At 70.0% G+C, this 53,930-nt stretch carries 64 protein-coding genes and 1 tRNA gene; 34 read left to right on the forward strand and 31 right to left on the reverse strand.

Annotation, left to right across the window (positions count from 1 at the left end; genetic code table 11):
• Window positions 1–232: hypothetical protein (locus tag KIK05_RS27600; RefSeq protein WP_214413780.1), on the reverse strand; the 232-nt coding region annotated here is incomplete at its 3' end.
• A 157-nt stretch (window positions 233–389) separates the two neighbouring features.
• Between KIK05_RS27600 and KIK05_RS27605 the strand changes: the two genes are divergently transcribed.
• From KIK05_RS27605 to KIK05_RS27630, 6 genes are all read left to right on the forward strand, one after another.
• Window positions 390–632, forward strand: coding sequence for a hypothetical protein (locus tag KIK05_RS27605; protein ID WP_214413781.1), 243 nt, complete (start codon window positions 390–392; stop codon window positions 630–632).
• The gene (locus tag KIK05_RS27610; RefSeq protein ID WP_214413782.1) at window positions 607–1,119 is read left to right on the forward strand and encodes a DUF6879 family protein; all 513 of its coding nucleotides are present in this window, start codon (window positions 607–609) and stop codon (window positions 1,117–1,119) included. The genes KIK05_RS27605 and KIK05_RS27610 overlap by 26 nt, the downstream gene beginning before the upstream one ends.
• A 13-nt stretch (window positions 1,120–1,132) precedes the next feature.
• Complete coding sequence (locus KIK05_RS27615) at window positions 1,133–1,981, forward strand: helix-turn-helix domain-containing protein (RefSeq protein WP_214413783.1); 849 nt, start codon at window positions 1,133–1,135, stop codon at window positions 1,979–1,981.
• Window positions 1,982–2,060: 79 nt separating this feature from the next.
• Window positions 2,061–2,750 (forward strand): ATP-binding protein, encoded by a 690-nt coding sequence (locus KIK05_RS27620; RefSeq protein WP_214413784.1) that lies wholly within the window; start codon window positions 2,061–2,063, stop codon window positions 2,748–2,750.
• Entirely contained in the window at window positions 2,743–3,063 is a 321-nt protein-coding gene (locus KIK05_RS27625) for a hypothetical protein (RefSeq protein WP_214413785.1), read from the forward strand. The genes KIK05_RS27620 and KIK05_RS27625 overlap by 8 nt, the downstream gene beginning before the upstream one ends.
• Before the next feature lie 457 nt (window positions 3,064–3,520).
• Window positions 3,521–4,624, forward strand: a complete 1,104-nt coding sequence (locus KIK05_RS27630; RefSeq protein WP_214413786.1) for a helix-turn-helix domain-containing protein — start codon at window positions 3,521–3,523, stop codon at window positions 4,622–4,624.
• A 305-nt stretch (window positions 4,625–4,929) separates the two neighbouring features.
• On the opposite strand, the gene KIK05_RS27635 is transcribed toward KIK05_RS27630, so the two are convergent.
• Window positions 4,930–5,319, reverse strand: coding sequence for a GntR family transcriptional regulator (locus tag KIK05_RS27635; protein ID WP_214413787.1), 390 nt, complete (start codon window positions 5,317–5,319; stop codon window positions 4,930–4,932).
• 155 nt (window positions 5,320–5,474) lie between these two features.
• On the opposite strand from KIK05_RS27635, the gene KIK05_RS27640 reads away from it, so the two are divergent.
• From KIK05_RS27640 to KIK05_RS27675, 8 genes are all read left to right on the forward strand, one after another.
• Entirely contained in the window at window positions 5,475–5,816 is a 342-nt protein-coding gene (locus tag KIK05_RS27640; protein WP_214413788.1) for an SCO3933 family regulatory protein, read from the forward strand.
• Window positions 5,813–7,222, forward strand: coding sequence for an FtsK/SpoIIIE domain-containing protein (locus KIK05_RS27645; protein WP_372455615.1), 1,410 nt, complete (start codon window positions 5,813–5,815; stop codon window positions 7,220–7,222). Before KIK05_RS27640 ends, KIK05_RS27645 begins: the two co-directional genes overlap by 4 nt.
• 21 nt (window positions 7,223–7,243) lie before the next feature.
• Window positions 7,244–7,942 carry a DUF2637 domain-containing protein gene (locus KIK05_RS27650; protein ID WP_214413789.1) on the forward strand — a complete coding sequence of 233 codons (699 nt, stop codon included), beginning with the start codon at window positions 7,244–7,246 and terminating at the stop codon, window positions 7,940–7,942.
• A 17-nt stretch (window positions 7,943–7,959) separates the two neighbouring features.
• Entirely contained in the window at window positions 7,960–8,349 is a 390-nt protein-coding gene (locus KIK05_RS27655) for a hypothetical protein (RefSeq protein WP_214413790.1), read from the forward strand.
• Between the two features lie 102 nt (window positions 8,350–8,451).
• Window positions 8,452–9,849 carry a replication initiator gene (locus KIK05_RS27660; protein WP_250563570.1) on the forward strand — a complete coding sequence of 466 codons (1,398 nt, stop codon included), beginning with the start codon at window positions 8,452–8,454 and terminating at the stop codon, window positions 9,847–9,849.
• Window positions 9,831–10,016, forward strand: a complete 186-nt coding sequence (locus KIK05_RS27665; protein WP_214413791.1) for a helix-turn-helix domain-containing protein — start codon at window positions 9,831–9,833, stop codon at window positions 10,014–10,016. Before KIK05_RS27660 ends, KIK05_RS27665 begins: the two co-directional genes overlap by 19 nt.
• Window positions 10,013–10,594: an N-terminal phage integrase SAM-like domain-containing protein gene (locus KIK05_RS27670; protein WP_250563571.1), complete on the forward strand. Its 582-nt coding sequence runs from the start codon at window positions 10,013–10,015 to the stop codon at window positions 10,592–10,594. The genes KIK05_RS27665 and KIK05_RS27670 overlap by 4 nt, the downstream gene beginning before the upstream one ends.
• Window positions 10,521–10,916 carry a tyrosine-type recombinase/integrase gene (locus KIK05_RS27675; protein WP_214413792.1) on the forward strand — a complete coding sequence of 132 codons (396 nt, stop codon included), beginning with the start codon at window positions 10,521–10,523 and terminating at the stop codon, window positions 10,914–10,916. Before KIK05_RS27670 ends, KIK05_RS27675 begins: the two co-directional genes overlap by 74 nt.
• Before the next feature lie 65 nt (window positions 10,917–10,981).
• Here the strand turns inward: KIK05_RS27675 and KIK05_RS27680 are convergent.
• The 3 genes from KIK05_RS27680 to cysS form a co-directional block, all read right to left on the reverse strand.
• A tRNA-Thr gene (locus tag KIK05_RS27680) sits at window positions 10,982–11,054 on the reverse strand.
• A 150-nt stretch (window positions 11,055–11,204) separates the two neighbouring features.
• Window positions 11,205–12,161: a 23S rRNA (guanosine(2251)-2'-O)-methyltransferase RlmB gene (rlmB, locus tag KIK05_RS27685; protein WP_214413793.1), complete on the reverse strand. Its 957-nt coding sequence runs from the start codon at window positions 12,159–12,161 to the stop codon at window positions 11,205–11,207.
• A gap of 21 nt (window positions 12,162–12,182) precedes the next feature.
• Window positions 12,183–13,580, reverse strand: a complete 1,398-nt coding sequence (gene cysS / locus KIK05_RS27690) for a cysteine--tRNA ligase (RefSeq protein WP_214413794.1) — start codon at window positions 13,578–13,580, stop codon at window positions 12,183–12,185.
• A gap of 500 nt (window positions 13,581–14,080) precedes the next feature.
• On the opposite strand from cysS, the gene KIK05_RS27695 reads away from it, so the two are divergent.
• Entirely contained in the window at window positions 14,081–15,472 is a 1,392-nt protein-coding gene (locus tag KIK05_RS27695; RefSeq protein WP_214413795.1) for a DUF2637 domain-containing protein, read from the forward strand.
• Between the two features lie 117 nt (window positions 15,473–15,589).
• Here the strand turns inward: KIK05_RS27695 and KIK05_RS27700 are convergent, their stop codons facing one another.
• The 3 genes from KIK05_RS27700 to KIK05_RS27710 all read right to left on the reverse strand — a co-directional run bounded on the left by KIK05_RS27700 (window position 15,590) and on the right by KIK05_RS27710 (window position 17,115).
• Entirely contained in the window at window positions 15,590–15,859 is a 270-nt protein-coding gene (locus KIK05_RS27700; protein WP_214413796.1) for a GlsB/YeaQ/YmgE family stress response membrane protein, read from the reverse strand.
• Window positions 15,860–16,105: 246 nt separating this feature from the next.
• Window positions 16,106–16,615, reverse strand: a complete 510-nt coding sequence (gene ispF / locus KIK05_RS27705; RefSeq protein WP_214413797.1) for a 2-C-methyl-D-erythritol 2,4-cyclodiphosphate synthase — start codon at window positions 16,613–16,615, stop codon at window positions 16,106–16,108.
• A gap of 17 nt (window positions 16,616–16,632) precedes the next feature.
• Window positions 16,633–17,115: a CarD family transcriptional regulator gene (locus tag KIK05_RS27710; RefSeq protein WP_114028347.1), complete on the reverse strand. Its 483-nt coding sequence runs from the start codon at window positions 17,113–17,115 to the stop codon at window positions 16,633–16,635.
• Window positions 17,116–17,378: 263 nt separating this feature from the next.
• Between KIK05_RS27710 and KIK05_RS27715 the strand changes: the two genes are divergently transcribed.
• Window positions 17,379–18,005 carry a copper chaperone PCu(A)C gene (locus tag KIK05_RS27715; protein WP_214413798.1) on the forward strand — a complete coding sequence of 209 codons (627 nt, stop codon included), beginning with the start codon at window positions 17,379–17,381 and terminating at the stop codon, window positions 18,003–18,005.
• A gap of 96 nt (window positions 18,006–18,101) precedes the next feature.
• Here KIK05_RS27715 and KIK05_RS27720 read toward each other — a convergent pair whose 3' ends face one another.
• Window positions 18,102–18,791, reverse strand: a complete 690-nt coding sequence (locus KIK05_RS27720) for a response regulator (RefSeq protein WP_214413799.1) — start codon at window positions 18,789–18,791, stop codon at window positions 18,102–18,104.
• Entirely contained in the window at window positions 18,788–20,002 is a 1,215-nt protein-coding gene (locus KIK05_RS27725) for a sensor histidine kinase (protein ID WP_214413800.1), read from the reverse strand. The genes KIK05_RS27720 and KIK05_RS27725 overlap by 4 nt, the downstream gene beginning before the upstream one ends.
• A 73-nt stretch (window positions 20,003–20,075) precedes the next feature.
• On the opposite strand from KIK05_RS27725, the gene phoU reads away from it, so the two are divergent.
• Complete coding sequence (gene phoU / locus KIK05_RS27730) at window positions 20,076–20,735, forward strand: phosphate signaling complex protein PhoU (RefSeq protein WP_214413801.1); 660 nt, start codon at window positions 20,076–20,078, stop codon at window positions 20,733–20,735.
• A 147-nt stretch (window positions 20,736–20,882) separates the two neighbouring features.
• On the opposite strand, the gene KIK05_RS27735 is transcribed toward phoU, so the two are convergent.
• From KIK05_RS27735 to mshA, 3 genes are all read right to left on the reverse strand, one after another.
• Complete coding sequence (locus KIK05_RS27735; protein ID WP_214413802.1) at window positions 20,883–21,626, reverse strand: phosphoglyceromutase; 744 nt, start codon at window positions 21,624–21,626, stop codon at window positions 20,883–20,885.
• 60 nt (window positions 21,627–21,686) lie between these two features.
• Window positions 21,687–22,181, reverse strand: a complete 495-nt coding sequence (locus KIK05_RS27740; protein WP_214413803.1) for a type III secretion system chaperone family protein — start codon at window positions 22,179–22,181, stop codon at window positions 21,687–21,689.
• A 63-nt stretch (window positions 22,182–22,244) separates the two neighbouring features.
• Window positions 22,245–23,519, reverse strand: a complete 1,275-nt coding sequence (gene mshA / locus KIK05_RS27745; RefSeq protein ID WP_214413968.1) for a D-inositol-3-phosphate glycosyltransferase — start codon at window positions 23,517–23,519, stop codon at window positions 22,245–22,247.
• Between the two features lie 158 nt (window positions 23,520–23,677).
• On the opposite strand from mshA, the gene KIK05_RS27750 reads away from it, so the two are divergent.
• The gene (locus KIK05_RS27750; RefSeq protein WP_214413804.1) at window positions 23,678–24,418 is read left to right on the forward strand and encodes an SDR family oxidoreductase; all 741 of its coding nucleotides are present in this window, start codon (window positions 23,678–23,680) and stop codon (window positions 24,416–24,418) included.
• A gap of 38 nt (window positions 24,419–24,456) precedes the next feature.
• Complete coding sequence (locus KIK05_RS27755; protein WP_308250151.1) at window positions 24,457–25,242, forward strand: class I SAM-dependent methyltransferase; 786 nt, start codon at window positions 24,457–24,459, stop codon at window positions 25,240–25,242.
• On the opposite strand, the gene KIK05_RS27760 is transcribed toward KIK05_RS27755, so the two are convergent.
• Window positions 25,239–25,757, reverse strand: a complete 519-nt coding sequence (locus tag KIK05_RS27760) for an O-acetyl-ADP-ribose deacetylase (protein WP_214413806.1) — start codon at window positions 25,755–25,757, stop codon at window positions 25,239–25,241. The two genes, KIK05_RS27755 and KIK05_RS27760, sit on opposite strands and share 4 nt — an antisense overlap.
• A gap of 125 nt (window positions 25,758–25,882) precedes the next feature.
• Between KIK05_RS27760 and KIK05_RS27765 the strand changes: the two genes are divergently transcribed.
• The 6 genes from KIK05_RS27765 (at window position 25,883) to KIK05_RS27790 (ending at window position 30,370) form a co-directional block, all read left to right on the forward strand.
• A complete protein-coding gene (locus tag KIK05_RS27765; RefSeq protein WP_214413807.1) occupies window positions 25,883–26,239 on the forward strand; it encodes a BlaI/MecI/CopY family transcriptional regulator in 357 nt (118 codons plus the stop codon).
• Window positions 26,236–27,165 (forward strand): M56 family metallopeptidase, encoded by a 930-nt coding sequence (locus KIK05_RS27770; RefSeq protein WP_214413808.1) that lies wholly within the window; start codon window positions 26,236–26,238, stop codon window positions 27,163–27,165. The genes KIK05_RS27765 and KIK05_RS27770 overlap by 4 nt, the downstream gene beginning before the upstream one ends.
• Window positions 27,166–27,236: 71 nt before the next feature.
• Window positions 27,237–27,722, forward strand: coding sequence for a helix-turn-helix domain-containing protein (locus tag KIK05_RS27775; RefSeq protein WP_214413809.1), 486 nt, complete (start codon window positions 27,237–27,239; stop codon window positions 27,720–27,722).
• A gap of 3 nt (window positions 27,723–27,725) precedes the next feature.
• Window positions 27,726–28,163 carry a hypothetical protein gene (locus KIK05_RS27780; RefSeq protein ID WP_214413810.1) on the forward strand — a complete coding sequence of 146 codons (438 nt, stop codon included), beginning with the start codon at window positions 27,726–27,728 and terminating at the stop codon, window positions 28,161–28,163.
• 170 nt (window positions 28,164–28,333) lie between these two features.
• Window positions 28,334–28,663, forward strand: a complete 330-nt coding sequence (locus tag KIK05_RS27785) for a DUF2516 family protein (protein ID WP_214413811.1) — start codon at window positions 28,334–28,336, stop codon at window positions 28,661–28,663.
• A 120-nt stretch (window positions 28,664–28,783) separates the two neighbouring features.
• Window positions 28,784–30,370, forward strand: coding sequence for a DUF2207 domain-containing protein (locus tag KIK05_RS27790; RefSeq protein WP_214413812.1), 1,587 nt, complete (start codon window positions 28,784–28,786; stop codon window positions 30,368–30,370).
• On the opposite strand, the gene KIK05_RS27795 is transcribed toward KIK05_RS27790, so the two are convergent.
• A complete protein-coding gene (locus KIK05_RS27795; protein WP_250563573.1) occupies window positions 30,371–30,931 on the reverse strand; it encodes a TetR/AcrR family transcriptional regulator in 561 nt (186 codons plus the stop codon).
• A gap of 83 nt (window positions 30,932–31,014) precedes the next feature.
• Here KIK05_RS27795 and KIK05_RS27800 point away from each other — a divergent pair, with 83 nt between their 5' ends.
• Window positions 31,015–31,908 (forward strand): NAD(P)H-binding protein, encoded by an 894-nt coding sequence (locus KIK05_RS27800; RefSeq protein WP_214413813.1) that lies wholly within the window; start codon window positions 31,015–31,017, stop codon window positions 31,906–31,908.
• A gap of 41 nt (window positions 31,909–31,949) precedes the next feature.
• On the opposite strand, the gene KIK05_RS27805 is transcribed toward KIK05_RS27800, so the two are convergent.
• Complete coding sequence (locus KIK05_RS27805) at window positions 31,950–32,900, reverse strand: asparaginase (RefSeq protein WP_308250152.1); 951 nt, start codon at window positions 32,898–32,900, stop codon at window positions 31,950–31,952.
• Window positions 32,901–33,016: 116 nt separating this feature from the next.
• On the opposite strand from KIK05_RS27805, the gene dtd reads away from it, so the two are divergent.
• A complete protein-coding gene (dtd, locus tag KIK05_RS27810; RefSeq protein ID WP_214413815.1) occupies window positions 33,017–33,442 on the forward strand; it encodes a D-aminoacyl-tRNA deacylase in 426 nt (141 codons plus the stop codon).
• 17 nt (window positions 33,443–33,459) lie between these two features.
• Here dtd and KIK05_RS27815 read toward each other — a convergent pair whose 3' ends face one another.
• Entirely contained in the window at window positions 33,460–34,611 is a 1,152-nt protein-coding gene (locus tag KIK05_RS27815; RefSeq protein WP_214413816.1) for an epoxide hydrolase family protein, read from the reverse strand.
• A gap of 200 nt (window positions 34,612–34,811) precedes the next feature.
• On the opposite strand from KIK05_RS27815, the gene KIK05_RS49055 reads away from it, so the two are divergent.
• Window positions 34,812–37,070, forward strand: coding sequence for a sensor histidine kinase (locus tag KIK05_RS49055; protein WP_214413817.1), 2,259 nt, complete (start codon window positions 34,812–34,814; stop codon window positions 37,068–37,070).
• A 10-nt stretch (window positions 37,071–37,080) separates the two neighbouring features.
• Here the strand turns inward: KIK05_RS49055 and KIK05_RS27825 are convergent, their stop codons facing one another.
• The 3 genes from KIK05_RS27825 to KIK05_RS27835 all read right to left on the reverse strand — a co-directional run bounded on the left by KIK05_RS27825 (window position 37,081) and on the right by KIK05_RS27835 (window position 39,307).
• Entirely contained in the window at window positions 37,081–37,686 is a 606-nt protein-coding gene (locus KIK05_RS27825; RefSeq protein WP_214413970.1) for a response regulator transcription factor, read from the reverse strand.
• Window positions 37,687–37,742: 56 nt separating this feature from the next.
• Window positions 37,743–38,801, reverse strand: a complete 1,059-nt coding sequence (gene ygfZ, locus KIK05_RS27830; protein WP_214413818.1) for a CAF17-like 4Fe-4S cluster assembly/insertion protein YgfZ — start codon at window positions 38,799–38,801, stop codon at window positions 37,743–37,745.
• A gap of 98 nt (window positions 38,802–38,899) precedes the next feature.
• Window positions 38,900–39,307, reverse strand: coding sequence for a hypothetical protein (locus tag KIK05_RS27835; protein WP_214413819.1), 408 nt, complete (start codon window positions 39,305–39,307; stop codon window positions 38,900–38,902).
• Window positions 39,308–39,456: 149 nt separating this feature from the next.
• Here KIK05_RS27835 and KIK05_RS27840 point away from each other — a divergent pair, with 149 nt between their 5' ends.
• Both KIK05_RS27840 and KIK05_RS27845 read left to right on the forward strand, forming a co-directional pair.
• Complete coding sequence (locus tag KIK05_RS27840) at window positions 39,457–39,699, forward strand: hypothetical protein (RefSeq protein WP_214413820.1); 243 nt, start codon at window positions 39,457–39,459, stop codon at window positions 39,697–39,699.
• Window positions 39,700–39,782: 83 nt separating this feature from the next.
• Complete coding sequence (locus KIK05_RS27845) at window positions 39,783–40,916, forward strand: NsdA family TPR-like regulatory protein (RefSeq protein WP_214413821.1); 1,134 nt, start codon at window positions 39,783–39,785, stop codon at window positions 40,914–40,916.
• A 566-nt stretch (window positions 40,917–41,482) separates the two neighbouring features.
• On the opposite strand, the gene KIK05_RS27850 is transcribed toward KIK05_RS27845, so the two are convergent.
• Entirely contained in the window at window positions 41,483–41,896 is a 414-nt protein-coding gene (locus KIK05_RS27850; RefSeq protein ID WP_214413822.1) for a Fur family transcriptional regulator, read from the reverse strand.
• Between the two features lie 150 nt (window positions 41,897–42,046).
• Here KIK05_RS27850 and KIK05_RS27855 point away from each other — a divergent pair, with 150 nt between their 5' ends.
• The 4 genes from KIK05_RS27855 to KIK05_RS27870 all read left to right on the forward strand — a co-directional run bounded on the left by KIK05_RS27855 (window position 42,047) and on the right by KIK05_RS27870 (window position 47,189).
• Window positions 42,047–43,864, forward strand: coding sequence for an asparagine synthase-related protein (locus KIK05_RS27855; protein WP_308250153.1), 1,818 nt, complete (start codon window positions 42,047–42,049; stop codon window positions 43,862–43,864).
• Window positions 43,865–44,038: 174 nt separating this feature from the next.
• Window positions 44,039–45,160: an acyl-CoA dehydrogenase family protein gene (locus KIK05_RS27860; RefSeq protein ID WP_250563574.1), complete on the forward strand. Its 1,122-nt coding sequence runs from the start codon at window positions 44,039–44,041 to the stop codon at window positions 45,158–45,160.
• Complete coding sequence (locus KIK05_RS27865) at window positions 45,157–45,996, forward strand: phosphate/phosphite/phosphonate ABC transporter substrate-binding protein (RefSeq protein ID WP_214413824.1); 840 nt, start codon at window positions 45,157–45,159, stop codon at window positions 45,994–45,996. Before KIK05_RS27860 ends, KIK05_RS27865 begins: the two co-directional genes overlap by 4 nt.
• On the forward strand, window positions 45,993–47,189 hold the full coding sequence (locus KIK05_RS27870; protein WP_214413825.1) for a ferritin-like domain-containing protein: 1,197 nt from the start codon (window positions 45,993–45,995) through the stop codon (window positions 47,187–47,189). The genes KIK05_RS27865 and KIK05_RS27870 overlap by 4 nt, the downstream gene beginning before the upstream one ends.
• A 2-nt stretch (window positions 47,190–47,191) precedes the next feature.
• On the opposite strand, the gene KIK05_RS27875 is transcribed toward KIK05_RS27870, so the two are convergent.
• From KIK05_RS27875 to KIK05_RS27920, 10 genes are all read right to left on the reverse strand, one after another.
• Window positions 47,192–48,133, reverse strand: a complete 942-nt coding sequence (locus KIK05_RS27875; protein ID WP_214413826.1) for an ABC transporter ATP-binding protein — start codon at window positions 48,131–48,133, stop codon at window positions 47,192–47,194.
• On the reverse strand, window positions 48,130–48,594 hold the full coding sequence (locus tag KIK05_RS27880) for a GntR family transcriptional regulator (protein WP_214413827.1): 465 nt from the start codon (window positions 48,592–48,594) through the stop codon (window positions 48,130–48,132). Before KIK05_RS27880 ends, KIK05_RS27875 begins: the two co-directional genes overlap by 4 nt.
• Window positions 48,595–48,676: 82 nt before the next feature.
• Window positions 48,677–49,738, reverse strand: coding sequence for a TolB-like translocation protein (locus tag KIK05_RS27885; protein ID WP_214413828.1), 1,062 nt, complete (start codon window positions 49,736–49,738; stop codon window positions 48,677–48,679).
• Entirely contained in the window at window positions 49,735–50,238 is a 504-nt protein-coding gene (locus tag KIK05_RS27890) for a SigE family RNA polymerase sigma factor (protein WP_214413829.1), read from the reverse strand. Before KIK05_RS27890 ends, KIK05_RS27885 begins: the two co-directional genes overlap by 4 nt.
• An 87-nt stretch (window positions 50,239–50,325) precedes the next feature.
• Entirely contained in the window at window positions 50,326–50,706 is a 381-nt protein-coding gene (locus tag KIK05_RS27895; protein WP_214413830.1) for a MauE/DoxX family redox-associated membrane protein, read from the reverse strand.
• The gene (locus tag KIK05_RS27900; RefSeq protein WP_214413831.1) at window positions 50,703–51,245 is read right to left on the reverse strand and encodes a hypothetical protein; all 543 of its coding nucleotides are present in this window, start codon (window positions 51,243–51,245) and stop codon (window positions 50,703–50,705) included. The genes KIK05_RS27895 and KIK05_RS27900 overlap by 4 nt, the downstream gene beginning before the upstream one ends.
• 18 nt (window positions 51,246–51,263) lie before the next feature.
• Window positions 51,264–51,431 carry a hypothetical protein gene (locus tag KIK05_RS27905; protein WP_214413832.1) on the reverse strand — a complete coding sequence of 56 codons (168 nt, stop codon included), beginning with the start codon at window positions 51,429–51,431 and terminating at the stop codon, window positions 51,264–51,266.
• Window positions 51,432–51,950: a hypothetical protein gene (locus tag KIK05_RS27910; RefSeq protein ID WP_214413833.1), complete on the reverse strand. Its 519-nt coding sequence runs from the start codon at window positions 51,948–51,950 to the stop codon at window positions 51,432–51,434. It lies immediately after the preceding gene.
• Window positions 51,947–52,456, reverse strand: coding sequence for a hypothetical protein (locus KIK05_RS27915; RefSeq protein ID WP_214413834.1), 510 nt, complete (start codon window positions 52,454–52,456; stop codon window positions 51,947–51,949). The genes KIK05_RS27910 and KIK05_RS27915 overlap by 4 nt, the downstream gene beginning before the upstream one ends.
• Window positions 52,457–53,062 (reverse strand): hypothetical protein, encoded by a 606-nt coding sequence (locus KIK05_RS27920; RefSeq protein WP_214413835.1) that lies wholly within the window; start codon window positions 53,060–53,062, stop codon window positions 52,457–52,459.
• Window positions 53,063–53,930 lie beyond the last annotated feature (868 nt).

A 53,930-nucleotide genomic window follows, 5' to 3' on the forward strand; every position in this document is an offset into this window, starting at 1 on the left:
GGTTCGTCCTCGGGATGTAGGCAGTGCCGACTCCGATGCCGAGGAGGGCGATGATGCCGAGAGCGACAAGCAGTTTCCGAGTTCTTCTCTGCCGTTCTTCTGTCGCCGTTTCGAGCTGGTAGAGCGGTTCCTGATCCTCCGGGGTCGCCGGAGTAGAGCGGATGAACCCTGATGGTGGTACGGCGGCCGTTGTTGTAGGCCGTGATACGGGTTTTTCGGCCTGGTCGAACACACCGATCATGCTAACCAAAACGCCCTGAATGCGGCTCCATACCTGTTTGGTGTGCGCGCAAGGCAGACAGCCTGTGAAGTGCTATTGACTCTTGCGTACAGCTCTGGTCAGGCTCGTATGGCGCAAGTCCGCGCATATCCGAAGACAGGAGCCAGTCATGGCGTTACGGTTCGTCGGCATCGACACGGGAAGCGAGCACGGGGGTTGTCCCTCGGTCTGGGTGGACGAGACCGACGGCAGTCTCGTCATTCAGGGCATCGTGGTCGACGACCCTGCGGAAGTCGCTGAGGTCGTAGCCCGAAGCCCGCTCGCGCCCAACGAGATGATCGTTAGGCTTCCCGCGCGGATGCGTGGCTACTTAATGGAGGCGTGCGATGCAGGCAACCCCGACGTTGGATGAGCTGTTCAACCAGTGCCAGCGCTCAGCGCTGCATCTGGAGATGCGCGACGCCTACGGCACTTCGAGCCCTGGCTACCGTGCCTGGCGTGACGGCGTCCCCTTCGACCGGACCGACTTCGACGCACCGTGGGTCAACCTCGTCAGGAGTGCCGTCGTCCGCGGCGTGACCGTGCGCCGCGCAAGGGTCGTCTCGGAGCCGGTGAGCGACTACATCCGGTACGAGCACTCGGCCACGCCTTACGCCAACCTCGCCGGAGGTGAGCAGGTTCGCTGGTTGCCTCGGCGCCACGCATCCGATCTCGCGCTCCCCGGCAACGACTTCTGGCTCTTTGACGAGCACCTGGTGCGCTTCCTGTTCCAGTCCGGGGACGGCGAGTCCGCCGGCTACGAGATGTGCGACGATCCGGCCGTGGTCAAGCTGTGCCTGACGGCGTTCGAAAGCGTCTGGGAACGCGGCGTCGACCACGCCGAGTACAACCCCGTCTGACCTGCCGCCGCACGTGTCCAACTCCCCCTCTTCCAGCGCCGAGCAGGCACGCCTGGCCATCGGCAGGCGACTGCGGGAGATCCTGCGCGACTCCGGCCTGACTGCTCGGGCGCTGTCACGGATGGCCGGATGGGACGAGTCGAAGTGCTCCCGTCTCACCCATGGCCGTACGCTGCCGTCCGACGAGGACATCCGCACCTGGTGCCGCCTGTGCGGCGCCGAGGGCGAGATTCCCGACCTGATCGCCGCGACTCGTGACGCGGACAGCATGTATGTGGAATGGCGGCGGTTGCAGCGCAACGGCATGAAGCGGCTACAAGAGACGCGGGTGTCCCTGTACGAGCAGACCCGGCTGTTCCGCTTCTACTGCTCCCAGTTCATCCCCTGGCCGCTCCAGACGCCCGGCTACATGCGCGCGGTGCTGTCGGCCTTCGCCGAGTTCCACGAAGCTCCTCGCGACATTGACGAGGCGGTAGAGGCACGGGCGGCACGATCACGGCTGCTCTACGAGGGCGATCACCGGTTCGCCATGGTCGTAGAGGAGTCGGTCTTACACGACCGCATCGCCGACGATGACGTGATGGCCGGCCAGCTCGGCCAGCTCCTTGAAGGCATGTCCCTGCCGTCGGTCTCCCTCGGCATCATCCCGTCCACCGTGCGCCGCAAGTTGTGGACGATGGAGACGTTTTCGATCTACGACGACAAGCGGGTGTTCATCGAGCTGCTGTCGGCGGGCGTGACGGTCACTCAGCCACGAGAGATCGCCCTGTACGTGAAGGGGTTCACGGAGCTGGCCTCCCATGCCGTCTACGGCAGCAAGGCCCGCGCCCTCATCACGGCCGCCATCGACGCGCTCGGGTAGGCCGCGCAAGTTGGTACAAGTTCGTTGAGCGTAGAAACCAGCCGCCTCTACTGTCCCAGCGTGACCACCGCGTGATTCCTTGAGCTTCACGACGCGCGGATTTTCCGGCGAACGTAAAGGCAAGCGCATGGCGACTGGACGTCTGTTAGGCGTTATCGATCTGGTCGGTTCTCCCGAATCGGTCGCACTTGCACGCGAGTTTGTCAGGCGCAAGCTCGGCGACGCCCACCCTGCTCTCGACAACGTGACCCTCCTGACCTCCGAGGTGTTCACGAACTCCGTGGTGCATTCCGACTCGAAGAACGGCGGAAAGATCACCGTCGCAATCGCCGACTGCTACGACCGCATCCATGTCGACGTCGTGGACGCCGGCGGAGCGACGGCGCCCCAGGTCCGCGGTGACCTGTTCGCCGAGGGCGGGCGCGGGCTGATGCTCGTCGACCTGATCTCGCACAAGTGGAACGTCTACGAGGACGACGCGGGCCGTACGGTCTGGTTCCAGGTGAAGTACGAGCGTGAGCCCGCTGGCGTCGTTCCTTCCTGCCCTCGGCAGAGAGAACCGGTCGACCCCATCAGCAGGGGAGAAAGCGCGACGCAGCGAACGGCGAGACGCGCGGCCCGGACTGTCGCGGAGAGCGTCGCGCTGGAACGTCAGGTGCGACACCTGGTGGAGCGGTGGGAACTGGACCGCGAAGGGCTGGACCAGGCGGCCGATGCGCTCGGCATCGGGCGGCTGACAGACCAGGAAAGCCAGGCCTTCCGTGGCTGACCAGTGGCCGATCGGCCTTCGACACGTCGCGTTCCGCGTGGAGATGCGCCAGAGCGCCGATGATGAGTGGCGCGAAGAGGCGTGGGACGCGATGCACGGACGTTCTGCTAAGGACGTTGCGGCGTCGATATGCCGCGATTACGCCTCCGCTCATCGGGACCAATGGGTGCAGGTCTCCGTATGGGACCTGTGCAATCTCCTCCTGGGTCACGAGCTGCCCGAGGTTCCCTCTCTGCGGCTTGCGTGGCTCAAGAGCCTGGAGGATGAGCGCATCTGGCCTCATCACCAGGTGATGCGTCCACCAAGCTCCTGAAGCGGGGGCGGCAGCCGGTGAACTCCCTTCCCTCAAACTCCCTGAGCTGTCGCCCCACATCCATCGGCGCCGCGCCGGAAGACGGGAGCGGCGGCGGGGTAAGCGTCCCTACACCGGGTTAGGGACATGTCTTCCTCCTCCCTCGCCGCCGCTCCGCTTACCCCGACTACGCAGGAAGGAGCGCCTATCGACAGGTATTGATCAAGGAGAGGGATATGCGTGTGCCCCCGGTCGGCAGCCGGGGGCTTCTCTCTGCACAGTGCCATCACCTTGGCCGGCACATGCCCCACGTACGTTGTCAGCGGTTCTGCAAGTCGAGATGCCGCCTTTCTGGGGCTGTTCGCCCAGTTCAGAGCGGCCGATGTCTCCTAGCTTGCTGCCCACTGGCAGTTTTTCTGCCAGTCGATGATCTTCCGTCCTCGTATGGTCATGGTGAGCATCGAGAGAGGGGCAGAAAATGGCCACCGAACAGATGACAACGGGACAGCGCATCGCGCGGGCACGCAGGCGTAAGGGCTGGGACCAGGTCACCCTTGCCGAGAAAATCGGCCGGTCGGTGTCTTGGCTCTCGAAAGTGGAGAACGGGCGTTTACCGCTTGACCGGATGAGCGTGTTAGGCCACGTCGCCGAGGTGCTCGGTGTGGAGATCGCGGAGTTGACCGGGCAGCCGTACCGGCATGAGACCGACGATCTCGACTCCGGGCATGCCGCCATTCCCGGTCTTCGCCTGGCGCTCCAGCACGCGACGATGCCGGGCGGGGCGATGCTGCTCGGCAACCGGGAGCCGCGGGGCTTGGATGAGTTGGAAGCGAACGTCAGGCTTGCCGAACAGCTCCGCCAGGACGCGAAGTTCACCGCCCTGGGCGAAGTGTTGCCGCAGATCATTACCGACCTTCTTCTGATCACGTCCAGCGCTTCCGCCGCTCGCGACCGTGCTGAGGCGCTGATGCTGCGTGCCTGCCACATGGCGCGGGTCACGGCGAACCTGCTCGGTCACCACGACCTCGGGTGGACGGCGGTTCAACGGGAGCTGGTCGCGGCACAACAGGTCGGGGCGCCGGAACTGGTGGGTGCTGCCTCGTGGGACCTGTGCGGGGTCTGGCTGCATGAGGCATCGTTGGACGCCGCGAAGAATGCCGCGCTGGCTGCGCTCGATCAGATCGACCCGTACGTGGGCTCAGGTGACGGTACGGTCCGGGCGCTGTGGGGTGCGCTGCACCTCCGGGCCGCTGTCGCGTACTCCCGTCTCTGGTCGCAGAACGACGCGGAGAGCCATCTCGCCGAAGCCCGGCGGATCGCCGAGGGCCTTCCGGCCGATGGCAACGTGTTCCAAACCCTGTTCAACCGCGTGAACGTCAACATCCATGCGGTAGAGGTCAGCATGGAGCTTGGCCGGCCCCGCGATGTCGTCAGCCGGGCCGAACAGGTCGAGATCGCCCGCATCGGCTCCCACGAGAGGCAGGCCCATTACTGGACCTGCACGGCGGCGGGCTACCACATGAACGGCAAGGAGAACGAGGCGGTAGAGGCGCTGATCAGAGCCGACCGCACCGCCCCTTAGCACGTGCGCAACCGCCCCATCGTCCGCAACATGGTGCGTGATCTTCGTAGCAGCGGCAAGCACCGGCGACAGCGTGAGGTGTTCCACCTGGCACACGTAATGCGGCTTGGCTGACCTCAACGCTATCCACCCTCCTCCGGGAGGGTTCTTCGTCGTGCAGGCCAACCGGAGCCGTCGGCGTCCTGTCTTCGCTTCTAGGAGGTAGTGCTCTGTGGCGTTAAGCGCGATCGAACGTCAGACGCTCTTACGTGAGCTGACGGAGATCACGGCGGAACTGGTCGAACTACAGCGCAGGACAGCAGGGCTCAGCGCTGTGGTTCACCAAAATGAACCTGGGACTCTAGCTGATCGATCCTAGAGGCCAGTCGGCGAAGGTGATCGCGGATCTCTTTGAGCTGCTCTGAGAGGATCAGGAACTCTTCGCTGTGCTCTTCGGCTGGGGCGGTGCGCTCGGGGGCGCTGTCCGGCTGAGCTGTCACGAAGCTTCCAGTGCCGTGACGGGTCTCGATCAAACCTTCTTCGCGCAGCACGGCGAGCGCGTTGCCGACCGTCATCATCGCCACGCCGTACCGATCGGCGAGCACGCGCGCGGCCGGCAACTGCTCGCCGTGGGCGTAGCGGCCGGAGGCGATGTCCTGGCGGAGGTCGTCCGCGATGCGCACATATGGCCGGCGCCGATCGGTCGGCTTGCTCATGCGCCTAGGGTAAGGCGTCCTAGCTACCTAGGTCTCTAAGCAACTTGTAACGAATCTCAAGCTCATGCCGATCCAGAGTTCGAGATATCTAGATATCTGTTTATGCTCGTACCTAGAACACCGAGTCAACGAGAACAACGGTGAAGAGCCTCCCAATGCCCATCGACGTCACCAAGCTCCAGTTCGTCTGCGTGGCGCAGCCGCGTCCCCGGCTGAAGAACCGGGAGACCGGTGAGCTGAAGCTGGACGCTGATGGCAACCCGATGTACGAAGTGGCGCTCTCGGTTGCCGATGCGGCGGGCCGTCTGGAGCTGATCAAGGTCAGCGTGTCCGGCGAACCTCCCGTCACGCTCGGCATGCCGGTCGTGCCGGTGGATCTCCAGGCGGGCGTGTGGGAACAGGTCCTCGGCGGTCAGAAGCGCTGGGACGTCTGGTACCGCGCCGCCTCCATCGTCCCCGTTGGCGTGATGGCGCCGGTCGAAGCGGGGGCGCTGTGAACGAGTTCCTCGCCAACATCCCGCGTCCGCTGATGATCGTGGTCGGTGTCGCCCTGGTGCTGTGGGTCTGGCGCTCGTTCGCCCCCGCGTCGTGGTGGTACCTGATGGTCTTCCCGCGCCGGGTTCTGTGGCTGCGCTGGACCTGGCGGCACGTCGCCTCCGGGTGCGCGCTGACCAAAAAGCGTCATGTCTGGTGGTTCACCGTCGTACCCAACATGGTCGCCTCCACGGGCGTGGTCCGGGTCCGGCGGCGCCTTCAACGGGTGGCGGTCGACAAGAAGCCGTGGATGGGTCTACCTCGACCGACGCCGTACGGCTGGCGCGTCACCTTCCATCTGCTGGACGGGCAGAGTCCCGCTGACTACGCGGCCGTGTGCGAACGGTTGGCGCACGCCTGGCGGGTGTACGCGGTCCGGGTCATCGATCAGTCGCCGGGACGGGTGACGCTGGCGGCCAGCATGCACGACCCGTTAGCCCACCTGGTCGCGCCTCCCCCTGCCTCCTTCGGGGGCGGGGGGCAGGACGGCCCCGGTGACCCCGGCGAATTGCTCAAGGTCGTGGTCGGGCGGTTAGAGACCGGCGCCCCCTGGGTGATCGACTTTCGCACGGTGCCCCACTGGATGAACGTCGGGGCGACCCAGTCGGGCAAGTCCAACCTGATCAACGCGCTGATCTGCGGGCTCGCCGCTCAGATGGTCGCGCTGGTCGGCTTCGACCTCAAGGGCGGGGTCGAGCTGGCCCCGTACCGCCGGCGCCTGTCCGGGCTGGCCACCACGCGAAGCGAATGCACCGCGCTGCTGTCGGACCTGGTCCGGGTGATGGCCCTGCGCATGCAGGCATGCCGCGAACACGGCGCACGGAACATCTGGCAGCTTCCCGGCCACCTGCGGCCGATCCCGGTCGTGGTCCTGGTGGACGAGCTTGCCGAGCTGTTCCTGATGGCGGACAAGTCCGAGAAAGACGACATCGCCCGCACGTCCACCGCGCTGCTGCGGCTCGCACAGCTCGGGCGAGCATTCGGGATCTACCTGTGGCTCTCTGGCCAGCGGATCGGCTCTGACCTCGGCCCCGGCGTGACAGCGCTGCGAGCGCAGATGTCCGGCCGTGTCTGCCATCGGGTCAACGACCCTGAGACCGCGACCATGACTCTCGGCGACCTCGACCCGGCCGCCCTCGACGCCGCCCGGCTGATCCGGGCCGACACTCCGGGCGTCGCGATCACGACCGGCGCCGATGGCCGCTGGTACCGGGCGCGCTCGTACTACGTCTCCGAGCAGGCCGCCGAGGACGCCGCCAGCGTCCACGCGGACCTCACGCCGTCCTGGCAACAGGTCCTCGCCTCCGGGCTGGGTCACGACCTTCCGGACCTGCCCGGCGTCGACCGTCCCGAGCTGACGACCGCCTGACCTTCCACGGGAGAGCTACCGATGAACCCTCTTCGTCGCCTGGGTACCTGGCTGCTGGACTCCGGTCCGGTGGTCCTGGTAGCCCTGATCGCGGGGGCCGGCTCTTTCACTCACATCCGCGACACCGCCACCGAACACGGCCAGTCGGGGCCGATGGCGTGGGCTATCGCCGTCTGCGTCGATCTGACCTGTGTCATGGCCGCTCGCGAGCGTCAGCGCGACAAACGCAGAGACCGCCAAGCACGGGGGCTGATCTCCTGGCCCACGCTCGTTATGACCGGCGGCATCCTGCTGTCTCTGGCGGCCAACCTGGCGCAGGCCGACCCGTCCCCCTGGGGGTGGATCACCGCCGCGACTCCAGCGGTGGCGTTCCTCGTCGCGGTCTCCCTGCTCGAACGACGCGCCGCCCTACGCGTCCCCGTCCCTACTGCGGACGTCTCCCCGCCTCCGTCCCCTTCGGTGGTGGCTGTTCAGGCCACAGAAGTGGGCCAAGAGCACGAGACGCCCCTTACTCCCACCGTCGCCCTATCGACTGCCTCGACTACTCCGGCTCCGCAGAAGCCGGGTACCTCGGGCGCGCTGCTGACGCACGCGCGGAAGATCGCCGACGACTACCAGAACCGGTACGGCAAGCCCATCACCCGTGACCTGCTGCGCGCTCAACTCGGCGTCTCGAACCAACTCGCCTCGGACCTGCTTCGTGACCTGACCCCCGCCTGAGCAAGGGAGAAGCCGCCATGACCGCCAACGCTGACCGGAACGCCCTGATCAACGGCCTTCGGGGCCTGGCCGCCTTTCTCGACTCCAACCCCGACATACCGGCCCCTCGGTACGCCAGCGTGAGCCACCACCTGCTCGACAGCCCCGACGAGGAGATGAGGGCCGAGATCGACACGATCGCTCGCTACCTCGGCGCTGAGATCGACTCCTGGTCCACTTCGGACACGCACTACTCGACCACGATCCGATTCGGCCCCGTCGAGTACCGCGCCTCCGCCATCCTCTCCAAGCGCCGCGCCGAGATCACCGCCGAACTCCGGCACTCCCGCTGCCACGACTGCGGGGCGACCGGCGTCGACAGCCTCGGCCAGACCTGCGAATCCTGCCAGGGACAAGGCTTCTGCTGACATTCCCACCGCCCCCGGCGTGGCCATACAACCGCCAAGTTCCGCGCCACGTCGGGGGCCATCCCCACCGAACCCAGAGCTTCGAAAGGGACGCCTCCCATCTTGCCCCCGCACATCCGCAACCCGCATGCCGTCGCGGGAATCGTCGAACGCCTCAACAGCCCCGGCTTCGACCGGTGGGCCGCCCAAATCCGCGGAACCGGTGGATGCCGTCAGCCGATCCACCTTCGCGGACGAGTCCGCCACATCGACGCCACCACCGGTGAAGTCCTCCACACCTATACCACCAGCCGCGAGCCCGGCGGGGTGCTGCGCGTGCAGTGCAAGACCCGCCGCGCCTCCCGCTGCCCGGCCTGCGCCGAGATCTACCGCGCCGACACCTACCAACTGATCCGCGCGGGCCTGGCCGGCGGCAAAGGCGTCCCCGCCTCGGTCACCGCTCACCCGGCCCTGTTCGTCACTCTCACCGCCCCGTCGTTCGGCGCCGTCCACACTCGCCGCGAACAGGGCGGCAAAGTCCTGCCCTGCCACCCCCGCCGTGACGCCGAGACCTGCCCTCACGGGCGCGTCATCTCCTGCACCGCCCGGCACGGCGATGAGGAACGCCGCCTCGGCGAACCCCTGTGCCCCGACTGCTACGACTACGCCTCAAGCGTGCTGTTCAACGCCCTGGCCCCCGAACTGTGGCGCCGCTTCACCATGGCGCTCCGCCGGCACCTGGCCAAACTCCACGGACTGACACAAAAGGAGCTGGGCGAACGGCTCGTCATCTCCTTCGCCAAAGTCGCCGAATACCAGCGCCGCGGCGTCGTCCACTTCCACGCCGTGATCCGCCTCGACGGCCCCGCCGGCCCCGACACCGACCCGCCCGACTGGGCGAACGCCGATCGCCTAGAGCAAGCCGTCCGGCACGCCACAGCCGCCGTCAGCGTCCCAGTGCCCGCGCTGCCCGGCGAACCTGCCCGCGTCATGCGCTGGGGCGCACAGCTCGACATCCGGCCGATCGCGATCAATGGAGATCTGACGGATCAGGCAGTCGCCGGATACATCGCCAAGTACGCCACCAAAGCCGCCGAATGCGTCGGCACCGTAGACCGGCGCATCAACGCCCTGGATGACCTGAGCGGCCTGGATCTCCGCGAGCATGCCCGGCGGCTGATCGCCGAGTGCTTCCGCCTGGCCGCCCTCGACAAGCTGAACGAGCTGCGGCTTGCCCAGTGGGCTCACATGCTCGGCTTCCGGGGTCACTTCTCCACCAAATCCCGCCGCTACTCCACCACCTTGGGCGCTCTACGCGCCGCCCGCGTCGACCACATGCGCGACGAGGAGACCTCTACCGGCCGTCTGCCCCTCTTCGACGAGGACACCGTTCTCGTGGTCGCGCACTGGGAGTACGCCGGACGCGGCCTATCCGCCGGTGAACAGGTCATCGCCTCGGCCATCACCGGCAGACCGTTCATCCCAGAGCAGGAGGTGAGCACATGGCCAAGCTCCTCCTGACCGTTCCGGAGGCGGCCGAAGCGCTGTCGATATCGCGCGCCAAGCTGTACCGCCTCATGGACTCCGGCGCCATCCGCTTCCTCCACATCGACCGATCCCGCCGCATCCCCGTCGCGGCCCTTGAGACCTACATCGCCGAACTGCTGGCAAAGGAGACCGCCGCATGACCAAGAACATCGTTGCGACTCCGGACCCGGCCGACTCCAACCGCAGCAGGGCAAGCAAGAAGGGCACTCCGAAGCTCCGTGACGGCGTCATGAAGCGCGGCAAGACCTGGTCGTACGTAATCAGGGTGACCGACCCGGAAACCGGCATCAGTAAGCCCAAGTGGGTGAGTGGCTTCGCCACCGAGGACGACGCCAAAGCGGCCCGCGACGAGGCGCGGGTGGCCGCTCGCCGTGGTGAGTACGTCAATCGGAACACGATCACGGTCGGCGCCTACCTGGAAGAGTGGATCGAGGCGCACTCTGTGGAGATCAAGCCCAAGACGCTCCACGGCTACCGGATGTTGATCCGGCTCTACATCGCCCCCCGCATCGGAAACCTCCGTCTGCAAGCGGTCCGGCCGGCGACCGTCACGAAGCTGTACCGGGAGCTGCTGACCGGCGGCGGGAAGAACGGCAAGCCTCGGCCGGTCCCGCGTGGTGAGCCTCGATACCGAGACTGCCTTGGTGCTCCGCGAGCACCGGGCACGGCAGGCCGCCGAGAAGCTAGCTGTCGGCGAGGAATGGAGGGGCACCGATGACTACGTGTTCACGACGGGATGGGGAGAGCCGATCTACCCCGACACGGTGACCACGCTCGTAGGCAAGCTGATCAACGCCTACAACACCCCCAGGAACGGCCCTAAGCCGAGCAAGCCGCTCCCCCATGCTCGGCTCCACGATCTCCGGCACATCCACGCCACGACGCTCCTGCTGGCCGGTGTGCCGGTTCACGTGGTCGCTGCACGGCTCGGCCATGCCGACCCGGCGATCACGCTCCGGGTGTACGCCCACGTGATCAACGAGCAGATGGCGACAGCGGCCGACATCTTCGCGACGGCGATCAAGGAAGCCGCCGCATAGCCGCTGTTAGCAAACCTGTTAGCAAAAGGCCCCTTGCGAAGATCGCAAGGAGCCTTTGAGCTGGGAGCCGACGAGGGGAATCGAACCCCTGACCTACGGTTTACAAGACCGTTGCTCTGCCGATTGAGCTACGTCGGCGCGTTGTGCGCTACGAGTTTAGTCGCATGGCGCGGGCAGCGTCACCGATCACCTCGGCCGGGGCGAGGAAAAGCCGTCGAGCTCGGCGGGCGGCGGCATGGCCCCGTACAGGGTGAGCCCCCGCCATGAGACTCGTCGCGGAGGCCGGGGTCAGCGGCGGCGGTGGCGGGCCACCTCGTACAGGGCGATGCCGGCGGCGACGCCCGCGTTCAGGGACTCGGTCGTGGCGTTCATCGGGATGCGGGCCACCACGTCGCACGACTCGCGGACCAGGCGGGACAGGCCCTTGCCCTCGGAGCCGACCACGACGACGAGCGGCTCGGTGGCCAGCTCGACATCGCCGATGTCGGTGGAGGCCTCGCCGTCGAGGCCGATGACGAACAGACCGCGCTCGCGGTACTCGCGGAGCGTGCTGGTCAGGTTGGCGGCCCGGGCCACAGGGAGATGGGCCAGGGTGCCCGCGGAGGTCTTCCAGGCGCCCGCGGTGACGCCTGCGGAACGGCGGGAGGGCACCAGGATGCCGTGGGCGCCGAACGCCGTCGCCGAACGCGCGATCGCACCGAGGTTGCGCGGGTCGGTGACGCCGTCGAGCGCGATGATCAGCGGCACCTCGGCGGCGTCCTGCGCCCGCTCGACGAGGTCGTCGGGGTGGGCGTAGTCGTAGGGCGGGAGCTGGAGGGCGACGCCCTGGTGGACGGTGCCCTCGGTGAGCCTGTCGAGCCTCTCGCGGCTGACCTCGAGCATGGCGATACCGCGGTTGGCGGCTATCTTGATCGCCTCTCGCACGCGGTCGTCGTTGTCGATGCGCTGCGTCACGTACAGGGCGTTCGCCGGGATCTCGGCACGCAGGGCCTCGACGACCGGGTTACGGCCACCGATGATCTCGGGGGCGTCGTCGCGGCGCGCCGAACGGACCGGGCGCGCGGGCTGCTCCGCGCGCCGCGAGGACGTGCCCGGGGCGCGCTGCTTGTCCTTGAACCAATGCCGCTCGGACGCGGGCGGCGTGGGCCCCTTGCCCTGAAGAGCCTTACGGCCCTGCCCCCCGGTACCCCGTGTGGGGCCCTGCCTCTTACCGGACTTACCGGACCCCTTGCCACCACCAGCCATGCTGTCAGCCTACCGGCGCGATCAGCGAGCCAGTTCCCATCGAGGACCCTGGGGGGTGTCCTCGACGACGACGCCGGCCGCGGCGAGCTGGTCGCGGATGGCGTCGGCGGCGGCGTAGTCCTTGCGCGCACGCGCGGCCTGCCGCTGCTCCAGGGCCACCTTGACCAGGGCGTCGACGGTCTCGGTGAGGCCGCTCTCGCCCCCGGACGCCCGCCACTGCGGCGAGCGGGGGTCGAGGCCGAGGACGTCGAGCATGTTCTGCGTCTCGGCGAGAAGCCGCGCCACCTGCTCCTTGTTGCCCTGGGCGAGGGCGACGTTGCCCTCGCGCACGACCTCGTGGACGACGGCGAGCGCCTGCGGCACCCCGAGGTCGTCGTTCAGGGCGTCCACGAACGCCTGCGGGAGCGGCGCCGCGGCGTCGACGTCGTGGATGACCTCGGCGGCACGGGTGACGAAGCCCTCGATGCGCTGGTATCCGGCGGCGGCCTCGGCGAGCGCCTCGTCGGAGTAGTCGATCGAGGAGCGGTAGTGGGCCGCCACGAGGTAGTAGCGCAGCTCGACGGCGCGCACCTTCTTCAGCATCTGCGGCACGAGCAGGGAGTTGCCGAGCGACTTGCTCATCTTCTCGGCACCGATCTTGAGCATGCCGTTGTGCAGCCAGTAGCGGGCGAAGCCGTCGCCGGCCGCCTGCGACTGGGCGACTTCGTTCTCGTGGTGCGGGAAGATCAGGTCGACGCCGCCACCGTGGATGTCGAAGGTCTCGCCCAGGTATTTGGTGGCCATGGCCGAGCACTCCAGGTGCCAGCCGGGACGGCCGGGGCCCCACGGAGTGGGCCAGGTGGGCTCGCCGGGCTTGGCGCCCTTCCACAGCGCGAAGTCGCGCGGGTCGCGCTTGGCCGTGTCGGTGTCGGTGTCGCCCGCGGCGCGCATGTTCTCGGGGCGCTGGTTGGAGAGCTTGCCGTAACGGTCGGCGTAGGACATGACGTCGAAGTAGACGTCGCCTCCGGCGGCGTAGGCGTGCCCCTTGTCGATCAGCCGGTGCATCAGCTCGATCATCTCGGGGATGTGGCCCATCGCCCTCGGCTCGACCGTGGGCGGAAGGCAGCCCAGGACGTCGTAAGCCCACGTGAACGCCCGCTGGTTGCGCTCGGCGATCACGAACCACGGCACGCCCTCTTCGGCCGCGACGCGGAGGATCTTGTCGTCGAGGTCGGTGACGTTGCGGCAGAACCACACGTCGTACCCCGACCGCAGCAGCCACCGGCGCAGGACGTCGAAGTTGACACCCGAGCGGACGTGACCGATATGCGGCGGAGCCTGCACAGTGGCCCCGCACAGATATATCGTGACCCGGCCCGGCTGGACGGGGACGAACTCGCGGACGGCACGGGTGCTGGTGTCGTATAGGCGCAGGCTCACGAACGCAAGGCTAATGCCTCGCGGCCCTCGGCAGGACGGGTTGTCCAACCTCACACGTCGTCGAAAGCGTTGTGAATCCCACGTTCTTTCCCCTTGACCTATACCTACGGTCACCTTCTCCCAAAGAGGGAGGTTTGTCCGAAACTATTTGTGCTGATGTGCCGGAAGTGACAGTTGCACCGCATCGCGAAGCCGTAAAAATCCTCCAAACCCCGAAATAACGGACACCCCCTCCCGTCATTGCGAACGGACACGTCCCACCGTTGCCGCCACTCCCCCAGCACAGACCCGTCCGGCCAACGGATACACGCTCCCCCACCACCACGCCGGCTGTCGTGCCTCTTGTTTCGTTCGGCATGCGGTGGGTCGGTGTGCGGGCCCAGGCGAATGCTGGGGCGAGCTTCGCGGGGGCCCGGCGGCGCCCGGTCCGGAGATCCGCGGCGGCGGCGCGGGTGTCTCTACCGGCTACGGCAGCGGTGATTCTGTAGGCTCGAACCGCCATGGACGTCACTCCCCCGCTGGCGGCAGCCAAGCCCTCCCGCCGGTCCGCTCCTCTGTCCGCTCCCGCGCAGCCCTCCCGAGCGGCGCTCGTGCTGCGCCGCGTCGGTACCGCCGTCGCGGGCCTCGCCGTCGCCGCGCTGGCGGCGGGCGCGTGCGTGCTGTCGTTCGCCCCGCTCCGGACCCTCGCGGAGATGGGCGGCGCCGACCCCCGCCTCGCCTACCTGTACCCCGCGGGCTTCGACGCCCTCCTGGTGATCGCGCTGATCAGCGTGCTCCTCCTGCGCTCCACCAGGTTGCTGCTGCGGCTCCAGGCGGTGGTGATCCTCGCCGTGCTCGTGGCGGCCGCGGCCGTCGCGAACGTCGTGATAGCCCGTCACACGCTCGTCGACCCCGGCCAGGCGGCCATAGGTGTCGCCGTGGCACCCTGGGTGATGCTCGTCCTCGGCCTGTGGCTGTTCGTGCTCCCGGCCAGGCGTCCGCAGCCGCAGGTGGCGGAGGCCGCGGAGAGCGAGGAGCGCCCCGGCCACGATCTCGTCCCCTTCGGCGGTGAGGAGCGCGATCCCGAGCAGGCTCCGCCGCTGGAGGCGGTCGTCCACCCCCACAGTCCCGAACGCGACCCCGCGCCTCGCCTGGAGCAGCCGGTCCGCGAGCCGGAGCCCGAGATCACGCCGGTGGTCCCGCCCACTCCCGCTCCCGAGACCCCCACGGTGGACGAACTGCCCCCGCTCGACGCCGACGAACCGTCCCCCTCCGCCGTCGTCGAGGAAGAGGAGGAGACGTCCGCGCACGACGACCGGTACGACGCTCCGGTGGCGGCGGCCGACGACCGTGACCGGTACGACACACCGGTGGCGGCGGCCGACGACCGTGACCGGTACGACGCTCCGGAGCAGGCGGTCCCGCGGCAGGAGCACGAGGTGCCCGAGCCCGAGCCGGAGCAGCGGCTGGTCCCGCAGCCTCGCGGCGGCGCCGCGCCGGCGCCGACGCCCGAGCCCGCACCCGAACAGCGCCGCCCCGACCGGCCGCTCCGCTGGGGTGACCTCGTCCGGCCTCCCACAGGCGACGTGCTGGTGCACCCGCTTCCCAAGCCGGTCGCCGAGCGCGAGCTGGGCGACACCCAGCCCTACCCTCACATCACCGACGAGATGGCGGCCGAGGAGCCGACGGCGGCCGACACGCAGCCCTATCCGCACCTGCGCGACGAAGCCGCTCCGCTGCCCTCTGAGGCGCCCGCGGACGTCCCTGACCCCGCCCATGGCGCCGGTGAGGCCGAGGAGGAGGAATCCAGGGGACACGGCCCGTACGGCGCCGAGCCGACCGCCCCGCCGTCCCTGCGCGTGCGCAGCACTCCGCTGCCGCCCGAGGACGCCACGCCGTCCGCCTCGGAGTAGACCCCCAGGGGGACGGCGGGCCCGCCGCGAGCCGTGAACAGCAAAGATCCGTCCCGGTCCTCAGCGGACCGGGACGGATCAGAGATCGGCTTTCGCGGAGTTACGCTCCGCACCAGGTCAGACCCTGGCGCGGCCGCGAATACCCGCGACCAGGCCGACACCGACGACGGCGAGGACCACCTGCATGACGAGTTCGATCCAGTCGATGCCGGGGGTCGTCGCGACGCCGAGGACCTGGGCGATCGCCGTACCGATGAGGGCGGCGACGATGCCGACGACGATGGTCAGGATCCAGCCGATGGGCTGACGACCGGGGAGAATGAGCCGTCCCAGAGCGCCGACGATGGCACCGATGACGATCGCACCGAGAATGGTCTGAATGGTCATATCGAGCCTCCCGTTGAGGGTCCACCTTCACGCTGACAAGATGGCTACCCTCATACGGGGTGCTAATCCTAGAAACCAAAAAAGGCAGGTCAGAGACCCGGAAACCGCACAAAGCGCTCTGCGAGGGCCCCGCACGGCCCGGAAAAACCGGGATGAGGACGGCGTCCCGTACCCGCGCCGGTAAGCGGGGCACCGTCCTCAAGGTTCGCGAGCGGGAATGGGCCCACTCGCCGTGGGATCCCGCTTCTAGGACGTGCCCGCCGCCCCGCCGGTTGGCATGTGATGCCCACCGGTTGGAGGAAGCGCGTAGACGAGCGCCGTGGCGATGGCCGCGACGCCCTCGCCGCGCCCGGTGAGCCCCAGCCCGTCGGTCGTGGTCGCGCTGACGCTGACCGGCGCCGTCGCGGCCTCGCCGAGAACCTTCTCGGCCTCGGCGCGTCGCGGCGCGAGCTTGGGACGATTACCGATGATCTGAACGGCGATGTTGCCGATCTCGAACCCCGCCGCGCGGACGTGGCGGGCGGCCTCCTGGAGGAGGGTCAGGCCCGAGGCCCCGGCCCATCGGGGGTCGGCGGTGCCGAAGAGCCCGCCGATGTCGCCGAGACCGGCCGCGGACAGCAGCGCGTCGCAGCAGGCGTGCGCGGCGGCGTCGCCGTCGGAGTGGCCTGCGAGCCCCGTCTCGCCCGGCCAGTGGAGACCGGCCAGGTGGAGCTCACGGCCCGATGCGAAAGGGTGGACGTCGACTCCGACGCCCACCCTTGGAGGTGTGGTGTTCAGGAGTTGAGAACCTCGTCGAGAAGCGCCTCGGCCTTGTCCTCGTTGGTCTTCTCGGCGAGGGCGAGCTCGCTGACCAGTATCTGCCTGGCCTTGGCGAGCATGCGCTTCTCGCCGGCGGACAGGCCGCGCTCCTTGTCGCGCCGCCAGAGGTCGCGCACCACTTCGGCCACCTTGTTGACGTCGCCGGACGCCAGCTTCTCGAGGTTGGCCTTGTAGCGGCGGGACCAGTTGGTGGGTTCTTCGGTGTGCGGCATGCGCAGGACATCGAAGACACGCTCTAGGCCTTCCTGGCCTACAACGTCACGCACGCCGACGAGTTCGGCGTTTTCCGCCGGCACTTGAACGGTAAGGTCGCCCTTGTCGACCTTCAGCACCAGATAGGTTCTGTCCTCGCCCTTAATCGTGCGGGTCGTGATGGCTTCGATCCGAGCAGCCCCGTGGTGGGGGTAGACGACAGTGTCGCCGACCTGGAAAGTCATGTGACAAGTACCCCTTCCGCTGTACTCCAGGATACCACGCGTCAGTCCCCTCCCGGAACAGTGAAATCAACATAACTGCAGGTCAAAGCCTCGATTTGGGACTTGACAACCGTTCAACAGTATGAATCGCAACTCTCTACATGCCCAATGACCTGCGCTCCTGGGGGCCCGCGCGCTCCCGTCGGCCCCGCTGAGAGAGGGGTCCGGAAGCCGGATAAGGTTGCGTCTGGCCATACCCATGTGTATCAAGGAGAGCTTCAACTGTGACCAGCACCAGCCGTCGCAGGGTGATCATCGTCACCGCGCTGCTCGCAGCCGCCCCGGCGCTGGCCGCGTGTGGCGCAGGGACGGACGCCAACACCAACACCGCCTACGCTCCGACCGAGGCGAACGTGTTGATCGACAGCAACGGCACGACCAAGACCTACGGCAGGAACGGCATCAAGATCGCCCAGGCGTTCCTCCTCGGGCCGGACGCCGGTTCCCAGATCGCGGCGGGCGGCTCGATCCCGCTCTACCTGTCCATGGTGAACTACGGCACCAACGCCGACACGCTGCAGGGTGTCGCCGTGGCCGACCAGAGCGCCAGCTCCGTCCAGAGCCCGGGCCCGATCGCGCTGCCCCCCGGCAGGCTCGTCAACACCGGCCGGCCGGTCTCCCAGGTCATCGTGCAGGGCACCCAGAAGCCCCTGTACGGCGGCGAGAACGTCCGTCTGAGCCTCAAGTTCACCAACGCCGGCGACATCGAGATGACGGTCCCCGTCGTCACCCGCAGCCGCGAGTACACCGCGCTGTCGCCCGCCCCCAGCACCCCGCCGTCGACCTCCGCCACCCCGCAGGCGACCCCGTCCGCGGGCACTCCCACTCCGGACCCGACGGCCAGCAGCTGAGCCCTTCACGGCGAGAGGCCCGGTCGTACGACGACCGGGCCTCTTCCGTATTCACTGCCGCCTGCGCTCGGCGGCTCGGGGCGCTCCTTGAGGCGCTCACCCCTCCACAGGGTCGAACTTGTAGCCGAGGCCGCGGACGGTGAGAATGCAGCGCGGGTTGGACGGGTCGGACTCGACCTTCGCCCGCAGGCGCTTGACGTGCACGTCGAGGGTCTTGGTGTCGCCGACGTAGTCGGCCCCCCACACCCGGTCGATCAGCTGGCCCCGCGTGAGCACGCGCCCCGCGTTGCGCAGCAGCACCTCCAGCAGTTCGAACTCCTTCAGCGGGAGCTGCACCTGACGGCCGCGTACCGCGACGATGTGCCGGTCGACGTCCATGCGCACCGGCCCGGCCGCCAGGACGGCCTGCTCGACCTCCTCGACGTCGCCCTGCCGGCGCAGCACGGCGCGGATGCGGGCCACCAGCTCGCGCGAGGAGAACGGCTTGGTGACGTAGTCGTCGGCGCCGAGCTCCAGGCCCACCACCTTGTCGATCTCGCTGTCCTTGGCGGTCAGCATGATCACGGGGACCTTGGAGCGCTGCCGCAGCGACCGGCAGACCTCGGTGCCGGGCAGACCGGGCAGCATGAGGTCGAGGAGCACCAGGTCGGCGCCGTTGCGGTCGAAGGTGTCGAGCGCCTCGGGGCCGGTGGCCGCCACGGCCACCTCGAACCCCTCCTTGCGGAGCATGTAGGACAGGGCGTCCGAGAACGACTCTTCGTCCTCGACGACGAGCACGCGCGTCACTTCGCGGCCTCCAGGGGGATTGTTGTGCTTGGTACGGCGATCGCCGTGCCGCCGAAGGCCGGCAGACGAAGGGTGAAGGTCGAGCCGGAGCCCTCTTTGCTCCAGACGGTGACCTCGCCGCCGTGGGCGACGGCGACGTGCTTGACGATGGCCAGGCCGAGCCCCGTGCCGCCGGTCGCCCGGGACCGGGCGGCGTCGACGCGGAAGAACCTCTCGAAGATGCGTTCCTGGGAGCTCTCGGGGATGCCGATGCCCTGGTCGCTGACGCTGACCTCCACGGCCTCGCCCGCGGGTCTGGCGCTGACCACCACGCGGGTGCTCTCGGGACTGTAGGCGACGGCGTTGTCTATGAGGTTGCGCAGGGCGGTGACGAGCAGCTCGTCGTCCCCCCACACGCGCAGCCCCTCGGTGCCGCCGGCGACCAGGGTGATCTCCTTGGCGGCGGCCTTGGTGTTGCAGCGGTCGATGGCCTCGTGGACCACTTCGTCCACCGGCACGCACCCGGGGGTCGGGATGGGCTCGCCACCCTGGATGCGGGACAGGGTGATCAGGTCCTGGACGAGATAGGTGAGACGGGCGGCCTCGTGCTGCATGCGCCCGGCGAACCGGGTGACGGCCACGGGGTCCTCCGCGGCGTCCTGGATGGTCTCCGCCAGCAGGCTGAGCGCGCCGACGGGGGTCTTCAGCTCGTGGCTCACGTTGGCCACGAAGTCGCGCCGCACGGCCTCGACGCGCCGCCGTTCGGTCTGGTCCTCGGCCAGCACCAGCACCTGCCCGTGCGTGCCGAGGGGCGCGACGCGGACGGCGAAGGTGGTGGCCTCCTGGCCGAACTTGTGCCCGGCGACCTCGAACTCGCTCTCGCGGATCTCGCCGTCGCGGCGCACCTGGCGGGCGAGGGCGAGCAGTTCGGCGGCCATGAGGTGATCACCCTTGACGAGCCCGAAGGCGCGCGCCGCGGAACTGGCGCGCAGCACCTTGTCGTCACGGTCGAGCACGACCGCCGAGGAGGGTAGCACGGCGAGCACCGACGCCACCCCTTGGGGCAGGACGGTCTCTTCGTTCTCAGGGATGTCGGCGCGGCGTTTGTCCCTCGGGCGCACCGCCACCATCGCGATCGCCCCGACGACAAACCCCGCCAAAGCGGCCAGGCTCGTCACGATCTCACTCACACTTTCGATGGTAGGCGGCCTGCCTCGCAGTTCAGGACCCATGCGCCGCCTCTTTCCTGGAGAGTTCATCTTTTGGACGAAGTTCGTTCACGAACGCGCGCGTAGCGTGAGCCGCATGCGCGACGCCTTCCACGAAGAACTCAACGCTCTCACCGACCGGCTGGTCCAGATGACCCATCTGGTCCGCTCGGCCATCTCCAGGGCCACCACCGCACTGCTGGACGCCGACCTGCAGCTCGCCGAGAGCGTGATCTCCCACGACGAGGAGGTCAACCGGCTCTACGCCGAGATCGAGACCTCGATCTTCGAGCTGATGGCCACCCAGCAGCCCGTCGCCGTGGACCTGCGCACCGCCATCACCGCCCTGCGGATGGGCGGCGACCTGGAGCGCATGGGAGACCTGGCCCAGCACGTGGCGAAGATCGCGCGGATGCGGCACCCCGACTCGGCCATCCCCCCGGAGCTGCGCGACACCATCCTGGAGATGGGGCAGATCGCCGAGCGGCTGATCACCAAGACGGGCAGCTGCATCGCCTCCCACAACGTCGAGCTCGCCAAGGAGCTCGAGGACGACGACGACGCGATGGACCGGCTGCACCGCAGGCTGTTCCGGGTGCTGCTGGCGAAGGAATGGCGGCACGGCATCGAGTCGGCGATCGACATCACCCTCACCGGCCGCTACTACGAGCGGTACGCCGACCACGCCGTCCGCGTGGCCCGCGACGTGGTGTACCTCGTGACCGGCGACCGGATGGAGAGCGACTCCGCGTCCTGACCAGGCGCCCCGAGACCTCGGCGGACGGCCCGGCCGGGCGGCGCGTGAGAAAGCCCCGGACCACCAGGTCCGGGGCTTTCGCCTGTGCGGAGGCGGGCCGTCGAGCGCGGCCGCGTCGGCCCGGACGAACGCGGCCAGGGCGGGCGGCTACCTGCCCTGGTTGGCGACGGCCTCGATGGCGGCCCTGGCGGCCTCGGGGTCGAGGTACTCGCCGCCGGCCTTCACCGGCTTGAAGTCCTCGTCGAGCTCGTAGCGCAGGGGGATGCCGGTGGGGATGTTCAGCTTGGCGATCTCTTCGTCGCCGATGCCGTCGAGGTGCTTGACCAGCGCGCGCAGGGAGTTGCCGTGGGCCACCACCAGGGTGGTGCGGCCGGCCGCGAGGTCGGGGACGACGCGGTCGTACCAGTAGGGCAGCATGCGCTGCACGACGTCCTTCAGGCACTCGGTGCGCGGCATGAGCTCCGGCGGAAGCGTGGCGTACCTCGCGTCACCGACCTGCGAGAACTCGTCGTCGTCGGGCAGCGGCGGCGGCGGGACGTCGTAGGAGCGGCGCCAGAGGGTGAACTGCTCGTCACCGAACTCCTCGCGGGTCTGCGCCTTGTTCTTGCCCTGGAGCGCGCCGTAGTGCCGCTCGTTGAGCCGCCACGAGCGGGAGACCGGCAGCCACAGCAGGTCGGCTTCGCCGAGCGCGAGGTTGGCGGTCTGGATCGCCCGCGTCAGGACCGAGGTGTGCACGACGTCGGGACGGACCCCCGCGTCGAGCAGCAGCCTGCCGCCGCGCCGCGCCTCCTGCTCGCCCGCGGGCGAGAGCGTGACGTCGACCCAGCCGGTGAACAGGCCCTTCGCGTTCCACTCACTCTCGCCATGCCGCAATAGCACCAAAGTAGCCATGCGCCCAAGCTTAGGGTCTGCCCGGTTTGACGCGCAGCGGAGGCGGGGCGGCGACCGGGCTCAGGCCTCGCGCCGGCTGCGTTCGACGATGCCCTCGAACGCCCGGAGGTTCGCCAGCGACTCCCCGCGCTTGACCCGCCAGTCCCACTCACGCCGGATCGAGGAGGCGAACCCGAGCTCCAGGGCGCGGTCGAACCATTCGTCGGCATAGGTCAGCACGCACCCGAGCAGCCGGTCGATCTCCTCCTCGGAGATCGACGCCAGCGGCAGGTGCCCGACCAGGTGGACGTCGCCCACGGAGTCGAGCGCGAAGTGCACGCCGTACATCGAGCCGTTCTTGGTCAGCAGCCAGCGGTAGAACTCGGTGTGGTTCTCGTCGGGCTGCCGGCAGAAGAACGCCTCGACGTGCAGGGCGTTGTCCGAGATGGTGAGCCAGGTCATGGTCGCCAGTTTGTGCTGCCCGGGGAGCTTGGCCAGGAAGGCCCCGGGGCGGGGCCGCTCGTAGGAGACCTCGGCGGCCTTCAGCGCGGCCTCGACGACCGCCTCGTGATCCATGACAGTGCACACTCCCGCGTTGAGGATCCCGGGCGACGACGCTACCCGAAGCCGCCCGGGCCGTCAGAGGTTGGCGGCGACCGGCGTGCGGCGCAGGCCGGCCATGGCGTCCTGGTAGACCTCCAGCAGGCGGGCCGCGGTGGCGGACCAGCCGAAGGCGGCCGCATGCTCCCTCGCCCCGGAGGCCAGCGAGTCGCGCCAGGCGGGGCGGTCGACGAACGCGCGCAGCGCGGTCGCCCAGGTCTGGGGTTCGTGCCCGTCGACGAGCACGCCGGAGCGGTCGTGCCGGACGGCGGTGCGCAGCCCGCCGACCGCGGCCGCCGCGACCGGGGTGCCGCAGGCCTGCGACTCCAGCGCGACCAGGCCGAAGGATTCGCTGTAGGAGGGGACGACCGTGACGTCGGCCGCGCGGTACCAGTCGGCCAGTTCGTCCTGCGGGGCCGGCGGCGCGAGCCGTACGACGTCGGAGATGCCGAGCTCGGCCGCGAGGTCGGTGAGGAGGGAGGGGCGGGCGAGCCCGTTGCCGCTGGGGCCGCCCACGCAGGCCACGATCAGCCGGGAACGCAGAGCGGGGTCCTCGGCGAGCATGCGCGCGGTCGCCTTGAGCAGGACGTCGGGGGCCTTGAGGGGCTGGATGCGGCCGACGAAGAGCATGATGTGGGCGTCCTGCGGGAGTTCGAGCCTGCGCCGCGCGGCGCCCTTGGAGGCGGGCTGGAACACCCGGAGGTTGACGCCGGGGTTCACCACCTGCACCCGTTCGGTGGGCGCGTGGTAGAGATCGATCAGCTCGCGCGCCTCGTCGGCGGTGTTGGCGATCAGGCGGTCGGCCATGTCGACGACCTGCTCCTCGCCGAGGACCCGGGCGACCGGTTCCGGCTTGTCGCCCTCGGCCAGCAGGAGGTTCTTGACCTTGGCCATGGTGTGCATGGTGTGCACCAGCGGCACGCCCCAGCGTTCCTTGGCGAGCCAGCCGACCTGTCCGGAGAGCCAGTAGTGGGAGTGGATGAGGTCGTAGTACCCGGGCTCGTACCTCGCCTCGGTGCGCAGGACGCCCCACAGGAACGCGCACAGCTGCCGGGGGAGGTCGCCCTTGTCGAGTTCCTCGTAGGGGCCGGCGGTGATGTGACGTACGGTGACGCCCGGCTGCAGTTCGACGGTGGGGGGCAGGTCGCGGGCGGTCTGGCGGGTGAAGATCTCGACCTCGACGCCCAGCTCCGCGAGGCGCCTGGCGGCCTCGACGATGTAGACGTTCATGCCGCCCGCGTCGCCGGTGCCCGGCTGGTCCAGCGGGGACGTGTGCATGCTGATCGTCGCGACGCGGTTGATCCGGCGTGCGATGGGTCCTCGCGGCACCTGACACCACCTCCAGCACGGTTATAACTGACGAAAACAACGCGAGATTCCCGATAGAGGGTCATACCAGCCCGTGTAAAGCCTGGCCCCGGGCCCTGGCAGGATGACGGGCGGGCACACAGCGAGCGACCTGAGGACGGGACATGACCAAGACAGCGGTGGTGACGGGCGCGAGCAGCGGCATCGGTGAGGCGACGGCCCGCCGGCTCGCGGCGGAGGGGTACGACGTCGTGGCGGCCGCCCGGCGGCGTGACCGGCTCGACAAGCTCGCGGCCGAGGTGCCGGGCATCCGTCCCTTCACCCTCGATGTGACCTCCGACGAGTCGGTGGCCGAGTTCGCGGGCTCGCTCGAGCGCTGTGACGTCCTGGTCAACAACGCCGGCGGGGCCGTCGGCCTGGAGACGGTCGCCGAGGGGCTGGTCGACGACTGGCAGCGCATGTACGAGGTGAACGTGCTGGGCTCGCTGCGCATGACCAAGGCGCTGCTGCCCAAGCTGATCGAGTCCGGCGACGGCGTCCTGGTGATGCTGACGTCCACGGCGGGCTTCATCTCCTACGAGGGCGGAGGCGGCTACAGCGCGGCCAAGCACGGGCAGACCGCGATGACCGAGACGCTGCGCCTGGAGCTGTGCGGCGAGCCGGTCCGGGTCGTCGAGATCGCGCCCGGCATGGTCCGCACCGAGGAGTTCGCGCTCACCCGCTTCCGCGGTGACACCGAGCGCGCCGAGAAGGTGTACGCCGGCGTGCCGAACCCTCTGACCGCCGACGACGTGGCCGACGCCATCGCCTGGTGCGTCACCCGGCCCGCCCACGTGAACGTCGACCGGCTGGTCATCCGCCCGCGGGCGCAGGCCGCCCAGCACAAGGTCCACCGGATCTCCTGAGCACGGCCATGAGGGGTGGGACGGCGAGGCGCGGTCCCGTGGGCGAGATCACCCGCGGGACCACCGGGCACAACCGGCTGCGCCGCTGCGACCGGTGGACCGCCGCGGTGTACGGGCCGCTGCTGGTCTCCGCCGACCGGCCGCTGGTGGTCGACCTCGGGTACGGGGCCTCGCACGTGACCACCTCCGAGCTCTTCCTGCGGCTGCGCCACGTGCGTCCCGACGTGGAGGTGGTGGGCGTCGAGATCGACCCCGCGCGCGTGGCGGCGGCCAAGCCGTACGAACGGCCGGGGCTGAGCTTCGTGCGCGGCGGCTTCGAACTGCCGGTGGGCCGCCGGCCGCTGATCGTCCGCGCGTTCAACGTGCTCAGGCAGTACGACGAGGGGCGGGCGTGGGAGGCGTGGGACCTTCTCCGCTCCCGGCTGGCCCCCGGCGGCGTGGTCGTCGAGGGCACCTGCTCGGAGATCGGCCATCGTGCCGCCTGGGTGACCCTGGACGCCGGCGGGCCGCGCACGGTCACCCTGGCCACCCGCCTCACGGGGTTCGAGCGCCCCTCCGACCTCGCCGAACGGCTGCCGAAGACGCTCATCCACCGCAACGTGCCCGGGGAGAGGGTCCACGCGTTCCTCCGAGATTTCGACCACGCCTGGACGGTCTCGGCGCCGTACGGCGCCTACGGCATGCGTCCCCGCTGGATGGCGGCGGTCGAGCGGCTGGCCGAGACGTGGCCGGTCGCGACCACTCCCCCGCTCGGCGGAAGGCGGCGATGGCGTCTGGGCGAGGTGACCGTGCCGTGGCCGGCCCTGGCCCCGGCGGACTCCTAGGCGTCGAGGCGGCGGAGCTCTTCCTCGAAGACGGCGTACGCCTCCGCGCCGAACAGCACGAAACGGGCCTCCGTCACCTGGGCGGAGGACTCCCGCACGGTCGACAGCGCGATGCGGGCGGCGTCGTCCATCGGCCAGCCGTAGACACCCGCCGAGATCGCCGGGAAGGCGACCACCTTGGCGCCCAGCCCGTCGGCGACCTTCAGCGATTCGGTGTAGCAGGAGGCGAGCAGGTGGGAGCGGTCCTCCGACCTGGCGTACACCGGGCCCACCGTGTGGATCACCCACCGGGCCGGGAGGCGTCCGGCGGTCGTGGCGACCGCCTGCCCGGTCGGCAGCCCTTTTTCGTATCGGCTCGCGCGCAGGGCACGGCACTCCTGGAGGATCTCGGGGCCGCCCCGCCGGTGGATCGCCCCGTCGACGCCGCCACCGCCCAGCAGCGACGAGTTGGCGGCGTTCACGATCGCGTCGGCCCGCTCCTCGGTGATGTCACCCTGCACCAGCGTTATCTCCATACGATCGAGCCTCGCAGCCTCCGGGGGCGTTGACAATCGGGGTCACCCGGCGGGTGACGAGAGTCACGCCGCGACCCGCACGTTACCTCTACACGTCGTAGTACTACTCCGGGTAGGCTTGCCTCGTGAAGGGTCTCGGCGAGCTTGAACGCAGCATCATGGACATCCTCTGGGCCCACGAGGGCCCGTTGACCGCCAGGGAGGTCGGCCGTCTGATCGCCGACCGCGACCTCGCCCCCACCACCGTTATGACGGTTCTCGACCGGCTGACCCGCAAAGGATTCCTCAACCGCACCCGTGACGGCCGCGCGTGGCGCTATGAGGCCAGTGCGAGCCGCGACGCCTACGTCGCGGAGCTTATGCTGGAGGCACTCGACATGACCGGGGACCGTTCGGCGGCGCTCACGCGCTTCGCCCAGACGGTCTCGGGCTCCGAGGCCGACATCCTGCGCAGAGCACTTACGGAGCTGGAAGAAGAGTGATCACCGCCGCCGTCCTCGCCGCGCTCGCCATGGCGTGCGCGATGGGCGCATGGCGGCTCACGTTCGCCAAGTGGCCGTGGCGGGCCCCCAGGGCCGCGATCCTGCTCTGGCAGTCCCTCGGCGTGACGTGGGGTCTGGCGAGCGTCGGCGCCCTGCTGGCGTACGCCCTGGAGCCGTACGGCGGCGGCGTCGTCTACGGCCTGCACGCCTTCGTCGACTCGGCCGTCTCCTTCGGCACCGGCCACGGACTGCTGAAGCCCTACGACCTGCCCCGCGTGAGCGCGCTGATCGCCGGCCTCACGCTCCTCGCCGTGCTGGTGACGGTGCTGCTGGCCGCCGGGGTGCAGACCCTGCGCGCGCGGCGGCGCCACCGCGTGCTGCTGGCCCTCATCGCCCACGAAGATCCGGGCGTCCCCGGCGTGCGCGTGGTCGACCACCCCGGCGCGGCGGCGTACTGCCTGCCCGGGCTGATGGGGTCGGAGGTCGTCGTGAGCGCGGGCACGCTCTCGTTGCTCCACCCCGACGAGCTCACCGCGGTGCTCGCCCACGAGGCCGCGCACGCGCGCGAGCGGCACGATCTGGTGCTCCTGCCGTTCACGGCGCTCAACTGGGCGCTTCCCTGGCTCAGCGTGGTGCGCAACGCCCACTCCTCGGTGGCCCTTCTGGTCGAGATGGCCGCCGACGACCGTGCCCGCCGCTACTGCTCCCCGCGGCGCCTGGCGACCGCGCTGCTGCGGTTCGGCACCGCCGGCGCCGTGCCCGCTCCGGACGGGGCCCTCGGCGCCTCCGGCGAGCATGTCATGGCCAGGGTGAACCGCCTGGTCAAGCCCGGTCCCACCTTCCCGAGACACGCCCGGGTCAGTGTGATCACGTTTTCGATCCTGCTGTCCGCCTCCGCTCCCCTACTGTGGATCTATCCGGCCTGAACGCTTCCGTTGCTTGCAGTCGTTAGCCAGCGCGTTTGCAATTGCAAGCAGCGTGAGGCAGACTGAAGGGCATGGAACTACCGAAGGTCGGCTCGATCGGCGAGTACATCCGCGATCAGCGGAAGCAGGCGAAGATCTCTCTGCGCCAGCTCGCCAGTCAGGCAGGGGTCTCCAACCCCTACCTGAGCCAGATCGAGCGCGGGCTTCGCAAGCCGAGCGCGGAGATCCTCAACCAGATAGCCAAGGGTCTGCGCATCTCGTCCCAGGCGCTGTACGTGCAGGCGGGTCTCATCGAAGACCGGGAGCCCGACAGCGACGTGCTGACCGCGATCAGGGCCGACCGCACCATCACCGAGCGGCAACGCCAGGTGCTGATCGACATTTACGAGTCGTTTCGCAAGGAGAACCGAGCCGGGGCCCCGACCACAGCCGAGCGGACCTCCCAGAACGCCCGGACGGAGTCGGAGCCCCAAGGGGTCGACGCGGTTCCCGAACAGGAGGGTGCGACCTCCTCGTCGCCAGACGACCGCATTCAACCGGAACCCAAGGAAGGTTAACCCATGCCTCTCAACGACGAAGTCAAGAAGCTCGCCGAGTCCAAGCCGTTCTATGCCGTGGCCGGGGCGGGTGACTACGCGATGGAGAAGCTGCGCGAGCTGCCCGAGCAGTTCCACCGCCTCCAGTCGCGCCGCTCCGAGGTGGGCGCCATGGCGCGCGACCTTCCGCTGATGGCCCGGCGCTACGCCGGCAACGTGCAGGTCAAGGCCGAGGAGGTCGCCAAGGACTTCCCCGAGAAGGCCAAGGCCTACGCCGACACCATCGCCTCCAGGGCCGTCACGCTGTACGACGAGTTCGCCGACCGCGGCCGCAAGGTCGTCAGCCGGGTGACCGGCGAGGCCGCGCTCGAGCTCGAGGAGGTCTCCACCAGCGCCGAGCCGGCGACCGCTTCCCGTGGCGGCGCCCGCAAGACCACCCGCGGCACCACCACCAAGGCCTGAGCCCACGAGTCCGCTCACAGCGGCCCGTCCCGGAACACGGGGCGGGCCGCGCTCGTTGGTCAGGGCAGGCAACCGGCCGAGCCGGTCCGATGATCGAACCCGTCCCCGCGGACATCGCCATCGGCACTAGGCTGAACCACGGCCAACCACATCACCCCGGGAGAGGCACGATGCTCGAGATTCACGGCTTCTTGGATCTCATCTTCTGGCTGCTCGGCGTCGCCGCCTTCGTCCTGTCGGTCTGGGCCCTCGTCCACGCGATCAGGACCCCGGCGCGGGCGTTCGCGGTCGCCGGCAAGCAGAGCAAGCAGATCTGGCTGCTCATCCTCGGTTTCGCGACGCTGTTCACCTTCGCCGCCGCGGTGCGTTACCTCCCGACCCTCGGCATCTTCACGATCCTCGCCGTCATCGGCGCCGGCGTCTACCTCGCCGACGTCAAGCCCGCGGTCAACGAGATCGGCAGGGGCGGCGGGAACAACGGGCCGTACGGACCCTGGTGACCGAGACTTCAAGGTTTCTTGAGCTGTGGATGCCCGTCCGTTGTCTATCGGCGCCGCCCGCTAGGCTGACGGGCCATGGTAGATCTCGCCCGCCGGCTCGCGCTCGCAAGCGCGATCGTGATGACCGTTCTTGCAGCCGCCCCGGCGCACGCTGAGGCCGACAGCGTCAACAAAACGGACATCACGGCCGAGTTGCGCCCCGGCGGCGTGCTCCACGTCAAGGAGCAGATCTCCTACACCGGTCAGCCCCGGCGCACGCTCCTCACGCGCACTCGCTACGACGACGCCAACGACCGCCTCTACCGCGTCACCGGCTTCAAGGGCGAGGGCACCCTGTCCGGTGACACCATCGCCCTCACCGGCAAGAACGGCTCGGCGACGATCGAATACGACGTGGCGGGCGCGGTGGCCCCGGCCGGTGGCGGCGAGGAGCTGCGCTGGTACGTCGTCAGCGGCTGGTCGGCCCCCGTCAAGGACGCCGTGGTCAAGCTGAGCGGCCCCTCCCCCCTGCAGAACCTCTCGTGCTTCGCCGGAGACCTCGCCTCCGCCACCGGCTGCACCGCGGCCTCCATGGACGAGAGCGGCACCCGGGCCGAGTTCGAGCAGCAGGGCCTGGGCCCGTCCCAGGCGTTCACCGTCGTGGCCGGCTTCCCCGCCGGGGCCAGCGGCGGCAAGCCCATCCTCGAGCGGCGGTTCGAGCTCGCCAACGCGTTCGCGCTCAACACCCTCACCGGTGGCGCCCTCGTCGGCCTCCTGGTGCTGCTGCTCGGCGGCGTCGGGCTGCTCTACTGGACGCGCGGGCGCGACGCCCGCGTCCTCGACCACGAGGCCGGCGGCACGGTGACCACGACGCGCGACGGCCGGTTCTCCCCGCCGGACGGCGTCCGGCCCGGCCAGATCGGCACGCTGATCGACGAGCAGGCCGACGTGATCGACGTGACGGCCACGATCGTCGACCTGGCCGTGCGCGGATACATCCGCATCGACGAGCAGCCGCGCGGCGCGTACGACGCTCCCGACTGGCTGCTGGTGAAGCTGCCCGACGCTCCTCTGGAAGCCCTCCTCGACTACGAGCGGGCCCTCCACCAGGCGATCTTCGACGGGCGCGACTACGTGCTGCTGTCGCAGCTCCACGGCACGTTCGCGTCGGGGCTCGGCAAGGTGCGCGACGCGCTGTACCGCGACGTGGTGGCGCAGGGCTGGTTCGCCCGGCGCCCCGACTCCGTACGCACCCGCTGGACCACGATCGGCGTGATCGTCACCGCTCTCGGCGTGCTCGCCACCGTGCTGCTCGCCTGGTTCACGACGTACGGCCTGCTCGGCCTGGCGCTGATCATCGCGGGCGCGGCACTGTCGGTCGGCGGCCAGTACATGCCGGCCAAGACCGCGAAGGGGTCGGCCGCTCTGGCCCACACGCTCGGCTTCCGCGACTACCTCGCCTCGGGCGAGATCGGCGAGGTGCCGCCCGCCCAGCGCATCGAGCTGTTCTCCCGCTACCTGCCGTACGCCGTGGTGTTCGACAACGTCGACCGCTGGGCCCGCGTGGTGGCCTCCCTGAACGGCAACGCCAGGCAGGCCGACAACCTGTACTGGTACCAGGGCCCCGCCGAGTGGGACCTTTCCAAGTTCGCCGACTCGATGCGCACCCTGACGCTCACCACCTCAGGCGCGATCTCCGCGTCCCGCCAGTTCCGCCGCCCGATCTAGCTACCTGGGGGCGCGGATGCCCTCGAGCAGAAGCGTGACGTGCCTGCGCCAGCCGCCGGCGCCGGTCATGTTGGCCATGGCGCCACGGGTGATGAGGACGAAGTCGTCGGCGCGAAAGTCCTCACGGAGGAGGCCGGCGTCGACGGCGCGCCGCACGATGCGTTCGATGATCGCCGACAGATCCGTCTTCTCGGCGGCGATGTCGTTCCAGCTCGGCTCTTCCGGGCCGAGAAGCGCGAAGCGGAACGCGGCGTCGGCCTCCGCGGACTCCAGGTAGCCGTAGAGCAGCGTCTCGAACGCCGCCCAGGGATCCTGGGCCTCGTCGGCGGCACGGGCGAGGGTGGTTATCGCCTCGAACCGGCGGCCGATGATCGCCGCGAGTAGCGCTCTCTTGTCGGCGAAGTGCCGGTAGAGGGTGCCGACACCCAAGCCGGCGCGCTCGGCGATCTCGTCCATCTGCACGGCGTCGCCTCGCTGCGCGAACAGCTCGCCTGCGGCGTCGAGGACGGCCTCGCGGTTGCGCCGCGCGTCGGCGCGCAGCGAGCGTTGGGGAGCGGTCATGGTCACTTCACTTTAGTTGACGCTGCGCGGAAGCCCGCCCTATATTCGGAACCGGAGTTCATGTTCAGGTTAGAGGAGATGCGATGATCGTCATAACCACGCCGACAGGGCAGATCGGCAGCCGGCTGGTCCGTCGGTTGCTCGATCGGGACAAGGAGGTTCGCGTCGTCGTCCGTGACGCCTCGCGTCTGGATGACAAGGTCCGTGAGCGGGTCGAGACCGTCGAGGGGTCCCACGACGATCCGGCCGTGCTCGACAAGGCACTGCCCGGGGCCGAAGCGCTGTTCTGGCTCGTCCCGCCGAACCCGCGGGCGCCGAGCGCCGAGGAGCACTACCTCGGTTTCGCCCGGGCGGGCGCCGCTGCCGTCGCCCGCCACGATGTCGGTCACGTCGTCGGGGTGTCCAGCGCCGGGCACGGCTGGCCGGCCCCGGCAGGCGTCCTCTCGGCGGCCTTCGCGATGGACGCCGAACTCGGCAGGTCCGGTGCGGCGTATCGGGCGTTGTCCATGCCCTTCTACATGGAGAACCTCCTCGGGCAGGTCGACGCGATCCGCACGCAAGGCGCGTTCTACCTGACCTGTGCGGGTGACCTGCCGCTAGCGATGATCGCGACGCGGGACATCGCCGACACCGCCGCCGACCTGCTCACCGATCTGTCCTGGGCCGGGCAGGAGAACCTCCCGGTGTTCGGCCCCGACCGGCTGACCCCGGACGGTATGGCCGAGGTGATCAGCCAGGAACTCGGGCGGCCGGTCACCTACCGTCGCATGAGCATGGACGACTACGCATCGCTGCTCCGCTCCCGAGGCGCCGGGGACCAGGCGGTCAAGGACCTGACCGAGGCCTTCGCCGCACAGGACCACGGCGTCTACGACGCGGACTGGGCGGCCGCCGAGCCCACGTCAACCGACTTCCGCACCTGGTGCAGGGAAGTGCTCGCGCCCGCCGCCGACGCCCAGGCATCCCGGCACGAGTGAGGGCCGGAGGCGGGAGCAGCGGGCCACATCGGCCCGAATGCTCACACCTCGCCGCGTACGCGCACCTCGCCCACCGGGCGGCCGCCGCCGAACTGCGGCGGGGTGGCGAGGACGTCCAGTTCCGGAGCGTCCAGGCCGAGCGCACGCAGGAGGGCCACCGTCACCGGGACCCGGGCACGCGAGCCGCCGTCCTCGATCTTCACGGTGCCGGCGCGGCCGTCCTCGAAGGCGAACGCGTCGAACGCCTCCGCGCCCGACTTCAGCATCAGGCCGGGAATGGCGCGCATGAGGGCCGTCTCGGGGCGGGTGGTCCCCGACGTCCACTCCGGGTGGGCGCGCATCGCGTCCGCGATGCGGCGTTCGGGGGTGCCGGGCTCGGCCAGCGTGAACGCCCGGAACGCGCGCGCGATGCCCGCCATCGAGGCGAAGAAGAGCGGCGCGCCGCAGCCGTCGACCCCCGTCGCCGCGACCCGCTCGCCGGTGAGTTCCTCGGCCGTCGCACGGATGGCCCGCTGGAGGGGGTGCGCCGGGTGCAGGTAGTTGTCGGTCGGCCAGCCGTTCGTCACGCAGGTGGCCAGCATCGCGGCGTGCTTGCCGGAGCAGTTCATGGTGACGCGCGCCGGTCCGCCGCCGGCCCGGAGCACGCGGTGCGCCGTGGGCTGGTCCAGGGGAAGGTCCTCGGGGCACTGGAGCGCCGTCTCGTCGAGCCCGACCGTGGCGAGGATCTTGGAGACGCCCTCGACGTGGAAGTCCTCCCCGGAGTGGCTCGCGCAGGCGAGGGCGAGGAGCTCGCCGTCCAGGTCCAGTCCGGAACGCACCATCCCCAGCGCCTGCAAGGGCTTCATGGACGAGCGCGGCGAAGCCGCCGCGGCGACGTCGCCCCGCGCCACGACCGGTGCCGCATCGGCGTCCAGAGCGAAAACCCAGGCCCGGTGAACGGATTCCACGAACCCGGAACGGACGACTTCCACGATCAATGGCGCAACGGACACGTCATCTCCTTTCGCAGAAGAGTGTACGGACCGTGCATCCATCGTGTTCACCGCCGATACCCCCTCAAGACTCCATAAACCGCTGAGGTCCGCGGGCGATGAGAGAATCGGTGACCATGCGTGCCGTTGTTCAGCGAGTGAGTTCCGCGTCGGTGGTCGTCGACGGGCGGACCGTGGGGGCCATCGACGAGCCGGGGTTGCTCGTGCTGGTGGGGGTGACCCACGACGACGGGCCCGCGGAGGCGGCGAAACTGGCCGCCAAGCTGTGGGGCCTGCGCATCCTGTCCGGTGAGAAGTCCTGCTCCGACATCGGCGCCCCCCTGCTGGTGGTCAGCCAGTTCACGCTGTACGGCGACGCCCGCAAGGGCCGCCGCCCCACCTGGCAGGCGGCGGCCCCCGGCCCGGTGGCCGAACCGCTCGTGGACGCCGTCGTGGCCGAGCTCCGCTCTCTCGGCGCACGGGTCGAGACGGGGATCTTCGGGGCCGACATGAAGGTCCACCTCGTCAACGACGGCCCCATCACCCTCGTCCTGGAGATCTGAGCCCCCGCGGACGGGTGTCAGCGGAAGCGGCGGAAGAACCCGCGCAGGTCGTCGACCAGCAGGTCCGAGGCGTCGTGGGCGGCCCAGTGGCTGCCGCGGTCGTACTCGTTCCAGGACACGATGTTCTTGTGGTCGCGGTCGGCGAAGCGCCGCAGCGGGCGGAAGTCGTAGGCGAACGACGCCAGCCCCAGGGGGAAGGTCGTCGGCTCGGTCACCCGCTCGGCGTGGTGGTTCTCGTAGTAGAAGCGCGCCGAGGACGCCGCGGTGTTGGTGAGCCAGTAGATCGTGGCGTTGGTCAGGATGACGTCGGGGTCGGGCACGCCGGCCAGGAGCTGGCCGATCCAGGCGAGCTGCCCGGCGGGCGAGTCGGCCAGGGCGTGGGCGAGGGTCTGCGGCTGCGCCTGCTGGGCCCGGTCGTGGATCGCGTGCTCGACGAAACCGCCGAGGAACTGCAGGTAGCCCTGCTCCTCGGGGGTGAGACCGGCCAGCTCGGCAGGGTCGCCGGAGGGGAACGAGAAGATCTGGTTGACGTGCACGCCCACCACGCGGTCGGGGTGGCGGCGGCCGAGCTCGGGGCTGACGATCGCGCCCGCGTCGTTGCCGTGCGCGCCGAACCGCTCGTAGCCGAGCCGGCTCATCAGCTCCGCCCACGCGTCGGCGGTGCGGGCCGCGTCCCAGCCCTTGGTGCGGGTGTGGCCGGAGAAGCCGAAGCCGGGCAGGGACGGGATCACCACGTGGAAGGCGTCGGCGGGGTCGCCGCCGTGCGCGGCCGGGTCGGTGAGCGGACCGACCAGGTCCAGGTACTCCACGAAGGTGTTGGGCCAGCCGTGGGTGAGGATCAGCGGCGTGGCGTCCTCGTGCGGCGAGCGGACGTGCACGAAGTGGATCGTCTGGCCGTCGATCTCGGTGGTGAACTGGGGGAAGGAGTTGAGCCTGGCCTCCTGGGCCCGCCAGTCGAAGTCGCGCCAGCGGGCGACCAGGTCGCGGACGAAGGACCCGGGCACGCCGTACTCCCAGCCGGGCTGGATCGGGCCGCGCTGCACGCCGTCGGTCACCTCCTCCGACGGCAGCTCCTCGGCGAAGCGGGTGTGGGCCAGGCGGGCGGCCAGGTCGTCCAGCTCGGCCTGCGGAACATCGATCGTGAACGGCGTGATCGCCTTACTGGTCATTGGATCTCCTTGGGTGGTGCGTTTACCTGCACCAGCGTGGCAGCGGGCGATCTCCGCCAGTAGTGCCTGGCGCACCGGTCCGGATGCGGTTCGGAGACCCGTCCGTACGCGTTCGCACCCTTGTAGTGTGCAGAATGCACATCAGGCTTATGGGATCTGCATAATTCGGATTTCGGGCGGTTCTTGGAGGGGAGGTCGGCGTGGCACGCGACTTCATGCCGCCACAGCGTTTCACGGCGCTGCTCCTCGCCACCATCGGCCTGTGGTGCACCCTCAAGGCCCTGCAGCTGATCCTCTACCTGCCGCCCGGCCCGCGGCTCGCCCCGTGGGCGCACACCGAAGGGCCGGCACTGGGATCGGTCGCGCTCGCCCTGACCTGCGGCCTGCAGTTCGCGATCATTCTGCGCCGCCTGCCCCGAGCGGCACGCCTGTCCGCCGTCCTGGTCCAGGTCATGATCGCCTACGGTCTCACCCTCGTGTACGGCGCCCCCTGGGGTCCGTATGCCGCCCTGCCCACGGCCTCGGTGCTGCTGGTCTTCACCGGCCGGACGTCCTGGATCCTGGCGGGATGCCTGGCGCTGGGCGAGGCCGTGATCAAGAAGGTGCTCGGCCTGGGCTGGGACGAGTCGGCGTGGACCGTCCTGGCCACCGGCACCACCGCGCTCGCCTTCTTCGCCGTGGCGCGGCTGGCGCGGCTCGCCCAGGACCTCCAGCGCACGCGGGCCGAGGCGGCCGGACTGGAGGTCGCCCGGGAGCGGTTGCGGATCGCCCGCGATCTGAGCGCGGCCCTGGGCGGCCGCCTCACACAGGTCCTGGTCGCACTGCGCCGAGCAGCCACGGACCTGGACCCGGCCCGCCTCGCCGACGCCACGGGCACCGCGCGTGCGGCGCTGAGCGATGTGCGGTCGGTCGCCGACGACTACCGGGACCGGTCGCTGACAGCGGAGGTCGAGGCGGCGCGGACGGTCCTGCGGACGGCCGGAACCACGGTCACGGTCCGCGCCGCGCCGGTCACGCTCCCGGCGGCGATCGACGCGGCGCTGGCGGCCGTACTGCGCCGCACGGTGGTCACCGTCCTGCGGCGGGGCACACCCGAGCAGTGCCGGATCCACCTCGACGGGTCGGCGCGCCTGCGCGTGACCTTCACCGGGCCACCACCCGACGCGCCCGGTCACGAGTGGAGCGACGGACTGGCCGACGCGCTGCGGGAGACGGCCGTGGAGATCGGCGACCTCGGCGGGCACCTGGAGGTCGACTCAGGGGTCGAGGCATGGATCCCGATCGGGAAAAGACGCGGCATGGCACGCTCGCCCGGCCCGGTCGGTGCCGCCCCCTGGCTGGCCTTCGCCGTGCTGCTGCTCATCGAGATCGACTACCTCGCCACGTCCGCCCTGGACATAGCGCACAGCGTGGAGAACGGTACGGGATCCTTGACACCCGCGCAGATCCTGGCGGCGGCCGTGCTCGTCCCGCCGATCTCCCTCCTCCAACTCCGGCACGTCTACCCGCGTCCGGGCGGGGCGCCGCCGCGGGCGTGGCAGGTGACCGTGCCCCTGCAGATCGTCCTGCTGCTCCTGGCTCTGATCGTCGTCGGCCCGGCCGTCCCGGCGTCCTACGCCTCGCTGGTCGGCGGTGTCGTGCTGTACCAGCTGCGGCCCCCCTGGTCATGGCTCGCCACGGTGTTCCTCCTCGTCGGCGCAGTGGAGATCGCCTGGGGGTGGGCGCCGCTGATCAGCCAGGTGAACGCCTTGTTGTTCACACCCGCGTTCCTCATCCCGGTCTACGCGCTGTGCGTGCTGCCCGTCATGTTGGCGCGGCTGGAGGAGGCACGTCGCGAGGTGACCCGGCTGGCGGTGGTGAAGGAGCGGCTGCGGATCGCCAGAGATGTGCACGACCTGCTGGGCTTTCAGCTGTCGGCACTGGTGCTGAAGGGAGAACTGGCCGGACGGGTGATGGCCGCCGACCCCGACGCGGGCCGAGCGCAACTCACCGAGCTGACCGGGCTCGCCGAGCACGCCCTGGCGTCCCTGCGATCGATCACCGGGGAACGGGCCGACCTCCACCTGGATGAAGAGGTGACGGCGGCCCGCTCGATGCTCGCCGCCGCCGGGATCGAGGCGCGCGTCGACCTCGCCGCGCCCATCCCGCCCGGCCTCGGCGGCGTCCTGGCGATCGTGCTGCGCGAGGCCGTCACCAACGTCGTCCGGCACTCGCATGCCCGCCTGTGCAGCATCGAGGCGTCGCGCGACGGCGGCACCTACCGGCTGCGGGTCGCCAACGACGGCGTCCGTCCCGCCGGCGGCGAGCGTTCCGGCACGGGCCTGGCCAACCTGCGGTCGCGGGCCGAGGAGGCCGGCGGCCGGCTCCTCGTCCGGAACGGCCCGGACCGGTTCAGCCTCACCGCCGAGTTCCCCGAGACACCGGCCGCCGACCGGGCCGGCGCCGCCACGGCCGCCTGAGCGCGGCGGTTCAGAGCCAGCCGGCTTCGGTGGCGATCCGGATCGCGTCCACCCTGTTGCGCGCGTTGAGCTTGGTGACGGCGGAGGCGAGATAGTTGCGGACGGTGCCGTAGGACAGCTTGACCTGCGCGGCGATCTCGGTGGGCTCGGCCCCGGCGGCGGTCAGCCTGAGCACCTCGGTCTCCCGTTCGGTCAGCGGGCTGCCCTGGACGTCCAGCGCGGCGAACGCGAGCTGCGGGTCGACGACCCGGCCGCCCGCCGCGACCGTGCGGATCGCGCCCGCCAGCTCGGCGGGCCCGGCGTCCTTGACCATGAACCCCGCGACGTGCGCCGCCAGCGCCCGGCGCAGCGTGCCCGGACGTCCGACGCCGGTGAGGATCAGTGTGCGGCACTCCGGCAGCCGTTCGTGCAGCCGCGCGGCGGCGGTCAGCCCGTCCATGCCGGGCAGCTCGATGTCGATGACCGCGACGTCCGGCCGGGTTTCCAGGGCCGTCGCGAGGATCGCGTCCCCGGCCTCGACCTGCGCGACGACCTCGATGTCGTCCTCCAGGCTCAGCAGCCCGGCGAGCGCCTCCCGCAGGATGCGCATGTCCTCCGCCAGCAGCACCCGGATCACACGCTCACCCACTGACAGCACGATCGGCCTGGAAATGGTCCGGCAGTCATCGAGGCTTACCGGATCCGGCGGCGGAGGGCGGGGTCGATCGTGACGTTGCGGCCGGCGTCCGGCGGGACGATGACCTCCTGGGTGGCGGCGACGCCGCCCGCCAGCAGGTCGATGTCGACCGGGACGGTGCGCTTCACCAGGGCCAGCGCGATCGGGCCGAGCTCGTGGTGGCGGGCGGACGAGCCCACGAAGCCGACCTGGCCGGGCTCGGCACTGCCCTCGACAACCGCCTCCGGGTCGGCCTCGCGAGGCGCGCCGACACCGAGGGTCACGGGCGCGCCGTGGGGCGGCAACGTGTCGACGCTGCCGTCGAGGTGCAGGAACACCAGGCGACGCGGCGGGTGGCCCAGGTTGTGCACACGGGCGACGGTCTCCTGGCCTTTGTAACACCCCTTCGACAGGTGAACCGCCGAGCCGATCCAGCCGACCTCGTGGGGAATCGCCTTGTGGTCGGTCTCGAACCCGGCCCGGGGCAGGTGCGCCTCGATGCGCAGCGCCTCGTACGCCCACAGGCCGGCGAGCTTCAGCCCGAGCTCCTGCGCGAGCCCGGCCAGACGCTCACGCGGGACCAGCAGATCCCCGCCGATCGCGATCGCTCCCTCCGGCGCGGTCGCCGCCGCGTCCTGCGCGCCCGGCGGCAGGACGGTGACGACGGCGTACTCGGCGGTCATGTCGGCCACCTCGACGCGGAGCATGAAGCGCATCTTCTCGAGGAAGGCGATCAGCGCCGCCGACGTACCCGGCTCGACGTGAGCCCAGACCGACTCGCCGTCGTCGACGAGCGTCAGGTGGTGCTCCAGCCTGCCCTGCGCGTCGAGGAACAGGGTCTCGGTGGGGGTGCCCGGCGTGAGGGTGTCGAGCTTCTGCGAGGTCAGGCTGTTGAGCCAGCTGAGCCGGTCGGGCCCGGAGATGCGGACGACCTCGCGGTCACTGCGGTCGACCATCGCCTCCCCGGCCGCGAGGGCGCGCTGCTCGGCGTACGGCTCACCGTAGTGCGCGGCGACGGTGTCATCGGGGGCCTCGGCGGCGACTGCTCCAGGCGTGTCAAGCAGAGGGCTTCGCATGCCCTAAGGCTATTGCGCCCCACCACATTTCCCGCACCCAGGTGCCGATCCGTCACCCGGAGATGTGGAACTCCGCCTGGGTCTGCCCGAACCGGGCGCTACCGGCCGGACGACGGCCAGGGCCGCTGCGGCAGGGGCGCGCCCTGCGCGGGCATTCCAGGGTGCGCAGGCGCCACACCGGGTACGCCGCCGTGGCCCGCGCCTTGCTGGGACGGGGCCGGGTAGGGCGGCCGCGCGACCTGGGCCGCTTCCTTGTTGCCGGCCGTGTCGGGCGACAGGCGGAGGACCACGGCCGTGACCGCGAGCACGACACTCATGAACCCGCTCGCCATCGCCGTGCTCACGGGCGGATCGTGGGCCAGCTGCATGGCGGTCACGGACACCATGATGAACGCGAGCCCAAGATTGATCGCCCCGACGATGGACCGGAAACGAGGACTCCCGCCTACCAGAGCGATGCACGCCGGCAGTCCGGCCACCAGAAGAATCAGGAGGTACTCGAACATGACGTTGTTCCTCTCATGGCGGCCCCGGACCGCGTCGGCCGTGTCAGCACACTGTTCGATGCGACCGCGCGTGGTTTTGTTGCGCCTGAAGGGACGAACTTCTCGTAGCCGTCCTTGATCGTCTCCTCCGTCGCCGGCACGCGATCACGATGCCCGGCTTACGGTCCGGCGTCGGCGAGCACGGCCCAGACGAGGTGACCGGTCAGCGGGTTCCCTCGGTGACCGGTCCGGGCGGCCAGCCGCGCGACGGCGCCCAGGCCCCGGCCGTGCTCGTCCAGCGGGCCCTCCGCGCACGCCGGCGGTCTCCCGAACCCGGGAACGCCGCCACCGCCCAGGTCGTACACCCCACGCGTACGCTGCTCGCACCTACGGCCCCGACGACCGGGAGCTGATCGACTCGATCGACCACCGCCACCTTGACCCCTTCCAGCGCTCCCGCCTCACTGCTGCCGCGCCTGATTCGCGGCGTGCGAGCATGGAAACCGCCGGAGAGTGGCCGGAGGTGAGCGTCGCAGCAGGGCTGCCGTCCGGAGACTGCGCCGCCCTGTTCCGCGCTCTCACCGTCGAGGAGGCCGACGTGAAGCGACGCGAGCTGCTGTTCGAACTGGCCATGGCCCTCGGTGGCCTGCCCGCCCTGCGGCTGCTGCGGCATCTGAGCGCGGACGAGGAGGTACGGCTCGCACAGGCCGTCCAGGGCCCCGGCCGCGTCGACGCGCAGAGCGTGACGGCCATCGAGAAACTGATCGCCCAATGCTGGCGGCTGGACGAGGCGTACGGGCCGTCCAAGGTGTTCCGGCTGGCGAACGCCCAGCGCGACCTGGTGGCCCGCCTCCTGCACGAGAAATCACTCACCCCGGCCCTCCGCGACCGGCTCGTCACCGCCTACTGGAGCCTCAGCCACCTGGGCGGCTGGTTACGGTACGACGTCCTCGACTACGCGGGCGCCGTCCAGTGGTACGGACAGGGTCTGGAAGCCGCCCACGAGCTCGGCGACCCGACGCGCCTGTCTCACATGCATGGTTGTCTGGCGATTTTGGAGTGCGACCGAGGCCGCCCGACCCAAGCACTCGACCACGCGTTCGCGGCACAGGCGTGGGCGCAAGAGAGTCCGAGTCGCTTGCAACGCGCCGTCTCATCGCAAACGCTGGCTCGGGCACTGGTCGATGCCGGACGTGGCGATCATGGCCTGCGAGCGCTGGACCGCGCGTACGACCTGGCAAGCGCATCCCGTACGGAGATCGATCCGCCGCACCTTTACTGGTGTACGCCCGCGAGGATGCTGTGGAACCGGGGGCACTGCTTGGCGGCCACAAAACGCCCGGATGACGCGATCAAGGCAGGTGAGCAGGTTCTCACCCAGCTGCACGAGTCCGCAGGGCGGGCACGAGGACTTGTGCTTCTGGAACAGACGAAGGCCTTCGTTCAGAAGCGAGAGATCATCGCAGCCGCGCAGAAGCTCAGCGACGTAGCCGACATAACTACTCGGCACACCTCGGTCCGCCTCGTCGACAGCATCCGGACCACCAGGCAGCAACTCCAGCCCTGGGCCACCAACACCTACGTCCGAGACCTGGACGAGAAACTTCGGGAGCTCGGGATCGCCGGTTGAAAGAGGTTCCCGGGGTTGCCCACCGTACGGCGGCGCCGAATTCGCCGTACACCGACTCGCCGACCCGGCGCCGATCGGGGAGCACCGCAGCAACCGGCAGACGGGCCGGCCGCTACCGCCGACCCGGCGCCGCTTGAGGAGCACCACAGCAACCGGCAGATGGGCCGGCCGCTACCGGCGACCCGGCGCCACTCGAGGAGCACCACAGCAACCGGCAGATGGGCCGGCCGTGACCACCGACCCGGCGCCACTCAAAAAGCACCACAGCAACCGGCAGACGGGTCGGCCGCTACCGGCGACCCGGCGCCACTCGAGGAGCACCACAGCAACCGGCAGGCGGGCCGGCCGTTACGTCAAGAGGGATCGGTGAGGTGGGGAGCTCGAGGGGTGTCCCCTCGGTTGGGGGTCGAAGGGGGCCTGTTGCCCCTGGGGGACACGGACCGAGCCGCAGGCGAGGACCATGGCCCTGCGCACTGGGGAACACGGACCGAGCCGCAGGCGAGGACCATGGCCCTGCGCACTGGGAAACACGGGCCGAGCCGCAGGCGAGCCCCCTTTGGGAAGGGTCAGGAGCGGCAGTTGCGGCAGCGGCCGAAGACGGTCAGGTGTTGGACGTCGGTGGTGAAGCCGAGTTCGTCGTCGAGCCGGGAGACCAGGCCCTGGACGAGCTCCGGGCGGACCTCGGTGATCTCGCCGCAGCCCCGGCACACCAGGTGGACGTGGTCGGCCTCGCTGGCCAGATGGTAGGTGGGGGCGCCATGGCCGAGGTGGGTGTGGGTGACCATGCCCAGCTCTTCGAGCAGTTCCAGCGTGCGGTAGACGGTGGAGATGTTGACGCCTCGGGCGGTCTCCTGGACCTGCGCGCAGATGTCTTCCGGAGTCGCATGGCCCAGCCGGGTGACGGCCTCCAGCACCAACTGCCGCTGCGGAGTGACCCGGTATCCGCGCGCCCGCAGTTCCTCGTGCCATGTCCGGGTCATGTGGAAATCCGATCTCCGGGACGCACCATGCATCGAGTCTACGAGCACCTCGGCAGCGGGAGGACCCGGCGGCGCTCGGCCAGCCTGATCCGCACGGGTGTGGAATCATGCCAGCCCCGGCCCCGAGACCTCACGAATCGGAGAATAGACGTGCGAGTACTTCTGGCAGTGGCCGCCAAGGCCGGAACTCCTTCCGGCGTTCTGGACGAGGCGGTGAAGCGCGCGGAAGACCTGATAAAGCAGGCATTTCCGGTGCCCGAGGAGACGATTTCGGCGGCCGCGCGGCGATTAGGGGGAACGGCACTGCTGTCCTGGGGGAACGAGGGGCCGGACTCCGCACGGGCGGACCTCGTCGTGGACGGCGGTTCCCGGGCCCTCGGGGTCACCGGCACCCTGCTGGACTGGGACGACGCACGCAAGCTCCTCGAGGCTGACGCGATGGGCGACGTCGTTCCGGGGATACGGGGCTGTTTCGCGGCCGTCCGCGTCGAGCCGGGCCGCGCCACCGCCGTCACCGACATGACGCGCGCGTGCGGCCTGTTCCACGCCGAGACCCCGGAAATGCACATCGTCGGCACCCGTGCGCTTCTCGTCCACCTGCTGGCCAGGCGGAACGCTCCGATCAGGTGGGACGTCCGGGCGCTGCAGACGATGGTGCGGCAGGGCTATTTCCTGTCCGACGAGACGCCGTTCGAGGGCGTCCGGGCGCTTCCCCCGTCGTCCACCCTGGTGATCGGCGAGGACGGTGCGCGGCTCACCACCCGGCCCCTCCCCCAGCCCGAACCCGTACCCGAGACGCGCGGCGGCAAGAAGCGCGCGGTCGAGGGCCTGGCCGAGGCGCTGGTCGGCACGCTGCGGCGGCGGTTCGACGAGCCGATCAATCTCGCGCTGACCGGCGGAAGGGACAGCCGCCTCATGGCGTCCCTGCTGCACGCGGCCAAGGTGCCGTTCCGGGCGACGACCAACGGGCTGGACGACCACCCCGACGTCGTGATCGCTCGGCAGATCGCGGCGAAGCTCGGGGTCGAGCACACCGTTATCCCGCCCAAGCGAACCGAGAAACGGGACGCCGTGCTCGTCGAGCACCCTCTCCTGCGGACGTTCGAGGTGCTGCGCACGTGCGAGGGCATGACGTCCGCCTACGAGAGCATCGTCGAATACCTGCCCTACAGCTCCAAACCCACGATGTCGGGCCAGAGCGGCGAGATCCTGCGCGGCGGGTTCCTCTACAGCCAGGGGAATCCGTCCCCGAAGGCGATGAAGCGCCGGGTGGACGCGTTCTTCCTCAAGGACGAGGCCCTGTTCACCGACGAGGCGAACGCCCATGCCCGCGACCTGGCCTCCGCCTGGCAGGAGCGCGCGGACGGCGACCCTGCCCAGGTGCTCGACCACCTGTACGTCACCTACCGGGTGGGCCGGTGGCACGCGGCGGCGCGGGCGGGTTCGCTGCGGCGCGGGGACGCGGTGCAGCCGTTCCTCGACAACCGGGTCGTCGCGGCCGCGCTCGCCCTGGACCCGATGTGGCGCCGGTCGGAGGAGGTCGTCTTCGAGCTGATCGGCATGTTCGCGCCGCAGCTGCGGCGGATCCCCCTGGAGGGCTCCGAGTGGCGGTTCCGGTCCGAGCGCACTCCCTCGCGCTGGGAGCGGCTGCTCTCTCGGCGCGAGCCGGCGAAACCGGCCGCCGCCGCGCCGAAGAAGCCGAAGAAGGGCGCCTGGAACTGGCGGACCAGCCCCGGCGAGCGGCTGACCGCGGTGCTGCGCGAGGGCGTCCTCGGGAACGACGTGCTGTGGGACATCGTCAGGAAGGACGCGGTCGAGGAGATGTTCGCCGGACCCGTGGTGAAGCAGCCGGCCCTCGCCTGGAACCTCTACACGGTCGGGGCGATGCTGGCGGGGCTGTACCCCGGGCCCAGGCCGGACGACCTGCGGCCGGTCGAGGTGCTCATACCGTCCGGTGACGGTGCGTGAGAACGCGTGCCACCTTCGGAGCCTTGATCATCTTGACGCCCTCGGGTACGTTACCTGATGCGCATGGATTTCTGCGGCGAATAACGCCGATGCGGCACGCTTAATTTAATTTCGACGTCATTTGTCAGTGCCATTCAGCCCTCACCGCGAAGGGTGTACGTGCATTTGTCTTCGATGAACGGAAATCAGGCCGCCGACGTCATCACCGGCGTCATCGCTCCCGCCGCCGCCGAAGTGGATCGGACCGGGGCCTTCCCCCGGGCGGGCATGGAAGCCCTGGGCAAGGCGGGTGTGCTCGGGCTGACCAGCGCCACCGAGGTGGGCGGCGCCGGGAAGGGGCTGTCGGACGCGGCCGATGTCGTCGGTTCACTGGCGGCCGTGTGCGGATCCACCGCGATGGTCACACTCATGCACTACGCGGCCACGGCCGTGATAGAGGCGCACGGCCCGGCCGAGGTCCGAAAGGCGATAGCCGAGGGCCGGTACCTCGCCACCCTGGCCTTTTCCGAGGCGGGTTCGCGCAGTCATTTCTGGGCGCCGTTGAGCACGGCGAAGGATGACGGCGACGGGGTCGGGCTCGACGCGCACAAGAGCTTCGTCACCGCGGCCGGAGAAGCCGACGGGTACGTGTGGTCCAGCCGCCCGCTGTCCGGCACCGGCCCGATGTCGCTCTGGCTGGTCCCGGCGGAGGCGGACGGCCTGTCCGTGGAGAGCGCCTTCGACGGCCTCGGCCTGCGCGGCAACGCGTCCAGTCCGATGAAGGCGCGGAACGTACGGCCCCAGGCCGCGCTGGGAGCCGACGGCGCGGGGCTCGACATCGCGCTCGCCACCGCCCTGCCGGCGTTCCTGGTGCTCAGCGCGGCGTTCTCGCTCGGGGTGATGGACGCACTGGTCGCCAGGGCCCACGAGCGGGTCGCCACCACCCGGTTGGAGCATCTCGGGCAGACCCTGGCCGGCCAGCCGGCCACCCGGTCGGCGTACGCACGGGTCGCCATCCGGCGCGACCAGGTGCGGGCGTTCCTGAACGACACCCTGACCGCGCTGGAGACGGGCAGGGAGGACGCGACGCTGCGGGTCCTCCAGGTCAAGGCCGTCGCCGCGGAGGCGGCCGTCGAGGTCGCCGACGAGGTCATGCGGCTGTGCGGCGGGTCGGCGCTGCGCCGGGACGCGGGGGTCGAACGCCACTTCCGGGACGCGCTGGCCGCCCGGGTGATGGCCCCCACCACCGAGGCCCTGTACGACTTCGTGGGCCGTGCCTCCTTCGGCCTGCCCCTCCTCGGGGAAGGCACGGCATGAGCCTGCTGATGGGCGCCGTCGCCTACGACGCGAAGGTCGTGACGATCTGGTCGGGATTCCGAGCCTGGCTGTCCGCGCAGGGGCTGCCGTTCGACTTCGTCCTGTACTCCAACTATGAACGCCAGGTCGAGGACCTGGTGGACGGGCGGATCCACGCGGCCTGGAACTCTCCCCTGGCCTGGATCCGCGCCCGGCGGCTGGCCGCCGCGCGCGGCACGTCGGTGCGCGCCCTCGCCATGCGCGACACCGACCGCGACCTGCGCTCGGTGGTGGTGGTGCGCGGCGACTCGGACATCCGGCTGCCCGCCGACCTCAAGGGGAAGACCGTCGCGACGGGCGCCGTCGACTCCCCGCAGGCGACGCTGCTGCCGCTGCACCACCTGCGCGAGCTGGGCGTCGAGCCCGTGGTGCGCCGGTTCGACGTGGGCGTGGGCCTGCACGGCGACCACGTCGGCGGAGAGCGCGACGCCGCACGCGCGCTGGTCTCGGGCGAGGTGGCCGCCGCGTGCATGATCGACGCCAACCATCTCCTGTTCGAGCAGGAGGGCACTCTGCCCGCCGGGTCGACCCGCATCCTCACCGCCACCGCGCCGTACGACCACTGCAACATGACCGTCGTCGCCTCCGCGCCCGCCGAGCTGGTCGATGAGTTCGGCCGGCTGCTGGCGGGCATGTCGTACGCCGACCCGGAGGTGCGCCCGCTGCTGGACCTCGAAGGGCTGAAGGCCTGGAAGCCGGGCCGTGAGTCCGGCTACGCGGAACTGGAGGCCGCGGTGGACGGCGGCGGCTTCTACGACGGCTCCGGGCGGGTGACGGCACCGGGCTACACCCCTTGACCGACCACGTCGTCGACCTGGCGGACGTCGGATTCGACCGCGGCGCCCACATCATCCTGCGCAGGGAGCTGGCGCGGCTGCCGCGAGGTGACCGGCTGGGGGTCGTCGGCACCCACGACGCCCTCGCGGTGCACCTCGCGGTCTGGTGCCGCCAGGAGGGCCATGAGCTGACCCCCGAGCCGGACCCGGATGTGGCGGCGGCCTGGATCCGTCCCGGTCACGCCGCCGCCGACCGGTGGGCCGGAGCGGAACGCGCGGGCGGAGTGCGGCCCTCGGCCGTGGTCTCCCGGCCGCCGGCGCACTGGGGGCTGGCCGCGCGGGGTGCCCTGGTGGAGCCCGGCGGCCCGCAGGTCCCCTTCGACCTCGACCGCAAGGAGGCCGTCTGGGCCGAGGTGGCCCCCAAGTTGTACGCCCAGGCCGCGGCACGGCAGTGGGATCCAGGTACGGCGATCGACTGGGACGCCCCTTTCGAGCTCCCCGCCGAGATCGAGGCGTCCGTCGTCCAGGTGATGACGTATCTCGTGGAGAACGAGCAGGCCGCGCTCGTGATCCCGGCGCGGCTGCTGGCCCGGGTGCATCCGCACTTCCGCGAGGTGACGCAGCTGCTCGCCGTCCAGGCCGCCGACGAGGCCCGTCACATCGAGGTGTTCACCCGGCGCGCGACGCTGCGCGGCGAGTTCCTGGGCACGTCGTCGGTCAGCGGGCGCGCGTCCCTGACGTCCCTGCTCGCCGAGCCGGACTTCTCTCTGGCCTCCTTCCTGCTCTCGGTACTGGGTGAGGGCAGTTTCCTGAACCTGCTGTCCTTCCTGGACGAGTACGCCCCCGATCCGGTCACGCGGCGGGTCGCCCGCCTGGCGCACCAGGACGAGGCCCGTCACGTGGCCTTCGGCGTGGCCCACCTCGGCGAGCAGGCCCGTCGCGACCCGGCCTTCCGGGGGACTCTGAGAGGAGCGGTCGAGCGGCGGCACGACATGCTCGCCGACACCGCCGGGATCAACCAGGACGTCCTGGACGCGCTCACGGTGCTGGCCGCGGGTTCGTGGTCGCCGCAGGCGATCGCCCGTGGCCACGCGGCGGTGCAGCGGCTCCAGGAGGAGATGTTCGAAGGACGCAGGAACCGGCTGGTCCATCTCGGCTTCCCGCCCGACGAGGCGTCGGAGCTGTCGGCCCTGCACACCCGCAACTTCATGTGAGCTCAGGGGTGCTGGAAGGTGACCTCCGGTTCGGCTGGTGAGGGTCCGTCGAGCAGTGGCTGCTCGGTGCGCTTGAGGTGCAGGTCGAAGAAGGCGCCGACGTAGGCACGGGTGATCTCTTCCGCGCGCCGCGGAGAGATCCCGGGGCCCGGCCTTCCCGCCCACGCGTAGAGGATGGGCAGGTCGGTGAAGGTGCCGTGGTCGGAGCCGGTGACGGTCAGCCAGCGTTTCCAGCCGTCCAGGCTTCCCCATGCCTGCTCCCAGCTGGGGTCCATGCCCGGGGCCTCGTGTTCGGCGCCGAAGAGAAGGACCGGGCGGTGCCCCAGGCCGGTGGCGGGGACCGGCGCGAAGAACGAGCCGTCCATGTTCACGACATGGGAGGAGAACACCACCGAGACGCCGTCCTCCAGCACCGCCGCCATCAACGCCGACATGAACTCGTGCCGCGCCACCGGGTCCAACGCGGCCAGCGGCTCGTCGAGGATCAGCAGTTCCGGGCATTTGGCGAGGGCGAGGGTGAGCGCCATCTGGGATCGCTGGCCGCCCGACAGCGCGCCGATCTTCTTCTCCAGCGGAATGCCCAGCTCCGCCAAGCGGTCGCGAGCGCGCGCGCCGTCCCAGCGCCGGTTCAGGCTGCGCCCCAGCCGCAGCGTGTCGGCCACCGACAGGTTGCGGTAGAGCGCCGCCTCCTGGGCCACGAAGGCGACCGCGTCCAGCGCCGCCGCCGATCCGGCGGGCCTGCCACCCGCCACCCGTACCTGTCCCGTCGTCGGCGTGGCCAGCCCCACCGCCAGACTGAGCAGGGTCGTCTTGCCGGCGCCGTTGGGACCTACCAGACCCACCACGTGCCCGGAAGGGATCGCCAGTGAGCAGTCCCGCAACGCCCACGTGCGGCCGTAGCGCTTGCCGAGCCCGGACGCCTCGATCGCGGTTCCCGTGCTCACGGGACCACTGCCGCCCGGCCGCCGTCGTCTTCCTCGTCCGTCCGGCCCGCACGGCTCTGCCGCAGTTCGTGCAACGCCGCGGTGAACAGGGCGCTCATGCCCTCCTCGTCCAGCCCGGCCTCGCTCGCCGTGCGCATCCAGGCCAGCATGCTCTTGCGCAGTGCCGCCTGTTCGCGCAGGCCCACCCGGTCGAGGGTGCCCTCGACGAACGTGCCGAGTCCCCGCCGTCCGGCCGCCAGGCCGCGGTGCTCCAGCTCCCGGTAGGCCTTGAGGACGGTGTTCGGGTTGATGGCCAGCCCTGCGACGACGTCCTTGACCTTGGGCAGTTGATCGCCCTGCCGCAGGTACCCCAGTCGCAGCGCCTGCTCCACCTGGTGCACCAGTTGCAGGTACGTCGGCACGCCGGAGCCGGGATCGAGCCGGAACTCGATCGGCGACGAGCCGACTTTATCTATATCCATAGTTATAGAGTTAAGGGAGTCCGCCCGCTGCTGTCAACATCGACTACCCACGGCGGCCCCGTCGCGGCGTCGTGCTCCGAGGTCAGTGCCGGGCGCCGCCGGGGATGACGATCTCCGCCTCGCCGGGGAACTCCTGAAGGACCCGGTCGCCGGCGAGCAGTCGCTGGCGCCCGTTCGGCTGGTCGCGGGGAACCTGGACGACGGCGTACCCGTCAGGAGTGGGACCGACCGGGTACCGGCCGTCGGCCAGCGGCGTGCGCGACTCGAGGGCCCCCTTCCGGTCGAACTGCAGGACCGCGACCTTCTCCCCTGTGTACTCCAGCAGGAAGATGCGGTCACCGCGGACCTGGACCGTCAGGCCGTGGTCGGCGTCGGCCAGGACGCCGTCCGCGGTCGCCCGGAACGTCACCTCCACGGCGCCCACGCGCAGCTTCACCTCCCGGCGAACGCCCTCGTACTGGGACACGTCCAGCAGGACAAGGTCGCCGGGGTTCAGGATGCCGACGGGCTCGTACCCTTCGGGCGCCGGCGGCGCGGTGGCCACGCCGGTCTCCAGGTCGACATCCAGATATTTCCCGACATTTCCGTCCAGGTGGTACGCGAGGATCAATCGGCGCGAGTCGGCGGACCAGGCCCACGGACCGTACGCGTAGCCGGTCTCGCCCGTCGCAGGAGAGACACCGGCGACGCGGCGGACGGTGTCACCCAGCAGGTCTCTCAGCTCGTAGCCGTTCTCGGTCGGCCTGCCGAGCCAGCGTCCGTCGGGAGACAGCGTGATGTTGCCCGGCGGGGTGACGGTGTGCGCGCCGAGCAGGTACTGCCGGCCGTCCGCGAGCGCCAGCAGGGTGGGGCAGCCGTCCCTGCACGGCGTGTAGACGGCGGCGCCCTGCCCGACCGGCCCCTGGGCGGGCAGCGCCGGATAGGACGCCGGCGAGGCCGACATCGCCGGGACCGCCACGATCGTGTCACCGGAGGGGCGCACCAGGCTCTGGAGGCCGAATCCGGCGATCACCAGTGCGGCGAAGGCCGCCCCCGCCGCCGTCCGCACGGCCCGGCGGCGGCGCACGACACGCAGCACGCGGTCGGCGTCGGCGTAGTCGCGCGCGTCCTGTTCGAGCCGGTGGTAAGTGTCATGGAGGTTCACGGATGCACCTTCTCCAGCAGTTGTGGCGCCACTGTGCGCAGGCGCTTGAGCCCGTCGTGCGCGTGCCGCTTGACCGTCCCCACCGAGCAGTTCAGCTGGGCGGCGACCTCGGCTTCCGGGAGGTCCTCGTAGAACCTCAGGTAGAGCACGATCCGCTGTTTGGGAGTGAGCAGGCCGAGGGCGTGCCGTAGCACGATCTTCAGGTCCGTCTGCGTGGACCCGTCCTCGCGCGCCGGAGGTTCGGGCAGGTCGGCGGTCGGGACGAAGGTCAGACGACGGGGGCGGCGCCAGGTGCGCAGCTGGTTGAGCATGATCTTGCGCACGTACGCCTCGGGGTCCCCCAGGGCCGTGACCTTGCGCCATCTGGCCGCCGCCTTGACCAGGGTCTCCTGCACCAGGTCCTCCGCCTGGCCGTGGTCGCCGGTGAGCAGGAAGGCCGTCCGGGACAGGGCCAGGCCACGCGTGGCCACGAACTCTCGGAAACTGTCGGTGTCGGTCACCCGGGTCCAGCCCCTCCGTCGGACGGCGTCGACATTGAACACTCCGTCCGGCGTCGAAAGGTTGAGGCCGCGCGGGAAATAGGGCGCTCAGGCCGCCGTGCCGAGCAGCACCAGGCCCGCCACCAGGACCAGTGCCGCCCTGCCCCAGGTCCACCACGACACCGGCTCGCGGGCGCCGAAACACTGGCAGGAGGACGGCCCGCCCGCGGTCAGCAGGTATGTCTGCGTGCCGGTGAACGCGACGCCCAGCAGGCTCGCCGCCACCCCGACGGCCAGGTCGGACATCGAGGAGAACATCGCCACGGCGGTCACCGCCTCCACGGCGACGATCACGCCTGCCGCCACGGGCGCGATCGGCTGCCGGAGGCCGAAAACGGCCAGGCCGTCGCGGAAAGCCCCGAATGCACGGAGCTTCCCGGCGACGGCGAGGACGAGCACCAGACCCAGCGCCCAGCGCAGGGCGATCACCCGATCACCAGCAGGACGACCATCGGGATCGCCAGGATCGCGAACAGCGGCCTCAGCCGGGGCAGCTCGAAGTAGAAGGCCTTGTCGGCCTCCATTTTGTTCCGGGCCACGGTGAACGTCAGGAGCATCACCGCCCGCGCCATCGCGAAACCGATGCCCGCCATGAGCGCCTGCTGCCACGAGGCGAGGAACACAATGGAGATCGCCATGATGTGCGGCAGCGCCGTCGGCGAATAGGTCCGCATTCCCGTACCCATTTCCATGCCGAACTGCACCGCCCCCCAGAACGGAATCCTGGTGACGAACTGTGGCACCAGGCGTGCGTTCTGCAGTATCGGGAACTTCAGCACGCCGAATTCCTGCAACAGCAGGACGACCGCCGAGACGGCGACCACGATCTGGAGCACGAGAAGCGGGAACGGCGCCCGGACGAGCGAGCCGACCACGACGAAAGCGAACGCGGTGGCCGTGGCCCCCACGAAAAGACCGAGAACGAAACCGGAAATATCAGAACCCCGTCGGACCGACGAGGACAGCACCCAGGCGCTGTTGAGGCTTCAAACCGAGCCCGACAGCGAGAACCCGGCGACCAGGGCCGCGACCAGCCAGACGAAGCCGGTCGTGCCGACGTTCAGCGCCCGCGCCGCGACAACGGCCGCCTCCCCCGCCGCTATGAGCGCCAGTCCCGGCGCCAGCAGGCGGAGGGAGGCCGTCGTGGTACGCACTTAGAGCGCGGTCCGGCAGATCGAGAACCGGTTGACGGGGCTGGCGCCGCAGGTGACGACGTAGTAGTAACCGTCGGAGCACTTGCGCTTCTTGCTGGAGGTGCTGCCGCCGTGCCAGCGCCATGCGTTGCGCCCCGCGCAGCTGGTGGCCTCGGAGGTGTAGTTGATGCTCACGCAGGTGCCCGTGTAGCCGTCGTCCCGGTGCCACGTGCCGGTGCAGTTGTCGGAACCGAAGTACGCCGAGGCGGGCTGGCAGACCTGGGAGGAGGTGGCGTAGCCCTTGCACTCGTCCCAGATGGTCTTGTGGACCGAGGCCGCGGCGCCGCGCAGCCGGGCCCCGGGCAGCAGGTCCAGGGCGCCGAGCCCGGCCGCCGTCACCACGCCGAACGCCATGCCCAGCGCCCGCCTGCGGCTCCAGCCCCGCTTGGCGACGACCCGGGACGGAAGCGCCGCCTCCGGTGCCTGGGTCGCGCTCGGGATCAGGTCGAGGATCGATCGGTTCTCGCCGGTAATGGTCACGGCTGCGGTTCCCTTCGTCTGTCCAGTACTCGATCGACGACGTCCACCAGCGCGTCGCCGGACCCCACCGGGGTCGTGAAGACCACCAGCCCGTCCGCGCCGACGACGAGGAGGGCGGGCGCGTACGGCACGGTGATCGACCGCCAGATCGCGGGATCCTTGATCACCCGAACCTGCTCGGGAAGGCTCTTGTCGAATCCCGGGTCGTCGGAGACCACCGCGAAGGAGTGGTCGCCGGGAAGCGTGGGGGCCAGCTTGCCGACGGCGAGCAGGACCTCGTCGCAGATCGAGCACTGCCTGTTGATCTTCACGACGAGAGTCGTGCCGTCCGGCGTCGTCACGGCGGACCGTGTCGGCTCGTCCTGGCCCGCGCCGAGGCGGACACCGACGCCGTGGTAGGTGGCCAGCTCCAGCTCGCGCACCCGCCGGTACAGGCCCGCTCCCGCCGCGAACAGCAGAGCGACCAGTACGGCCAGGACGATGACCGCGGCCGACGTCGGGTCCACTCAGGCCGTCCAGTCGATGCGCTTGATCTTCGTCAGGAAGTCGGCGGCGGCCTGCGAGGCCGCGAGCCCGGCCGCGCGGACCGACCGGCCCGGCTGCGACTCCCGGGGCGCGTCCCAGGGGCTCAGGGTCACCACGGCGGAGTCGGTGACCATCATCAGCGGCTGCACGGCGGCGTTGGCGTCGTCGAGCCGCCAGATCTCGCCGGCCTGGGCCTCGTAGCCGCGCCACTTCGGGATCCGGTCGGCGCTCGCCCGCTTGGACTCGACCTTCAGGGTGCCGACGCCCGCGATGGCCTGCAGGTACATGGCCGTCGACAGATCGAAGCGCTGCCCGGCGTCGGCGGTCATGCCTTCGGGCGTGTCGGTCCAGGCCAGCCGGGTGAAGGTCTCGACGATGTCGCGGGTCTCCCACAAGGGGGCGTAGAACATCCCGTGCGCCATGTGCCATGGGCCGAGCCACGCGGCCCAGCGGGCGTCCTGGGGGTCCTTGCAGTCGTAGACGACGAGCTCGCCGCCGGCGAGGGACAGTCGTTCGCGCTCCGTACCGCCGACCGAGTACACCCCGGAACCGAGCGAGGACGCGGGGGCGAGTTCGAGCGCCCACATTTCGGCCGTCGTGTTACGGCTCCCGTATTTCGGAATGTAACGGACATGGCCGCACCACGAGTTCAGCAAATCTTTTTCGGTGTCTTCGACTTCCAGATTGACGAGAGAATTGTCGATCGCACGGACCGTCGATAAATGCGCCATGCAGCAGCCCCTGACGGATGCCCATAATAAGGATTATGGAGCGGATGTTGCCGCGAAGTGTTGCATGATCAAATCGGGGACGTCAAGCACGGGGCAACGAAGATCACGAAGTGCCTGTTCACGCCCCTGCCGCCATATTCCGACCGCGGGGAAAATCAAGATTTGAACCAGTTGCCGACGACCCTGTCGACAGCGACGCATTCGGGCTTCCGGGGGCTGTTTCACACGTGAATCCGAAGGGAGAGCCGCGGAAACCCGCCGGAACACACCGGGACGGCGTCACCGGGGCACGGGGGCGCGGCCGGGGCCGTTCCGGCGGGCCGCGTCGGGCCGAGGACGCGGAGGAGCGGCGTGAGACCGCCGCCGAGTCACCCTCGGCGCGGACCGGCGGCCCCGAGATAAATCATTTGCCCGGCCCCCTCGCCCTCACATAGCGTTCGTAGCACGCAGAAGGGAGGTGGTCCGAACAATGGTTGATTGTTATAGGACTAGCGAGGTGGCTGTCCGCTAGGACATCGCCAGGTCAGGACCTTCCGTCCAGACGTCGTGCCCTCAGGGGCACCGGCGGCGTCCGGCGAATCCAACACAGACACCGGAACCCCGGGCAGCCGGCGGGTGGAGTCTCCCGACTCCACCCATGGTCCAGCCGGCCCGTCTCACTCCGAGACGGAGTACGCCCGGGGTTCTTCTGTGTCCGCCCCCTCGTCCCTGGGCGCCCCCGCTG

Source organism: Sphaerisporangium fuscum, assembly GCF_018531465.1.
Lineage (GTDB): Bacteria > Actinomycetota > Actinomycetes > Streptosporangiales > Streptosporangiaceae > Sphaerisporangium > Sphaerisporangium fuscum.

What these genes read in the sequence shown, in the direction of transcription:
- KIK05_RS27665 (WP_214413791.1), top strand. Translation starts at nt 9,831, where the DNA reads ATGGCCAAGCTCCTCCTGACCGTTCCGGAGGCGGCCGAAGCGCTGTCG.
- KIK05_RS27650 (WP_214413789.1), top strand. Translation starts at nt 7,244, where the DNA reads ATGAACCCTCTTCGTCGCCTGGGTACCTGGCTGCTGGACTCCGGTCCG.
- KIK05_RS27790 (WP_214413812.1), top strand. Translation starts at nt 28,784, where the DNA reads ATGACCGTTCTTGCAGCCGCCCCGGCGCACGCTGAGGCCGACAGCGTC.
- KIK05_RS27845 (WP_214413821.1), top strand. Translation starts at nt 39,783, where the DNA reads ATGGAAACCGCCGGAGAGTGGCCGGAGGTGAGCGTCGCAGCAGGGCTG.
- KIK05_RS27610 (WP_214413782.1), top strand. Translation starts at nt 607, where the DNA reads ATGCAGGCAACCCCGACGTTGGATGAGCTGTTCAACCAGTGCCAGCGC.
- dtd (WP_214413815.1), top strand. Translation starts at nt 33,017, where the DNA reads ATGCGTGCCGTTGTTCAGCGAGTGAGTTCCGCGTCGGTGGTCGTCGAC.
- KIK05_RS27725 (WP_214413800.1), bottom strand. Translation starts at nt 20,002, where the DNA reads ATGGGTCCTGAACTGCGAGGCAGGCCGCCTACCATCGAAAGTGTGAGT.
- phoU (WP_214413801.1), top strand. Translation starts at nt 20,076, where the DNA reads ATGCGCGACGCCTTCCACGAAGAACTCAACGCTCTCACCGACCGGCTG.
- KIK05_RS27815 (WP_214413816.1), bottom strand. Translation starts at nt 34,611, where the DNA reads ATGACCAGTAAGGCGATCACGCCGTTCACGATCGATGTTCCGCAGGCC.
- KIK05_RS27630 (WP_214413786.1), top strand. Translation starts at nt 3,521, where the DNA reads ATGGCCACCGAACAGATGACAACGGGACAGCGCATCGCGCGGGCACGC.
- KIK05_RS27735 (WP_214413802.1), bottom strand. Translation starts at nt 21,626, where the DNA reads ATGGCTACTTTGGTGCTATTGCGGCATGGCGAGAGTGAGTGGAACGCG.
- KIK05_RS27655 (WP_214413790.1), top strand. Translation starts at nt 7,960, where the DNA reads ATGACCGCCAACGCTGACCGGAACGCCCTGATCAACGGCCTTCGGGGC.
- ygfZ (WP_214413818.1), bottom strand. Translation starts at nt 38,801, where the DNA reads ATGCGAAGCCCTCTGCTTGACACGCCTGGAGCAGTCGCCGCCGAGGCC.
- KIK05_RS27695 (WP_214413795.1), top strand. Translation starts at nt 14,081, where the DNA reads ATGGACGTCACTCCCCCGCTGGCGGCAGCCAAGCCCTCCCGCCGGTCC.
- KIK05_RS27710 (WP_114028347.1), bottom strand. Translation starts at nt 17,115, where the DNA reads ATGACTTTCCAGGTCGGCGACACTGTCGTCTACCCCCACCACGGGGCT.
- KIK05_RS27800 (WP_214413813.1), top strand. Translation starts at nt 31,015, where the DNA reads ATGATCGTCATAACCACGCCGACAGGGCAGATCGGCAGCCGGCTGGTC.
- KIK05_RS27775 (WP_214413809.1), top strand. Translation starts at nt 27,237, where the DNA reads ATGGAACTACCGAAGGTCGGCTCGATCGGCGAGTACATCCGCGATCAG.
- KIK05_RS27670 (WP_250563571.1), top strand. Translation starts at nt 10,013, where the DNA reads ATGACCAAGAACATCGTTGCGACTCCGGACCCGGCCGACTCCAACCGC.
- KIK05_RS27640 (WP_214413788.1), top strand. Translation starts at nt 5,475, where the DNA reads ATGCCCATCGACGTCACCAAGCTCCAGTTCGTCTGCGTGGCGCAGCCG.
- KIK05_RS27860 (WP_250563574.1), top strand. Translation starts at nt 44,039, where the DNA reads ATGAACGGAAATCAGGCCGCCGACGTCATCACCGGCGTCATCGCTCCC.
- KIK05_RS27740 (WP_214413803.1), bottom strand. Translation starts at nt 22,181, where the DNA reads ATGGATCACGAGGCGGTCGTCGAGGCCGCGCTGAAGGCCGCCGAGGTC.
- rlmB (WP_214413793.1), bottom strand. Translation starts at nt 12,161, where the DNA reads ATGGCTGGTGGTGGCAAGGGGTCCGGTAAGTCCGGTAAGAGGCAGGGC.
- KIK05_RS27850 (WP_214413822.1), bottom strand. Translation starts at nt 41,896, where the DNA reads ATGACCCGGACATGGCACGAGGAACTGCGGGCGCGCGGATACCGGGTC.
- KIK05_RS27700 (WP_214413796.1), bottom strand. Translation starts at nt 15,859, where the DNA reads ATGACCATTCAGACCATTCTCGGTGCGATCGTCATCGGTGCCATCGTC.
- KIK05_RS27750 (WP_214413804.1), top strand. Translation starts at nt 23,678, where the DNA reads ATGACCAAGACAGCGGTGGTGACGGGCGCGAGCAGCGGCATCGGTGAG.
- KIK05_RS27780 (WP_214413810.1), top strand. Translation starts at nt 27,726, where the DNA reads ATGCCTCTCAACGACGAAGTCAAGAAGCTCGCCGAGTCCAAGCCGTTC.
- KIK05_RS27840 (WP_214413820.1), top strand. Translation starts at nt 39,457, where the DNA reads ATGCCCGGCTTACGGTCCGGCGTCGGCGAGCACGGCCCAGACGAGGTG.
- KIK05_RS27635 (WP_214413787.1), bottom strand. Translation starts at nt 5,319, where the DNA reads ATGAGCAAGCCGACCGATCGGCGCCGGCCATATGTGCGCATCGCGGAC.
- KIK05_RS27920 (WP_214413835.1), bottom strand. Translation starts at nt 53,062, where the DNA reads ATGTGGGCGCTCGAACTCGCCCCCGCGTCCTCGCTCGGTTCCGGGGTG.
- KIK05_RS27760 (WP_214413806.1), bottom strand. Translation starts at nt 25,757, where the DNA reads ATGGAGATAACGCTGGTGCAGGGTGACATCACCGAGGAGCGGGCCGAC.
- KIK05_RS27865 (WP_214413824.1), top strand. Translation starts at nt 45,157, where the DNA reads ATGAGCCTGCTGATGGGCGCCGTCGCCTACGACGCGAAGGTCGTGACG.
- KIK05_RS27835 (WP_214413819.1), bottom strand. Translation starts at nt 39,307, where the DNA reads ATGTTCGAGTACCTCCTGATTCTTCTGGTGGCCGGACTGCCGGCGTGC.
- KIK05_RS27785 (WP_214413811.1), top strand. Translation starts at nt 28,334, where the DNA reads ATGCTCGAGATTCACGGCTTCTTGGATCTCATCTTCTGGCTGCTCGGC.
- KIK05_RS27795 (WP_250563573.1), bottom strand. Translation starts at nt 30,931, where the DNA reads ATGACCGCTCCCCAACGCTCGCTGCGCGCCGACGCGCGGCGCAACCGC.
- KIK05_RS27880 (WP_214413827.1), bottom strand. Translation starts at nt 48,594, where the DNA reads ATGGATATAGATAAAGTCGGCTCGTCGCCGATCGAGTTCCGGCTCGAT.
- KIK05_RS27605 (WP_214413781.1), top strand. Translation starts at nt 390, where the DNA reads ATGGCGTTACGGTTCGTCGGCATCGACACGGGAAGCGAGCACGGGGGT.